The sequence below is a fragment of the Collinsella sp. CLA-ER-H9 genome, from assembly GCF_040092295.1.
Classification (GTDB): Bacteria; Actinomycetota; Coriobacteriia; order Coriobacteriales; family Coriobacteriaceae; genus Collinsella.
In genome coordinates this window covers 1-57,671 of record NZ_JBBNLV010000006.1, presented here as the reverse complement: position 1 = coordinate 57,671, position 57,671 = coordinate 1, and the positions used below count along the sequence as shown (strand labels likewise).

Below are 57,671 nucleotides of genomic sequence, written 5' to 3'. Positions count from 1 at the left end.
TTGCTTCGCACCTGTACACCGCTGGGCTACCCGATCCTGAGCTTGTGATTCGAACCTCCGGCGAGCTTCGCCTTTCGAACTATCTGCTGTGGCAGGTTGCCTATTCCGAGTTTTATGTCACCGATACCTATTGGCCCGACTTTGATCGTTGGGGTCTTGTCAACGCCATTTTGGCCTATCAGGGCCGCGACCGTAGGTTTGGTGGACTGAGCAAGACCGAGGAGGCTTAATCGTGTCCGATCGTCCCAAGGCGTCTGCTCCCAAGGCGCCTACCGCCAAGAGCGGCGCGGCCGCGACTTCGTGGCTTGCCGGCTTTATTACCCGTGCCGCCGCAGGTATCGTCTACGCCGTCGTATTTATTCTCTGCCTGGTTTTGGGTATCGTTCCCACCGCCATCTTCGTCTCCGTCATGAGCGGCCTGTGCTGCTTTGAGTATTTCCGCATGACGAAGCTCGATGGCAAGGTGGCCAACGAGCGCCTGGGTATCGCTGCCGCCGTGCTCTTTCCGCTCTCGGCGCTGGGCGACTCGCTGCTGTTGAATGCGCTGCTTTTTGCATTGATGCTTGCGGTGGGCATTTGGTATGTCTGTTCGTCGCGTACCCGCATATCCGATGTGGCTGTGACACTCATGGGTCCCATCTACACCGGTTTTATGCTGTCGGCCATCGTGCTGCTGCGCGATGCCGTGCCCGGTTTTGCCGGCGCCCTGCTTTCGGTGGGTGTTTGCGCGTCTCTCTGGGTCTCCGATTCGTTTGCCTACATCGTGGGCAGCCGTATCGGCAAGCACAAGATGGTCCCCAAGATCTCTCCCAAAAAGAGCTGGGAGGGCTTTGTCGGCGGCATCTTGGGCTCGGTTCTTATCTGGCTTATTTTGTGGGCGACGCATTTCTATAAGCTGAGCTTGCCCTATGCGCTGCTTTGCGGCGTGGTTGTGTCCATCCTGGGCGTTATCGGTGACCTCATCGAGTCACGCATCAAGCGTGGCGTGGGCGTCAAGGATTCTGGCAACCTTATTCCGGGCCATGGCGGCATGCTCGATCGTAGCGACTCGCTTATCTTTGGCTGCATTACCGCGCAGCTGCTTTTGATGATCGGAGGCGTGCTGTAATGGCCTTTCAGACGACGTACGCCCCCGATGGCCGTCTGCGGGTTGCAATTTTGGGCTGTACGGGCTCTATTGGCACCCAGGCGCTCGATGTTTGCCGTCAGCATGCCGACCGTCTGCAGGTGACGGCGCTTTCCGTTAATTCCAGTACCGCTGAGCTTGTTGCGCTTGCCCGTGAGTTTTCGGTTCCGGCCGTTGCCGTGGCCGACACCACCCACGGTACGGACGCTGTGCTGCAGGAGCTGCCCGAGGGCACGGAGCTCGGCGTTGGTGCGCAGGCGGTTTGTGAGCTCGCGCGTCGCGATGACGTCGACTGTGTGCTTGTTGCCATTGTGGGCGCTGCCGGGCTCGAAGCGAGCCATGCGGCCCTGACCTCGAACAAGCGTCTTGCACTTGCTAACAAGGAGTCCCTCGTTGTCGGCGGTGACCTGCTGATGCCGTTGGCGCAGCCCGGTCAGCTTATTCCAGTCGACTCCGAGCACTCCGCCATCTACCAGTGCTATCTGGGGGAGAATCCGCGCGAGGCTCACTGCATTTGGCTCACTTGCTCGGGTGGTCCGTTCTTTGGCCGTACGCGCGACGAGCTCAATTGCGTGACACGCTCCGATGCGCTGGCACACCCCACGTGGGCCATGGGTGCTAAGATCACCATCGACTCTGCGACCCTCATGAATAAGGGCTTGGAGCGTATCGAGGCGATGCACCTGTTCGGGTGCGATCTCGACTTTATCAACGTGGTCGTTCAGCGCCAGTCAAAGATCCACTCGATGGTCGAGTATGCGGACGGCTCTGTGATGGCACATCTTGGTGCGTCCGACATGCGCATTCCCATCCAGTTCGCGTTCTCGTATCCCGAGCGGTGGGATACCCCAGCGCCTCGAATCGATTTCCGCGAGCTCGGGCAGCTTACGTTTGATGCTGCCGATATGGACACATTCCGCTGCCTGGCGCTGGCCGAGCGTGCCGGCAGAACGGGCGGCACCATGCCGTGCGTGCTGAATGCCGCCAACGAAGTTGCCGTCGATGCCTTCCTGCACGATGCCTGTACCTTTACCGATATCGACCGTATCGTCGAGTCGTGCATGGATGCACACGATACGCAGGCGGTCGCATCCTTTGAGCAGCTTCGCGATATCGATACGTGGGCTCGTGCCAAGGCCGCCGAGGTGCTCGCTGCAACCCGCTCTTAATCGTAAGGATTGCTTTTCGTTTTATGGATACTGTTCTGAGCGTTCTCTCCTCAGTCTTTTGGGGCCTTTTGATGCTATCCGTCCTCGTGTTTCTGCATGAGGGCGGCCACTTTTTGGCGGCCCGTGCGTGCGGCGTGCGCGTCACCGAGTTTTTCTTAGGCCTACCGTGCCGCTTTGACATTCATCGTACGTCGCGTCGCATCGGTACCAAGTTTGGCGTGACGCCGCTGCTGCTGGGTGGCTATGCCGCTATCTGCGGTATGGACCCGACCGATGTCTCGTGCGCCGACCGTGTGCTTGCGGCGATCTATCGTCATGGTCGCGTTTCGGTTGCAGACCTTTCCGTCGAGCTGGAACTGCCCGAGGAGGATGTTCTCGAGGCTTGTGCCTTGCTTTTGGGCTGGGGTTCCATTGCGCCTTGGTACGAGGAAGGGGAGAAGCCTTCACCCAGCTATTATCCGGTTAGGTACCAGACGCTGCCGCGCGATGCTGCAGGATATACCACCTTTGACGGCCGCAAGTTCGATCGAGAGCATGCGACTGCCGAGGGCGATGTGTGGGAGCTGCCGGTCACTGCTTCGGAGTTCTTCGAGCAGGAGCGTTCGCATACCTATCTGGGCCAGGGTTTTCTCAAGCGTGCCTTTATGCTGCTCGCGGGCATTCTCGTCAATATCCTGACGGGCTTTTTGCTGCTTATGAGCATCTACTCTATCGCCGGCGTATCGGTGCCGGTCGATAGCAATGTGATCGGTCAGGTTGAAGAAGGCTCTATAGCCGCCAAGGCGGGCATTGAGGCCGGCGACGCTATTCTTAGTGTCGATGGCGTGTCCTGCTCCAGCTGGATGGATGTGTATGATGCCATCGGCAAGGCTGCCGGTCAGGACGATATCGCCATTGAGTACCAGCGCGACGGTAAGAAACTTTCGACCTCGGTCGCGCTCAGGGAGGGCGAGCGTTTGGGCGTTTATGCCTCCACGCAAGTGGTCCATTTGGACCCTATCACCTCGGCGCGCCTGTCGTTCTCCTATGTTCAGCAGACTGCCGAGGGCGTTATGCGCCTGCTGCAACCGCAGCATACGATGGAGATACTCGATCAGTCCAGCTCGATTGTTGGCATCAGCGTCATGTCTTCTCAGGCGGCTGCCGCCGGTCCCGCGACATTCTTAACGTTTGCCGCGCTCATCTCGTTCTCGCTGGGCTTTATGAACCTGCTGCCCATTCCGCCGCTCGACGGGGGAAAGCTGGTTATCGAGATCATTCAAAAGGTCGCCGGTCGCGAGCTGCCACTCAAGGTGCAGACAATCGTCAGTTATGTCGGCATCGCGCTCTTTGCGCTGCTGTTTGTCTATATGCTTCGTTCCGACGTCCTTCGATTTATTTTGTAGGGGAGTGTTTGGATTGTCTTTGTCCCATCCTTTGCCGCGCGAGCTGACGCGCCCCGTGTTTGTGGGCGACGTGCAGATAGGCGGCGGCGCTCCGGTGGTGGTTCAGTCCATGACCTGCACCGATACCGCCGACGCCCAGGCAACGCTTGCTCAAGTGCGTGCGCTTGCCCAGGCGGGTTGCGATGTTGTGCGCGTGAGCGTGCCCACTGAGGTTGCGCTCGAGGGCTTTCGCACGATTTGTGCGGAGTCTCCGGTGCCGATCGTTGCCGATATCCACTTTAACCATAAGCTCGCCATTGGCGCCGTGGAGGCCGGTGCCGCTAAGCTCCGCATCAATCCCGGCAACATTGGCGATTGGGCCAAGGTCGATGCCGTGATCGATGCCGCGGGCGCCGCTGGGTGCGCGATTCGCATTGGCGTGAACGCCGGCTCGCTTGAGCAGGATATCGCCGAGCGCGATGACCTTACGCAGCCCGAAAAGCTTGTGATGTCGAGCGAGCGTTTCGTCAAACATTTTGAGGATCGCGGCTTTACCAATATCGTGCTTTCCGCCAAGGCTCATAGCGTGTCCACGACGCTTGACACCTATCGTGCCCTGTCGCGCGAAATCCCCCATGTTCCGCTTCATTTGGGCGTGACTGAGGCCGGAACCAAGCTCCAGGGCACCATTAAGAGCTCTGTGGGCCTGGGAATTTTGCTTTCCGAGGGCATTGGCGACACCATGCGCGTCTCGCTCACGGCCGATCCGGTCGAGGAGCCGCCGGTCGCCTGGGGTATCCTGCAGTCGCTGGGTCTTCGCCGCCGTGGCCCCGAGATCGTATCGTGCCCCACGTGCGCTCGCTGCCAGGTTAACCTCATTCCTATCGCCGAGGAGGTCACCGAGCGGCTTAAGAACTACTCCGCGCCGCTTTCGATTGCCGTGATGGGCTGTGCGGTCAATGGCCCCGGCGAGGCCTCTGACGCCGACTTGGGTGTTGCCTGCGGACGAGGTCAGGGCCTGCTCTTTTCGCACGGCCAGATCATTGGTAAAGTAGCTGAGGACCAAATTGTCGACGCGCTAATGGCCGAGGTCGACAAGCTTATTGAGGAGAAATAAATGACTCGAGCAATGTATATGTCTAAGCTTTATGCTCCGACGCTCAAAGAGGATCCGGCCGACGCCGAGCTTGCGAGCCATCGCCTGCTGCTTCGTGCCGGCATGATTCGCAAGGAGGCCGCCGGTCTCTATTCCTATCTGCCGCTTGCTTGGCGCTCGATTCGCAAGATCGAGAACATCGTGCGCGACGAGATGGATGCTGCCGGCGCCCAGGAGCTCATGATGCCCATCATGGTCGATGCCGAGCTGTGGCGTGAGTCCGGCCGTATCGATGCCTATGGCAAGGAGCTCGTGCGCTTTGATGACCGCCACGGCCGCGAGTTCGTGCTCGGCCCCACGCACGAGGAGACCGTGACCGCCTTGGTGCGCAATGAACTGCGTTCCTACAAGCAGCTGCCGGTGAATCTCTATCACATCCAGGATAAGTTCCGCGACGAATTCCGTCCCCGCTTTGGCCTGATGCGCGGTCGCGAGTTCATCATGAAGGACGCCTACAGCTTCTCTGCCACGCAGGAGAGCCTGCAGGAGGAGTACGACAAGATGAAGCAGGCCTACGCCAATATCTGCGAGCGCTGCTACATCAAGGCCCTGCCCGTCGTCGCCGATTCCGGCGAGATCGGCGGTGACACCTCCGTCGAGTATATGGCGCTGGCCGAGGCCGGCGAGGCTTCGCTGGTCTACTGCGACGATTGCGGCTTTGCTGCCGACGACGAGGCGGCAAGCACCAAGGTCGTTGTGACCGAGGGTCCCGGCGACGGTACGCTCACCAAGGTCGAGACTCCGGGCATGGGCACCATCGAGGCCGTTGCCAAGTTCTTTGGGTTCCCCGAGAACGGCACGCGCAAGTCCCTGGCGCTGATCGATGCCGAGGGTAAGCCCGTTGTGGCCATCGTTCCGGGCGATCACGAGCTCAACGACTGCAAGGCCGAGCACGTCTTTGGCAGGGGCTATCGCATGATGACCGACGAGGAGCTCCAGACCTACGGTCTGCATAAGGGCTTTATCGGACCGGTTAACCTTCCCGAGGGCATTCGTCTGGTCTGCGACGAGAGCCTGCGTGAGTCCAAGCAGTGGGCCTGCGGTGCCAACGAGGTCGACTATCACTTTACCGGTGCCTGCCCCGAGCGCGACTTTACCGTCGACGAGTGGGCCGATCTGGTCACCGTCGTTGCCGGCGATCCCTGCCCGCACTGCGGCAAGCCGCTCTCCGCTGCCCGCGGTATCGAGGTCTCCCAGGTCTTCCAGCTGGGCACCAAGTATTCCGAGGCCATGGGTGCCACCTTTATGGACGAGGATGGCAAGGAAAAGCCGCTTATCATGGGCTGCTACGGCGTTGGCGTGTCCCGCTCGCTTGCTGCGGTCGTGGAGCAGCACAACGACGAGCACGGTATCGTCTGGCCGGTCTCCGTTGCCCCGTACGAGGTCGCGGTGATTCCGCTCGATCCCAAGAAGGAGGAGTGCGCTACCGTCTGCGACCAAATCGTTGAGGGTCTGTGCGCCGAGGGTATCGAGGTTGTCGTGGATGACCGCGACGAGCGCCCCGGCTTTAAGTTTGCCGACAACGACCTTATGGGCTTCCCGTATCAGGTAGTGCTCGGCAAGCGCGGTCTTAAGAACGGCACTGTCGAGCTCAAGGACCGTGCCACGGGCGAGCGCGAGGACGTGGCGATCGATGAGGTCGTCGCCAAGGTTGCCGAGCTTGTGAAGGCAGCACGCCGTTAATCGACATTTCTGCAAGTAGATGTAATTGCAGGCCTGCTCCGCATCTCTCTTAGGATGAGATGCGGAGCAGTCTTTTTTGTTGCGTGAATAAGCTCGACGGGTAAAGGAAAACCCCACAGCCCAAATGAGCTGCGGGGTTTTCCTTTGTGCCTCCGATGCGAAATAAATCGCTCAGATACTACTGATAATCGACGACGTCGATCCAGTTCTTAAGGAACTCATCGTTCACGTTGCGCTTACGAGCGAGCTCGGAAGCGGCGACGATGCTCGTCCACTGACGCACGACCTGCATGGGCATGTCGGCGCGGTCGCAGTAGAGCTCCAGGTAGGCCTCAGCCTGGTCCTTGCTGTTGAGGGCAAAGAGCAGGTAGGTGGTGGCAACGTCGGCAGCAGGGGAGCCCTGGGTGGCGTGTGCCCAGTCGCACACATAGAGCTGGCCGTCGTCGCCGACGATGACGTTGGAGGGGTTGAAGTCGCCGTGGCAGACCTTGAACTCCTTGGTCATGCCGTCCAGACGCTCCTGAAGGTTGTAGCGCGTGGTGGCGTTGAGCTGATCAAGGCTATCGATCATGCGGGCGAACTTGTCGCGCTGACGGTTGAGCAGCGGGGAGGTGTAGCCGTGGATCTCGATCTGGAGGTCGACGAACATCTCGAGATACTCACCAAAGCGCTGGGGCTCGGCAGTCATCTTCTCGGCAAGGGTGGTGCCCGGAACCTTCTCGGTCACGAGCGCCCAGCCGTTGGCGTTCTCGAGCTGGGAAACCTCGAGAGCCTTGGGGCTGCGGATGCCGCACTCATTGATGCGGGCAAGATTCAAAGCCTCGTTGAACACGTCGGAGACGGGCTTGGTCTCGTTAAAGACCTTGACGATCTTGTCGCCCAGGTCGTAAACGACCTTGTTGCCGCGACGGACGAGCTCGGTCTTGGAATCGGGTAGCAGCATGGTTGCATCCTTTCAACGATGCGATAGAAGCGACGGCGGGGGTGTGTGAAACACCCGTGCACCCCCGCCGTTAAAAACCGTGCTAAAACTAGCAGACGGCGTAATCCTGAGGCTCGCGGCCGTAGTAGGCGTCCAGGTAGAGCTCCTTGATCTCGCTCATGAGCGGGTAGCGAGGGTTGGCGCCGGTGCACTGGTCGTTGAATGCCTGCTCGGTCATCTCGTCGAGGGTGTCGAGGAAGTACTGCTCGTCAACACCGTAGTCGGCGATGGTCTTCTTGACGCCGATGAAGTCCTTGAGCTCCTCGAGCTTCGTGATGAAGTTCTCGAAGACCTCCTTGTCGTCCTTGCCCTCGATGCCGCAGTACTTGGCCATCTCGGCGTAGTTGTGCAGCGCGTTGGGATAAGGATACTGGGAGAACGTGCCCATCTTGACGGGAGCCTCGGCGGCGTTGTAGCGCATGACGCGGGTCAGGATGACGGCGTTGGCGAGGCCGTGGGGCAGGTGATGGAAAGCGCCGAGCTTGTGGGCCATGGAGTGGTTGAGGCCCAGGAAGGCGTTGGCGAAGGCCATGCCGGCCATGCAGGAGGCGTTGTGCATCTCCTCGCGGGCGTGCGGGTCCTTGGCGCCGTTCGTGAAGCTGGAGGGCAGGTTCTCGAAGACGAGCTTAGCAGCGCGCTCGGAGAGGCCCTTGGTGTAGTCGGAAGCCATGATGGAGACGTAGGACTCGATGGCGTGGGTCATGACGTCGATGCCGGAGGCAGCGGTCAGGCCGCGCGGGGCGGTCATGCAGTTGTCGGCGTCGACAATAGCCATGTTGGGAAGCAGCGCGTAGTCGGCGAGCGGCCACTTGATGCCGGTCTCCTTGTCGGTGATGATGGCGAACGGCGTGCACTCGGAGCCGGTACCCGAAGAGGTCGGGACGGCGACGAAGTAGGCCTTCTTGCCCATCTCGGGGAAAGTAAAGATACGCTTGCGGATGTCCATGAAGTCCATGGCCATGTCCTCAAACTTGCACTCGGGGTGCTCGTACATCATCCACATGATCTTGCCGGCGTCCATAGCGGAGCCACCGCCGACGGCGATGATGACGTCCGGCTCAAAGAGAGCCATCTGCTTGGCGCCGCGACGTGCGCACTGCAGCGACGGATCGGGCTCGACATCGTAGAAGCAGTCGTGGGCGATGCCCATATCGTCGAGCTTGGCCTCGATGGCGCGGGTGTTGCCATTCTTGAAGAGGAACTGGTCGGTGACGATGAAGGCGCGCTTCTTGCCCATGACGGTACCGAGCTCGTCGAGGGCGACGGGCGTGGAACCCTTCTTGAAGTAGACCTTCTCGGGAGCGCGGAACCACAGCATGTTCTCACGGCGCTCGGCCACAGTCTTAACGTTGATCAAGTGCTTCACCCCAACGTTCTCGGAGACGGAGTTGCCGCCCCAGGAGCCGCAGCCCAGGGTCAGAGACGGCTTCATGCCAAAGTTGTACAGATCACCGATGCCGCCGTGCGAGGACGGGGTGTTGATGACGATACGGCAGGCCTTCATGACGTGCTCGAACAGACTGATCTTCTCGGCCTGGGCGGGGTGCACGTACAGAGAGGCGGTGTGGCCCGGGCCACCGGCGAGCACCAGGTGCTCGGCCTTGTCGACGGCCTCCTGGAAGTCCTTGGCGTGATACATGGCCAGGACCGGGGAGAGCTTCTCGTGGGAGAACTCTTCTTTGGCGGGGTCGGTGGAGGTGACCTCGGCGATCAGGATCTTGGTCTTGGCGGGAACCTCGATGCCGGCGAGCTCGGCGATCTTGGCGGCAGCCATGCCGGGAATGCGGTGATCGAGGGCGCCGTTCTTGAACATGGCGGCACGCAGGGCCTCCATCTCGGCACCCTGCTTGACGAAGTAGCAGCCGCGCTTCTGGAACTCGGCTTTGACCTGGTCATAGATGGTGTCGATGACGGTCACGGACTGCTCGGAAGCGCAGATCATGCCGTTGTCGAAGGTCTTGGAGTGGATGATGGAGTTGACGGCGAGCAGCACGTCGGCGGTGTCGTCGATGACGACCGGGGTGTTACCGGCGCCAACGCCCAGGGCGGGCTTGCCCGAGGAGTAGGCGGCCTTGACCATGCCCGGGCCACCGGTGGCGAGGATGATGTCGACGTCGCGCATGACCATGTTGGTCAGCTCAATGGAGGGGACATCGACCCAGCCGATGATGCCCTCGGGGGCACCGGCCTTGACGGCGGCGTCAAGCACGAGCTTGGCGGCGGCGATGGTGCACTTGGCGGCAGCCGGGTGCGGGGAGATGATGATGGCGTTGCGGGTCTTCAGGCAGATCAGCGTCTTGAAGATCGCGGTGGAGGTGGGGTTGGTCGTCGGGATGACGGCGCCCACGATGCCGATGGGCTCGGCGATCTTGGTGATGCCGTAAGCCTCGTCGCGCTCCAGGACACCACAGGTCTTGGTGTTCTTGTAAGCGTTGTAGATGTACTCTGCGGCGTAGTGGTTCTTGATGACCTTGTCCTCAAGAACGCCGCGGCCGGTCTCCTCGATGGCCATCTTCGCCAACGGGATACGAGCCTTGTTGGCAGCCATGGCAGCCTCATAGAAGATCTTGTCGACCTGCTCCTGCGTGTACGTAGCAAAAAGCGCCTGGGCCTCTCGCATCTGAGCGAGCTTAGCCTCAAGCGCCTCTACGTTGTCCACAATTGCGGGAGTAGTGTTTTCCGGTGACTTTTTCACCATTTGTGTCTCCTTGCGATCGGAGATTTACCCTACGTCTTGCATGATAGCAAGAAATTATTCGGCGAGCGGTCAGATTCCTGTAAAAGGCACACTAAAACGCTTCAATATACTGAAGCGTTTTAACTAAACTTTCCTATAGCATCGCCCCACTCATTGGGGACAGGCTTACACGGGTGTTTTCGCTCATGTAAGCCTGTCCCCAATGAGTGCAAAAAGGCGCCCTCCGTAGGGGAGAGCGCCTTTGGTAAGTTCTATGTGAACGCGAGGTCTTTGACCCGGAGAGTCCGAGGTACTTGTTGGTAAGACCTTATTTAGGAGCGCGCAACCTTGCCGGACTTGAGGCAGGTGGAGCAAACGTTCATCTTGCGACGGTGACCATCGACGACGACGTAGACGCGCTGGATGTTGGGGCGGAACTTACGGTTGGTGACGCGGTGAGAGTGGCTGATGGAGCGACCGGCAACGGGGTGCTTACCGCAAACTTCGCAAACTTTGGACATAACTGACCCTCCTTGGGCGACAAACGAACATGTCGCGTTAACAAACAAGCCTGAACTATAGCACAGAAGCAGTTCCCTGTGCGTAATCTACACAGAGATATTTCTCTTTTGGCGATAGTGCTCACGCCACGGCCCTGGACGTAGATCCGTTTTGCGTGCAGCAGAGGGGATTATGCCAGCTCGTGCGTACGTTTTCAAGCTCGTCCCACAAATATATATAGGTTTATTGAGCATTGGGCTCCGTTTACGGATTGCCCTGTATTTATGCTCGCAATTAAGCTCGAGGTTGGCTACACTATCCCTTGACCATTAAAGGGGTACGAGATACCCACATGGAATTACATAGCTGCCAAAGAGCAGCCCTTCCTGTGGGTGTCTGGTCCGCTTTGAGCGGTCGGGCATCTTTTTTTTTTGACTGTGTCAGCAGTCAAGACATGTGAGGAAGGAGATCGATGGGCACGACTTCCCCCAAGGCGGTCATCATGGACGAGACCGCCGTCAATCGAGCGATGACCCGCATCGCGCACGAGATTCTCGAGCGCAACGAGGGCTGTGAAGACCTCGCTCTGGTCGGCATCGTCACGCGCGGCGACCTTCTGGCAAAGAAGCTCGCCGAGGAGATCAAGGAGATCGAGGGCGTCGACGTTCCGCTCGGCAGCCTCGACATCAGCTTCTACCGCGATGACTACGCTACCAATTTCGCTCCCGCGATCCACGCCACCAACATTCCCTTTAGCGTCGACGGCAAGCGCGTCGTGCTGGTGGACGACATCCTGTATACGGGCCGTACCATTCGCGCCGCTCTCGACGCCGTCATGGACCTGGGCCGTCCGAGCCGCATTGAGCTGGCAGTCCTCGTTGACCGCGGCCACCGCGAGCTCCCCATCTCGCCGGACTTTGTCGGCAAGAACGTTCCCTCGTCGCATGAGGAGAACGTGCACCTATATATGAAGGAAGTCGACGGCCGTACCGCTGTCGAGATCAATGACGTCGCGCCGGGTTCCCACGTGGGCTCCGCGCCGCTGGGAGGTGAGTAGTACCGTGGCGTTCAACCATAAGCACCTGATCGACATTACCGAGTACTCCGAAGAGGACATCAAGCTCATCCTCGAGACCGCCAAGGCGTTCTCCGAGGTCAACGAGCGTGCGATCAAGAAGGTCCCCACGCTCAAGGGCAAGACCATCGTTAACATGTTCAACGAGCCCTCGACGCGCACCCGTAGCTCCTTCGAGCTCGCCGAGAAGCGTCTTTCGGCCGACAGCCTTAACTTTGGCGGCTCCTCGACCTCCACGGTCAAGGGCGAGAGCCTCGTCGACACCGTCGAGACCCTCAACGCCTACAAGATCGACTGCATCGTCGTGCGCGATAAGCATGCCGGCGCTCCCTACATCGTCACGCAGAACTCGCCCGCGAGCGTCATCTGCGCCGGTGACGGCAAGCACAACCATCCTACGCAGGCCCTGCTGGACCTGTACACCATCTGGGAGCACAAGGGTGATTTCCACGGTCTGAAGGTCGCCGTCGTCGGCGATATCGCACACTCCCGTGTCTGCGGTTCGCTGATCCCCGCGCTTAAGATCATGGGCTGCGAGACCTACGCCGTCGCCCCCGGCACGCTGCTGCCGCCGGCGCCCGAGGTCCTGGGCTGCGACCACGTGACGAGCGACCTCGATTCCGTCCTGCCCGAGCTGGACGTCGTCTACATGCTGCGCGTGCAGCAGGAGCGCCTCGAGGGCGCCCCGTTCCCGACCATTCGTGAGTACCACAAGCTCTTCGGCCTGACCAAGGACCGCGAGAAGCTCATGAAGCCCGATGCGATCATCTGCCACCCGGGCCCCATCAACCGCGGCGTCGAGTTCGACTCCTATATGGCCGACCACCCGCAACGCTCCGTCATCCTGGAGCAGGTCTACGCCGGTATCTGCGTGCGTATGGCTATCCTGTATCTGCTGCTTGGAGGTGCCGATAATGGCCTTGCTTCTTAAGAATGCCCACGTCGTCGACCCGTCCGTCGAGCTTGACGGTGTCGTTGACGTCCTGATTGACGGCGACAAGATCGCCGAGGTCGGCGAGAATCTCGCCGTCGAGGGAGCCGAGGTCCGCGACCTTTCCGGCAAGTACCTCGTCCCCGGCCTGGTGGATATGCACGTTCACCTTCGCGAGCCCGGCTACGAGGTCAAAGAGGACATCGAGAGCGGCACCCGCGCAGCTGCCAAGGGCGGCTTTACCGGCGTGTGCTCCATGCCCAACACCGATCCCGTCACCGATAACGGCACCGTCGTGGAGTTCGTCAAGTCCCGCGCTGCCGAGGTCGGTCACTGCCGCGTTTATCCGTCGGGCGCCATGACCCGTGGTCTTAAGGGCGAGGCTATGTCCGAGATGGGCGATATGGTCGCCCACGGCGCCGTCGCCTTCACCGACGACGGTCGCGGCGTGCAGGGCGCGGGCATGCTCCGTCGCTGCATGGACTACGGCAAGATGTTCGGCAAGGTATTTATGAGCCACTGCCAGGACGAGGACCTGGTCGGCCACGGCCAGATCAACGAGGGCAAGGTCTCGACCCGTCTGGCTCTCGAGGGCTGGCCGGCTGCCGGCGAGGAGCTCCAGATCGCTCGCGACATCGAGATCGCTAAGCTGACCGGTGCCAAGCTGCACATCCAGCACATCTCCACCGCCCATGGCCTGGAAATCGTGCGTGCCGGTAAGGCCGCTGGCGTTCAGGTTACCTGCGAGGCAACCCCGCACCACATGTTCCTGACCGAGAACGACCTGGACGAGACCTACAACACCTCGCTCAAGGTCAATCCGCCGCTGCGCACCGACGAGGACGCCGAGGCCATCCGTCAGGGTGTCATCGACGGCACCGTCGACGTTATCGTCACCGATCACGCTCCCCACACCCCGTGGGAGAAGGCCCGCGAGTTCGAGCTTGCGCCCTTTGGCATGATCGGTCTCGAGACCTCGCTGTCGCTCGTGCTCACCGAGCTGGTCAACACGGGCAAGATGAGCATGGGCCGCATGGTCGAGCTCATGGCTATCAAGCCGCGTGAGATCCTGGGCCTCGACCAGGTTCAGGTCAAGGCGGGCTCCGTTGCCGACCTGACTGTGTTCGACGCGTCCGCCACCTGGACGGTCGGCGAGGACGGTTACGAGTCGCGAGCCGAGAACTCCGGTTTCGCCGGCCGCACGCTCACCGGTCGTGCCACCGATGTGTTTGTCGGCGGTAAGCAGACGCTCGCCGACGGCTGCATCTGCTAGCATAGCCTTATCGCTTTTGTGCGCGGTGCCCTTGCGGTGCCGCGCTTTCTGTTCGTTTTGACCATGCAACCGCATGGGGGATTGGAGCGTCTATGCCCACACCTTCCACTGCACGCATGCACGACTTCGAGGTCGTCTCGAACCAGGAGATTGCCGACGGCATCTTCTCGCTCGTCATCTCGGCCCCCAAGCTTGCAAGTGCGCTCAAGCCCGGTCAGTTTGTGAACATTGCCGTGCCCGGCGATGCGTCCTCGCTGCTTCGCGTGCCCCTGAGCTTCTATCGCGCCGACGCCCAGGCCGGCACCGTCGAGCTGTGGTACGCCGTCGTGGGCGACGACACCCGTCGTCTGTCGCAGATGGCCCCCGGTTCCACCTCTAATCTGCTGGGCCCCGGCGGCCGCGGCTGGCTCGTGCCCGAGGGCACCAGGAAGGCGCTGCTCGTTGCGGGCGGCATCGGTGTTCCGCCCGTGCTGTGTCTTGCCGGCAAGCTTGCCGAGCAGGGCGTGGCCGTCGACGTGTGCCTGGGCTTTTGCACTGCGTCTAAGGCCGTGGGCATCGATGAGTTCCGCGCTCTGGGAGCCACGGTCAATGTGTGCACTGACGACGGTTCGCTTGGTACGCACGGTTTCTGCACCGATCCTGCCGCCGAGCTGCTTGGTGAGGGCGGCTACGACTACGTCGCCAGCTGCGGCCCCGCCGTCATGATGAAGAAGGTTGCCGCCGCTGCCGCTGAGGCCGGTGCGTACTGTGAGGTGTCGCTCGAGCGCATGATGAGCTGTGGCTTTGGCGCCTGCAACACCTGCAATGTCGAGACGGTCGACGGTATGAAGGGCGCCTGCATGTGCGGCCCCGTGTTCGATGCTTCCAAGGTGGTGATCTTCTAGTGGGTACCGTGAACATGGCCGTCGATTTCGGCGGCGTCAAGATGCAGAACCCCATCAACACCGCAGCCGGTACCTTTGGCTACGGATGGCAGTTCCAGAACTTCTTTGATGTCTCCCAACTAGGCGCCATCACCACCAAGGGTTGTGCTGCCGAGCCCTGGCCCGGCAACCCCGCGCCCCGCATGGCCGAGATCCCGGGCGGCATGATCAACTCCGTGGGCCTTCAGAACCCCGGCGTGGCTGCCTTTGCCCGTGAGTCCGGTCCGTGGCTCGAGCAGCTCTCCAAGGACGGTTGCCAGGTCATCTGCCAGGTCGCCGGTCACTCCGTTGAGGAGTTTGTCCGCGCGCTCGAGATGTATGTCGAGCTGTGCCCCTGGGCTGCCGGCTACGAGATCAACGTCAGCTGCCCCAATATTGCCGCCGGCGGTGCCGCCATGGGCTCCTCGCCCGAGGGCGCCTCTGCCGTCATGGCTGCCTGCCGTAAGGTGACCGATAAGCCGCTGTTCGTAAAGATGGCTCCGGTTAACGTCGCCGAGATTGCCAAGGCTCTTGAGGCCGCGGGAGCCGACGGCCTTTCGGTCATCAATTCCATCCAGGGCATGGCCATCGATGTTCATACCCGCAAGTCCCGCGTGGCCAAGCCCAAGGGCGGCCTCTCGGGCCCGCTGTGCCACCACATCGCCGTGCGTATGGTCTGGGAGGTTGCCCAGGCCGTCGATATCCCCATCAATGGCGTCGGCGGCGTCATGACTGGCGAAGATGCGGCCGAGTTTATCTTGGCCGGTGCCACCTGCGTGTCGGTCGGCATGGCCAACTTCGTCGATCCGTGCGCATCGATTAAGATTGCGCACGAGCTCGAGGCTTGGGCGGAGTCCCAGGGCGTGAAGGACATCAACGAGCTGGTAGGTGCTTTCGAATGCTAGAGACCGATGCCCGCGACCGTGTTATCGTCGCCCTCGACTGCGACCGTGAGCGTGCGCTTGAGCTCGCCCATGAACTTTCTGGTCATGCCGCTTGGCTCAAGGTGGGCATGACGCTCTATTACGCTGAGGGCCCCGAGATCGTCAAGACGTTCAAGGACCTGGGCTTTAAGGTCTTCCTCGACCTCAAGTTCCATGACATTCCGCATCAGGTGCGCGGTGCCGCCCGTTCGGCCTCGCTTGCCGGTGCCGACCTGCTCTCGGTCCACGGCCTGGGTTCTGGTGCTATGCTCGCTGCGTGCCGTGAGGGTGCCGAGGAGGCGCGCGAGGACCGCGCCAAGCTCGTCGCCATCACCGTGCTCACGAGCATGAACCAGGATTCGCTGGCTGAGATCGGCGTCGAGTCACCCGTGGCCGAGGAGGCCGCCCGCCTGGCAAAGCTTGCCCAGGCCAACGGTATCGACGGCATCGTGTGCTCGCCGATGGAGGCCCATGACATGCGCGAGCTGCTCGGCCCCGACGCGTTGATCGTGACTCCGGGCGTTCGTCCGGTGGGTGCCGCCCTTGGTGACCAGTCCCGTGTGGCGACGCCTTCTCAGGCTATCGAGCGCGGCGCGAGCCATATCGTGGTGGGCCGACCCATCACCGGTGCCGACGACCCGGTTGCCGCCTTTGACGCTATCGTTGCCGAGCTGGTCGAAAACGTCGCCTAAAAGATTCCCTCAAGTCACCACTTTTGGGTCTCATTAGCACAAATTAGCCCCTGTGCCTGCGAAAACTTTCCCATCCTTTGTGTGGAATCGCAGGTCAGGGGCTCAACTTTAACCTCCGTATATTGCACTTTTCGCAGGTATCGTCTAACCTATGGTGCCGTCGATTGGGCATTTAGTGCGTTTGACGTGCTAAAATGCCAATTATTGCATCAGATATAACCCAACTATTTGGAGGTTCGAATGGCACTCCCTCAGCTTACCGACGAGCAGCGCAAGCAGGCTCTTGAGAAGGCTGCCGCCGCACGTCACGCCCGCGCTGAGCTTCGCGAGCAGATCAAGAAGGGCGAGAAGTCCCTCGAGTCCGTGCTCAACTCCGATGACCCCATCGCTTCCCGCATGAAGGTTTCCACCCTCATCGAGTCTCTCCCCGGTTATGGCAAGGCCAAGGCCGCCAAGATCATGGAGGAGCTCGGCATCTCCGCTACCCGTCGCGTCCAGGGCCTCGGCGTCCGCCAGCGCGAGCAGCTCCTCGAGCAGCTGACCAAATAAGTGAGCGCTCAGGATTCAAAGCTCTTTGTGATTTCTGGACCGTCAGGTGCAGGCAAGGGCACGCTCGTCACTCGTGTGCGCGAGCGTCGCTCGAACCTGGGCCTGACGGTTTCGGCTACCACGCGAGCACCACGCAAAGGTGAGGTCGACGGCGTCAACTACTTTTTCCTGACGCGCGAGGAGTTCGACCGCCGCGTGGCAAACGGTGAGTTTGTTGAGTGGGCCGAGGTCCACGGTAACTGCTACGGCACCTTGGTGAGCGAGGTCACATCCAAGCTCGCCTCTGGCTCGTCTCTGATCTTGGAGATCGATGTCCAGGGAGCCCTGCAGGTCAAGGAGCGTTTCCCCGAGGCCGTGTTGATCTTTATCAAGCCGCCTTCGCTCGAGGTGCTCCGCGAGCGTCTGGTCGGTCGCGGTACCGAGACGCCCGAGACGATTGAGCTGCGTATGGCAAACGCCGCCGATGAACTTGCCCTTGCCGACCGCTACGACGACGTCGTGGTGAATGACGATCTCGACCGCGCGACCGATGAGCTCGTTCGCGTTCTCGATATGCATGAAAGGATCTGAGGTCCGTGTCCGTTGTAAAGCCTTGCATTGACGATCTTCTGGAGAAGACCGATCACAACCGCTTCCTGCTCGCCTCGCTTGCCTCCAAGCGCGCCTGCGACATTAACAGCATGTTGCGTGGCCAGCACAACCGCGTGCTCGCCGTCCAGGATGTCGATGACATCACCATTGCGCTTTCCGGCGCCGATACCATCTCGATGGCTATGGACGAGATTGTCGACGGCGACATCTCCTACGATGAGGCCCGTTACGAGAAGGCGCTCGGCCACAAGGTTGCTGAAGCCTAAATGGCAGCCCGCGTCTGCCTGGTCCACTATCACGAGGTTGGACTGAAGGGCAAGAACCGCGCACATTTTGAGCATATCCTCATGGATAACATCAAGGCGGCCTTGGCCGCCTTTTCCGTGAATGCCGTGTCTCGAATTTCCGGTTATATCCTCGTGACCTTTAACGAGCATCAGGCCGACGAGGCGGCGCGCGTCATTCGCACCGTCCCCGGCGTTGCCCGCGTGTCCCTGGCGTACCACACCAACCGCGACCCGCAGGAGTACTGCGCCGCCGCCGTGAAGGCGCTGCGCGAATTTGGTCCCTTCGAGTCGTTTAAGGTGCATGCCAAGCGCTCTAACACCGACTATGAGCTCACCTCGATTGATATCAATCGACAGGTTGGCGAGGTACTGTGCGAGGCGTTTCCCGATAAAAAGGTCCAGATGCACGATCCCGACGCGATGGTGCACGTGCTGGTGGTACAGGGTAGCGTCTACGTTTATGCGCGCTCCGAGCGCGGCGTGGGCGGTCTGCCGGTGGGTTCTGCCGGCAAGGTCGTGACGCTGCTTTCCTCGGGCATCGATTCTCCGGTGGCGACCTGGATGCTCGCGCGCCGCGGCGCGGTGTGCGTGCCGGTACATTTTTCCGGCCGTCCGCAGACGCCCGATACGAGCGAGTATTTGGTGCAGGACATCATCCGTGCGCTTGAGCCGGGTGTCCAGATCGGTCGCCTGTACGTAGTCCCGTTTGGCGACTGCCAGCGCGAGATTTCGGTTACCTGCCCCAGCAACCTGCGCGTGATCATGTACCGTCGCATCATGTATTCGGTTGCCGAGCGCATCGCGCGTATCGAGGGCGCCAAGGCTATCGTGACCGGCGAATCGCTCGGTCAGGTTGCCTCCCAGACGCTCGAGAACATCATGGCCGTCAACGAGGCCGTGAAGATCCCCGTGTTCCGTCCGTTGATCGGTTCGGACAAGCAGGAGATCATCGCACGCGCTGAGGAAATCGGTACCTTCGATATCTCGACCGAGGCTGCTCCCGATTGCTGCACGCTTTTTATGCCGCGCCGCCCCGAGACGCACGCCAAACCCGATGCCGTGCACGAGGCTTGGGAGCTGTTCGATCACGAGGAGATGATTGAGCGTTTGCTCAAACAGACCGAGTATATCGACTTCGAGAGCAACACGTATAAGGCCCCTAAGACCTTAAAACGCAAACATTCCGAGCTCGCTCCACGTGAGATTTACCAAGATCACGAATAATGTTGTGTATAGACCGGCGGTGATTTTGCATCGTCGGTCTTTTTCTATCTGGGCATTAGGCGATAAACGGTTCATTTGTCGACGTGTGCCTGAATAAATGGACACTTTTCCGCAAGGTTTTGGTCAGCTTTTGGTTTGACCGCGAAAACCGGTGTGGGCGTGCGGAGGCTGCGGCGTTCGTTTCCTGACACGATGGTGTTGGGAGGTGTTTGCTATGGCGCAGCGCGAGCAACACGAACGGGTTAAACGGATGGACCGCTGGGCAGAAAAGCTGCTCGGCCATAAGGCGATGGTCGTGGCGATTCTGGTTGTCATTGCCGTCGCGAGCGGCTTGGCGATGGCAAGTTTTAATAGCCGCTCCAGCGGCGTGTCGTTTGAGCGTAGTGATGAGGCGAGCGCCTCGGATGTGCGCGGGGCCGGGGATGCCTCTCCTGACGATGCCGATGAGCCGTCTGCCAAGAGCTCCTCTGCTGCCGAGGTGTACGTCGATGTTGATGGCGCCGTTGTGAAGCCTGGCGTGTACCGGCTTAAAGATGGAGCACGGGTGTCCCAGGCGATTGATGCCGCCGGAGGGCTTACGGCCGAGGCGGATGTGACGGTTCTTAACCGTGCGTCCAAGATCACCGATGGCCAAAAGATCTATGTGCCGACGGTAGGGGAGCAACAAACGGCTGCGGCCGTCGGCGCCGCCGAAAGCAGTGCTTCCACGACCCCTGGTACAGGGTCTTCGTCGGGACTTGTGAATATCAATACGGCAAGTGCGGCGGAGCTGCAGACGCTTTCGGGCATCGGGCCTTCTATGGCCCAGTCAATTATCGACGAACGGACGCAAAACGGGGCCTTTGCCTCGGTCGATGACCTTATGCGCGTATCGGGGATCGGTGAGAAGAAACTCGCCAAAATTAAAGATTGCATCTGCGTATGAGTGCGACCGAGCGCGAGCATGTGATGCCACCGCGCCCATTGATGCCGTGGACGATAGCCCTTTGTGCCGGCTTGTGTGCGAGCTGTGGGTTAGTGCTTAACATGGCGGCCGATGCGCTGCTGGGAGAGCGGGCGGCGCCCGTCACATTGCTTATGGCCATTCCCGTTGCGGCAGCAGGGTGCATCGTATTGGCTCGGTCCTGCATGCGCCTTGTGCGGTGGAGGCGATGGCTGTATGCCGCGGCCCTCGGCCTCGTGGCGGGAGCGGTAGTGTCCGCGGGTTGGGCGATAGGGGCGCTGCGCGCTTCGAGGGCGTTGGATAATCGGGCTGCGAGCAGTCTCGAGTTTGTTGTGTGTGGCGACCCGTCCATCAATGACGGTGCGTACTCCTATACCTGTGATGCGTATGCGGGCGAAAAGCGTTTGGGTCAGGTACGGCTGTCGTGTGATCGTGAGCTTGGCGCCGGTTCGCATGTACGTGCTATCGGTCGAATTTCGCGCTTTGAGAATGATGCGTATGGGCGCTCACGCGTGCTTCGGGGCGAGCTTCGAAAGGTTAAAGTCGTCCGGTTGGTATCGATCGACGAGGGCCCTCCAGGCCCGTTGTCTTGGCTTCGAAACGAGCTCCTTGCCGTTATCGCGCCCGCGACCGATCCAGCGCGCTTGCTCATTGCCGGCGTTGTCTGTGGACGCTCGTCCGAGCTGCGCGCCCAGCCGGCGGGCGATTGGTTTTCGGTAACGGGCACCGCACATCTCATCGCCGTCTCGGGCAGCCATCTTGCCATTGTGGGGTTTGTGATTGAGAGCGCCCTGCAAAAGACACGCCTCTCTCGTGGGCTGCAGCGGGGACTGTTGATGCTGGCTCTTATTGCCTATGCCGTCTTTACGGGCGCCTCGCCCTCGGCCGTGCGCGCGTGCTGCATGGTGGCGGCGACGCTTGTCGCCAACGGCGCCGGACGTCGTCGGCATGGCCTCTCGGCCCTATTTTTGACCATGGCAATCTTTGTGTTGCTGCGACCGACGGTATTGTTCGAGATGGGTTTTCAGCTTTCGTGCGTCAGCGTTTTTGCCATCCTTTGTTTTTGCCCCTACGCCACCTACGCCTTGGGCGAGCTGGGCATGCCATCGGGTGTCGCCAGCGTTTTGTCTGTCACGCTGTGCTCGCAGCTGGCGACACTTCCCGTAACCATTCCCGCATTTGGGACGTTTTCGCTCATTGCCCCGCTTGCAAATGCCGTGATCGGTCCGGTGATAAGCGTGCTGCTCGCTGTATCGGTTGTGCTGGTGCCCTGCTCGCTTGTGCCGCTGCTGCGTCACGGGGCGCTCGTGGTGCCCATGATTGTCGCCCGCTGTGCGCTGTTCTTTGAACAGCTCTTTGCTGCCGTTCCGGGCGCATCCGTAAGCGTGCCGCCCGATACGCCCTTGGTATACGTGGTGCCGTTTGCACTGGCAGTCCTCTTGGTCTGGTGGCCACGCCCCCGCGCACGGAGCATGGCAGCGGGGCTGGTGTGCCTGATGCTTGCAGCGGGTGTTCCGTATATCTATTGGGATCGATGCGCGCCGCCTTCGGTGACGGTCCTCGATGTTGGCCAGGCCGATGCGATTCTGGTTCGTCAGGGTGGCACTGTGGCGCTCGTCGACTGCGGGCTCGATGAGCGCGTGGTGTCGGCGTTGGTTCGCAATAATGTCCACCATATCGATGCCGTCTTCGTGACGCATTGGGACGAAGACCATTGGGGCGGTCTTCCCGACGTACTCGATCGGTTTTCTGTTGGAACCATTGCGGTTGCAGCCGATGCGCTGGACGGTGCGCCTGCTGAGGTCCTGAATCGCCCCGGCGTAACGTATCGGCAGGTGGCTCGCGGAGACACGGTCGATATCGGCGCATTTCGGGCTCGTGTGATGTGGCCGTTTGACACGGTAGATGGCGAGGGCAATGAGGACTCGCTTGTCTTGCTGCTCTCCTATGCTCAGGAAGGCAAGAGCCTGTGCGTACTTCTCACCGGTGATGCCGAGCTCGACCAAGAGCGAGAATTCGTGCAGGAGGTGGGGGATATCGATGTGCTCAAGCTGGGGCATCATGGCTCAAAAGTTTCCGTCGACACAGACCTGCTGGGCACGCTTAAGCCCGAGTTCTCTATCGCGAGCGCCGGCGAGGGGAATCGTTACGGCCATCCGTCGGATGCCTGCATCGATGCAGTTAAGGAAGCGGGTGGTGCGTTCGCATGCACCATCGAACACGGCGACATTACCGTCACGCCGACCGCGAAGGGCTTTGCCATGCGATGCCAGCGACCGTGATGCCGTCGTTGGCGCGGGACCAACCCCTGGGCTAAAATGGCACGGTACGAATTCGAGAGTCTGCGAGAGGGGAGCGCGATGTCCGAAACCGGTCTGCTGCCGGCATATCTGATCGTCGGTACCGACGGAGTCAAGCGCGACCACGCCGTCTCGCGTATGAAGGCGCGTCTGGAAAAGACGGGCATGGTCGAGTTCAACCTCGACGAGCGCGATATGACCAAAGAGCCCGATATCGAATCGATTATCGGATCGCTCAACACCTTTCCCATGGGCAGCGAGTTTCGCCTGGTAATCCTTGACGGCTGCTCAAAACTTGCCAAAGTGATCTCCGAGCCGCTTGTCGAGTATCTGGCGAGTCCCAGCCCCACGACGGTTTGCCTCATAATCGCCGATTCGCTTGCCAAGAACACGCGCCTGTACAAGGCAATCGCCAAGATTGACAAGAAGGCCGTGATCGACTGTTCGGGCACCAAGCGCTGGGAGCTCCCGCGCCGCGTGCAGCAGATGGCGACGCAGCACGGAAAGTCCATCTCTACGGCCGCCGCCGAGGAGCTCGTTTCGCGCTCGGGCGAGAACACTCGTATGCTCGATAACGACTTGGCCAAGCTTGCCCAGATGGTCGAGGCGCCGCAAATTGAGCTTGCCGATGTAGAGCGCTGGATCGTGCGCACGGCCGAAGTTCAGCCCTGGGACTTTCTCAATGCGGTCTCGGCCCGTGACATGCGCCGCTCGCTTGAGCTCTTCAATCTACTGCCCGCCAAGAGCTATGTGTGGACCTACACGCTGCTATGCGGTCGCATCCGTGAGCTGATCGTCGCCAAGGCTCTCGATGCGCGTGGACAGGGTCGTGAGCTTGCCGCGACGCTCAAGCTTCAGGCCTGGCAGGTCAAAAATCACCTTACCTGGGCACGCCGCTTTTCGATGACCGAGCTCGTTGCCGCGCTCGAGGGTGCCGTCGATGTGGAGCTCGCACTCAAGGGTTCGGCCGATTCCCAGACCGCGCTTTTGCTCTGGATTACGAACATCTTGAGAAAATCGTGATGATACCTGCCTATTTGACAAATTCGTTCTATCCCTTTGAGGGGGAGCGTGCTATAGTAGGCGCTTGCATGACCTCACCGTGTCTCAGAGGTGTCATACATTTTTTGCAAGGAACTCGAAAGGAACTCCAGAAGTGGCAAACATCAAGTCTCAGAAGAAGCGTATCCGCACCAATGAGGCAGCTCGCATGCGTAACAAGGCTGTCAAGTCCGAGCTCAAGACGCTGACCAAGCACGTCCAGTCCGCCGTCGCCGAGGGCGACGCCGAGAAGGCCCAGGCTGCCCTCAAGACCGTCACCAAGCGTCTCGACATGGCTGCCGCCAAGCATGTTATCCACAAGAACCAGGCTTCCAACCGCAAGTCCGGTCTTGCCAAGCTCGTGAACAGCATCAACGCCTAAGTTGTAAATTTCACACCACACAGATTACGCGCATAAATGGAGCCTGTTTTATGGAACAGGCTCCATTTTTTGTACCGCTCGGGTAAGATAGTCCGCATGAATACTTCAATTGACATTTCCCACATCCGCAACTTCTCGATCGTTGCGCACATCGACCATGGCAAGTCCACGATCAGTGACCGTATCCTCGAGCTCACCCATACCGTCGACGAGCGCGATATGGAGTCGCAGCTGCTCGACACCATGGATATTGAGCGCGAGCGCGGCATCACGATCAAGTCCAATGCCGTTCGCGTTTCCTATGACGCCGACGATGGCGAGACGTATCAGTTCAACCTGATCGATACACCGGGCCACGTGGACTTTACCTATGAGGTCTCGCGTTCGCTGGCCGCCTGCGAGGGCGCGGTGCTCGTCGTCGACGCCACGCAGGGTGTCGAGGCACAGACCGTCTCCAACGCGACGCTCGCCATGAACGCCAACCTGGATATCGTGCCCGCCATCAACAAGATTGACCTTCCCTCTGCACACCCCGACGAGGTTAAGACCGAGATCGAGGATGACCTGGCGATTCCTGCCGACGATGCCGTATGCGTATCGGGCAAGACCGGCGAGGGCATTCACGACCTGCTGGAGTCCATCGTCTTTTTGATCTCACCGCCAAAGGGCGATGCGAACGCTCCGCTCAAGGCACTTATCCTGGATTCTTACTTCGATGAGTACCGCGGCGTCGTTGCCACGGTCCGCGTCTTCGACGGCTCCATCAAGAAGGGCGATACCCTGCGCATGATGCAGGCCGAGGGTGACTTTTTGGTCGACGGCGTGGGCGTCAAGCGCCCTGCCGAGACCCCGGTCGACGCACTGACGGTCGGCGAGGTGGGCTACGTGGTCACGGGTCTGAAGGATCCCGAGGCCGTGCACGTGGGCGACACCCTTACCTGGGCGTCGAACCCCTGCCCCGAGCCGCTTCCGGGCTACCGCGAGGCCAAGCCCATGGTCTACACGGGCCTGTTCCCGATCGACAACAAGGATTACGAGAACCTGCGCGACGCTCTCGATAAGCTGCATGTCAACGACCCGTCGTTGGTGTGGGAGCCCGAGACCTCGGTGGCGCTCGGCTTTGGTTTCCGCGTTGGCTTCTTGGGCCTGCTGCATATGGAGGTCGTCAAGGAGCGCTTGGAGCGCGAGTTCAACCTTGACCTCATTGCTACGAGCCCTTCGGTGGACTATCACGTCTATAAGACCGACGGCGAGATGATTGATGTTCGCAGCCCGCAGGATCTGCCCGAGGCTACGCGCATCGAGCGCATTGAGGAGCCTTACCTCAAGGCCAAAATTATCTGCCCGCCCGAGTATACGGGTGCCGTCATGCAGCTCGCTATCGAGCACCGCGGCATTACAACTGACATGATCCATCTCACGAGCAAATCGGTCGAGATGCGCTTTGACATGCCGCTCGCCGAGCTCATCCTGGACTTCTTTGACCAGCTCAAGAGTCGCACCAAGGGCTATGCCTCACTCGACTACGAGTTCAACGAGTACCGTCCCTCCGAACTCGTCAAGCTCGATATTTTGCTTTCGGGCGATGAGGTGGACGCGCTTTCGTTTATCGTGCACAAGGATAAGGCCTATGGCCTGGCCCGCGGCCTGTGTGACAAGCTCAAGGAAATCATCCCGCGCCAGCTGTTCGAGGTGCCTATTCAGGGCGCCATCGGCAACAAGATCATTGCCCGCTCTACCGTCAAGGCGCGTCGCAAGGACGTTTTGGCCAAGTGCTATGGCGGCGATATCTCGCGAAAGCGCAAGCTGCTCGAGAAGCAGAAAGAGGGCAAGAAGCGCATGAAGGCCATCGGTTCGGTCGAGGTCCCGCAGGAGGCCTTTATGGCGATCCTAAAGGTAGACGAGTAAGTCCATGGCGCTTTCTGAATACAGCAAGCGTCTGCTGGGCGCCTATGCCGAGCAGCCGTTCCTTATGGCTCCCATGGCGGGCGTAACCGACCCCGCCTATCGCATCATGTGTCGCCGCCGCGGTGCCAACCTTGCCTACAGCGAGATGGTGAGCGTTGCGGGCCTTGCCTATGCCAGCAACAAGACGTGGCGCCTGGTGTTGCCGGCCGACGAGGAGCAGCAGATCTGCGTGCAGCTCTTTGGTTCCAAGCCCGATCAGTTTGCGGGTGCCGTCGCTGCCGTCGAGGAACGCGTGGGCGATCGCCTGTCATTGATTGATATCAACATGGCCTGTCCGGCTCGCAAGGTCGTTACCAAGGGCGAGGGCTCGGCGCTTATGCGTACGCCCGACCTGGCCGAGCAGATTGTCGAGGCAGCGGTGGGCGCGGCGCATGTTCCCGTGACCGTGAAGATTCGCAAGGGCTTTTACGCCGAAGACCGCAATGCCGCGACGTTTGCCCAGATGCTCGAGGGGGCAGGGGCAGCTGCGGTGGCGGTGCACGGCCGCTGTGCCACGCAGCTCTATACGGGCCAGGCCGATTGGTCGGTCGTCGATGAGGTGGCCGACGCCGTCGAGATTCCCGTTATCGGTTCGGGCGATGTGTTCTGCGCCGAGGATGCGGCGGAACGCCTGCGCAACTCGGGCGCCAGTGCCGTGTTTATCGCGCGCGGTATCTATGGCAACCCCTGGGTGTTCGGTGATGCTCGAGCCCTTGCACTCGATGGCACGCCAGTACCGGTGCGTAGCTCGGTCGAGCGCCTGGATGCCCTGCGCGAGCACCTGACGCTCACGCATGAGCTGTTGCCGCTTATGTCACGTGCCCGCACGTACGCGAGCTGGTATCTTAAGGGCATGCCCCATGCCGCCGCCTGGCGCGCGCAGGTGGTGCGCTGCTCCACATACGAGGAGTTCATGGCATTGGTCGATGATATCGAGCGCGATGTGGTGGCCTGCGAGGCCGCGCTTGCCGCCGGCGAGTCGGTGCCCGCTCATCCGCTGGAGGCCTAACGGTGGCCGTTACCGCGCTGTACGTCCACGTGCCGTTTTGCGCCCAAAAGTGCCGATACTGCGACTTTGACTCACGCAGTTTTGCTTCGTGCGACCTGAGTGCTGCGCTCGATGTCTATTTTGAGCAACTGTATGCGCGCCTCGATGCCTTTGGCGACGCAGGCGCGCTTGCGCAGGTCCGCACCGTCTATGTTGGCGGCGGTACGCCGTCGCTGGCAGGAGAGCGTCTGGTGGAGCTTGCCCGGCGTATTTGCATGTGGTGCAAGCCCGTTGAGTTTACCTGCGAGGCCAATCCCGAGTCGTTGACCGCCGGGCTTGCCACTGCGCTTGCCAAGGTCGGTGTCACACGCGTCTCTCTGGGAGTTCAAACCCTTGACAACGCCGAGCTTGCTGCGATTGGCCGTATTCACGATGCCGATCGGGCGCTCGCTGCCATCACGACGGTTAAGGACGCTGGGCTCGATGTGTCCTGCGACCTGATGTGCGGACTTCCCGGGCAGACCGCCGTAAGCTGGCAACGCACGCTCGATGGCGTGCTGGCGGCGGCGCCGCATCATGTGTCGGTGTACCCGCTCACGCTCGAGGAGGGCACGCCGCTCTACCACATGGCGTGTCGCGACGAGTCGCTCGAGCCCGACGAGGATTTTCAGGCTGCGTGCATGGACGCGGCGCGTGAGTGCCTGGGTGCGGCCGGCTATCACCCGTATGAGGTGGCAAGCTACGCGCTCGACGGACATGAGTGTGCCCACAACATTGCCTATTGGACAGGACGGGGCTATCTGGGCTTGGGCCGCTCTGCCGCCGGTATGCTCGACGCCGAGGATTTCGATCGCTTGGCCGGGCTGTTTCCCGACGTGCCTGCTCGCGGCGATGCGTATCGCGTGCGCTTGGTGCAACGCGACGACGCCGCGACGACGTTTGATGCCGAGTATCTGTCGCAGCGCGAGGCTGCGGCCGAGGATTTGATGCTCGCCTGCCGCATGACGCGTGGCATTGGGCCCGATCTGTTGGTTCGCTCGGCAAGCGTGATCGCTGCAGACGAGCTGGTGGCGGCCTGTGACCGTGCGCTCGAGTTGGGTCTTGCCACTTGGGTGCCCGATTATGTTGAGGGGCATGCGGGGTGCGTCGCCTCGAAAGACGTTATCGCAGGTCGTGCCCACGCCCGTTTAGCGCCCACCCACTTGGGCTGGCTCGATGGAAATGTGCTGTTCGAGCTGTTTTGGGGTCTAGCTTAGGCCGCTCGGGTAGAATTACCGCAATATATACGCTGCTGTGAGCAGGAGGTTGCCGCGCATGGCGACGATGAACGAAAAAGATTACTACGAGATTTTGGGTGTCTCCAAGGACGCCACCTCGCGTGATATACAGAAGGCCTTCCAGCAAAAGGCCCGCAAGCTCCATCCGGACGTCAACAAAGAACCTGATGCCGAGGAAAAGTTTAAAGAGGTTTCCGAGGCCTACGCCGTGCTTTCGGACGAGCAGAAGCGTGCGCGCTACGACGCCATGCGCTCGGGCAACCCCTTCGCCGGCGCTCCTACGGCTTCGCCCTATGGCGGCGGCTACGCCGGCAGCGCAGGCTATGGCAATCCCTTTGAGGGCGGCTTTCCCTTTGGTGGCGCCTGGGGCCAGCCGCGTCGCGGGCAGGCTGCCTATAATCCCGAGAACGGCGCCAACGTGGTCGTCGATATCAAGCTCGACGCTAAGGAGGCCAAGGGCGGTGCCCGCAAGACCGTCCGCTATACGCGCTTCGATACCTGTGGCCACTGTGGCGGCTCGGGTTCTGTTTCGTCCGAGCATGCACATACCTGTCCGAGCTGCGGTGGTCGCGGCCACATCGATGTCGACCTGTCCTTCCTGTTCGGTGCCGGCACGTTTCAGTCGGTCTGCCCCGAGTGCGGCGGTTCCGGTAAGGTCGTCGCCGACCCCTGCCCCGATTGCGGCGGCAGCGGCCGTGTCCGTGTGACCTCCGAGCAGACGATTGAGTTTCCTGCCGGTACGCACGATGGCGACGAGGTCCGCATTGGCGGCATGGGTCACGCCGGCACCAACGGTGCCTCGGGTGGCGATCTGGTCGGCCGCGCTCATGTCGAGGCCGAGCGTCTGGAGGGCAAGGCCCGTACCGGTTTTTACCTGATGGGCATCGTGGCGCCGTTTTTGGTGCTGTCGGCCATCTCGGGCGTGTTCTCGGCCTTTGCCGTGATGTGCTTTATTCCGTTTGCCATGGGCCTGTTCATGGTGGTCTCGGACGGCGTGCTGCACCGCAGCCTGCTGTGGTGGAAGCGCGGCGCGATGCAGTTTGCCAACGGTTTTGCCAACGGATTTATGTTTGCGCTCGTGTCGGTTTGGTTTGCGAGCTGCTCGCAACGTGCCATGCTTTCGCCCTACGCAATGCAATAACATCAACCCCTCTGTTTGCGGCCGGCCCAGCTTGGGTATAGGACGCACTGTGACAATAATGAAAGTCGGAAGGATTCGGTCGTGTCGGAAAATAGGGATTACTACGAGGTACTTGGCGTCGACAAGGATGCCGACGCGCGGACGATTAAGCGCGCGTTTCTAAAGAAGGCCCGTACCGTACACCCGGACGTTTCGGACGACCCCGAGGCCGAGGCCAAGTTCAAAGAGCTCAACGAGGCGTATTCCGTTCTTTCCGACGAGCAGAAGCGTGCTAACTACGACCGTTACGGCACCGCGGACGGCCCCGGTGGCTCTGGCTATGTCGACATCAACGATATCTTTGGTGGCATGGGCATGGACGACCTCTTCTCGTCGTTCTTTGGCGGCGGTGCCGGCGGTGGCGCCCGAAATCGCCGTGAGCGTCGTCGCGGCCGCGATATGGCCATCTCCCTTTCGGTGACCCTTGAGGAGGCGGCACTCGGTTGCAAAAAGACGATCAGCTATGACCGCCTTGCCCCCTGCGAGGATTGCAACGGCACCGGTAGGGCCGAGGGCGCACAGGAAAAGCAGTGCAGCCGCTGCCACGGCACGGGCTATGTGACGACGGTCCAGCGTTCTTTCCTGGGCCAGGTTCAGTCCTCTTCGCCCTGTCCCGACTGCCACGGCGAAGGCACGGTCATCGACCATCCCTGCGAGACCTGTGACGGTCAGGGCCGCACGCCTTCGCACGAAAAGATCGATATCGATATTCCCGCCGGCGTTTCGACCGGTCGCCAGCTGCGCGTGAGCGGTTTTGGCGAGGCCGGCCTTCGCGGCGAGCCGTCGGGCGACCTGATCGTCAACGTGCGCGTCGCCGACCACGAGCGTTTTAAGCGCAACGGCGACGACCTGTACCTCGTGAGCGATATCTCGATTGCGCAGGCTGCGCTCGGATGCGAGATCGAGGTCGAGGGCATTATGCCTGACGAGGTCGTCAAGGTGTGCGTCCCCGCTGGCGCCCAGTACGGCGACACCGTGAGCGTCAACAATTACGGCATGCCGCGTATCGGCGGTGGCGGTTCGCGCGGTCGTCTGATCGTGCAGCTGCGTGTGGTCGTCCCCACGAACCTTTCCAATAAGCAGCGCGAGCTGCTTCGCGCCTTTGCCGACGAGATGGGCGATGACGTCGCATCCGGTAAGAAGTCGGTGACCGACCGTATCAAGAGTGCCCTCGACGACATCCTCGATTAAGGAGCCCGCGTGCTCGCACCTCATATCTCTGTCGTCAACCTCGGCTGCCGTGTCAACCGGGTTGAGTCCGACCGTATCACTGCCGATCTAATGCGCCTGGGCTTTGCGATGGTGGAGCCTCAGGATGCTGAGCTGATCGTCATTAACACCTGTGCCGTTACGGGCGAGGCCGAGGCCAAGACCCGTAAGGCCGTTCGCCATGCGCTGGCCTATCCAAACGAGCCCTATGTGGTCGTGACCGGATGCGTGGTCAATCTGCATCCCGAGGAGCTGCTGGAGCTCTCGGACCGCGTGATCGCCGAGCCGTCCAAGATCGATGTCGCCGAACGCGTCTGTGAGGTGCTGGGCGTTGAGTCCGATGACGTTCCCGCCTGCAGCGACGGCGAGGTTGTCGACGCGCTCGGTCGCTCGCGTCTGGGCGTGAAGATCCAGGACGGCTGCAACCATCGTTGCACCTATTGCATTGTGTGGAAGGCCCGCGGCCCCGAGCGCTCCGTGCCGGTCGAGTCCGTGCTCGAGCAAGTTCGCGAGGCACAGGAGGCCGGCGTGCCCGAGGTGGTGCTGACGGGTGTGAACCTGGGCGCCTACGATGGCAAGAGCGCGACTGATGAACACGTCGAGATCGATGAGCTGCTCGAGGCGATCATGGAGCGCACGTCCATTCCGCATGTGCGCATTTCCTCGGTCGAGCCCATGGATATCTCCGAGTCCCTGCTTAAGGTCATGGCGCGCTATCCGAAGCGCATCGCCCCGTTTTTACACCTGCCCGTGCAGTCCGGCTGCACCAGGACACTGCATCGCATGGGCCGTCCCTATAGCGCCGAGGCCTTCGAGGAAACGGTGCGCATGATTCGCACCAACTTGCCTCAGGTGTCCCTTTCGTGCGATGTCATCGTCGGTTTTCCCGGTGAGACGGACGAGGAGTTTGAGGAGTCGCTGGCACTGTGCCGCCGTGTGGGCTTTTCGCGTATGCACGTGTTCCGCTACAGCAAGCGTCCCGGTACCCTTGCTGCCGATATGCCCGACCAGGTGCCGCCCGAGGTTATGGCCGAGCGTAGCCGCCGCATGAGGGCCGCGGCGCAGGAACTCGCCATTGCCGACGCTCGCCGTCGCGTGGGAACCGTCGAGCGTGCCGTGCTTGAGTATGGCGACAACCTGACGCTCGGTTCGTTCCATCATGCCCGTCTTGACGATACCTGTGGACTCACAGCCCCGTGCCTGCTCGATGTTGCTATCATCGGAGTCGATGATTCCGGCTTGGTCCATGCACGCAGGGAGGTTCATGGAAGCCTCGAAGATTAGACTTACCGTTCCCGAGGGTATTGACCCCTCGCGCGTTTTGGGCGCCGGCGACGGTGTCCTTCGTGCACTCGAGAGTTTGGTTCGTGCCCATGTGGTCGTCCGTGGCGACAGCATCGCCGTGAGCGGTGACCCGGACGAGGTCGAGCTCGTGGCGCGTTTTTTCGACCATACTTTTCGCGAGGCGGCCGCCGGACGCACGCTGTCTGCCGACGATGTCTCTCGTTGCTTGGCCATCTTGCGCGACGGTGAGCACGAGGCTACGTCGCTTCGCGATGATGTGCTGCTTTCGTATCGCGGTCGTGCCATTCGCCCCAAGACGCTCGGCCAAAAGCGCTACGTGGATGCCATCCGCTCGCATACCATCACGTTTGGCCTTGGTCCCGCCGGTACCGGTAAGACCTATCTGGCCATGGCGCTCGCCGTTGCCGCGCTCAAGCGTCACGAGGTGGGCCGTCTGATCTTGACGCGTCCGGTTGTCGAGGCGGGGGAGAATCTGGGCTTTTTGCCCGGTACCCTCGAGGAAAAGATTGACCCCTACATGCGTCCGCTCTACGACGCCCTTTTTGACATGATGGATCGCGAGCGCACCGATGAGCTCATGGAGCGCGGCGTGATTGAGATCGCCCCGCTTGCCTACATGCGCGGCCGCACGCTGAGCGACGCCTTCGTGGTGCTCGACGAGGCCCAAAATACCACGCCCGAGCAGATGAAGATGTTCCTGACGCGCCTGGGCTTTAACTCCAAGTTTGTGATTACCGGCGACCTGAGTCAGCGCGACCTGGTGGGTCGTCGCGGCGGTCTTGCCGACGTCGAGCAGATTTTAGGCCGTGTCGACGATGTCGCATTTTCGCACCTCGAGCGTGCCGACGTGGTGCGCCATGCCTTGGTGGGGCGTATCGTCGAGGCCTACGATGCTTATGATGATGTGCGCGAGAAACGCGTGCACGACCGAAAGGAGTCCCGTTGAGTGTATTGATCAGCAACGATGCCGAGCTCGATACGCTGCTCGACGCGCAGGAGGTAGAGCACATCTGCGAGGTCGTGCTTGCCGCCGAGGGCGTTGAGCGTGAAGTCGAGATTTCCCTTTCATATGTCGATGATGACGAGATGCACGAGCTCAACCACGAGTGGCGCGGTATCGACCGCACCACCGATGTCCTCTCGTTTGAGTGCGACTCGGCCTTTGACGAGGATATTCCCGCAGACGAGACGCTCGAGCTCGGCGATATCATCCTGGCCCCGCAGGTCATTGCCCGCCAGGCCCCCGGCTTTGGCAATAGCCCTGCCGACGAGTGCCGTCTGATGCTCGTGCATGGCATGCTGCACCTGCTGGGGTATGACCATATTGAGGACGACGAGGCCGAGGTCATGGAGGCCCGCGAGGACGCCATCCTGCGCGATCTGGCGCTTGAGCGCGGTGAGGACCCCAAGCTGGTCCACGTCGGCCCCATCACCAACCACGCCCACGACTAGGAGCCGTCTATGATTCCCGGATCGAACAAGGACCATCCTTCCTTCTTAAAGTCGTTCTCCTACGCCATGGAGGGCTTCGTCACCGCCGTTAAGACCGAGCGCAACATTAAGGTCATGCTCGTGGCGGGCGTTTGTACCGTCGTTGCCGGCTGCATCGTGGGGCTCGACATTGCCGAGTGGGCCACGATTATCATTTGCTGCGGCCTGGTGATTCACGGCGAGCTGTGCAATACCGCCATGGAGGCGATCGTCGACCTGGCGACCCAGGAACTTCATCCGCTGGCAAAGCGTGCGAAGGATATCGCCGCCGCCTCCGTATACGTACTTTCCATCACCGCCGCGATTGTTGGCTTGCTGGTATTTGCCCACGCGCTCGACTTTATTTAGAAAGGGATTTTCATGTCCGACACTATGCAGCCTATCGATGAAACTCTGGACGACGAGTCCCTGGATGCGGTGGATGCCGAAGCGAACGATGCCTATGAGGATGTCGAGGAGTTCGATCCGTTTGAGGGCATGAGCGACGAGGAACTCGACGCCCTGTGCGACGAGGGCGACAGCTTCGCGGGCTTTGGCGACGTTGAGCCCGGTTTCCGCAGCGGCTTCGTGGCGCTGGTCGGCCGCCCCAACGCCGGCAAGTCCACGCTGCTCAACGCCTGCTATGGCAAAAAGGTCGCCATCACCTCGCCGGTGGCCCAGACGACCCGCCGCCGCATGCGCGCCGTCGTCAACCGTCCCGGCTACCAGCTGGTCTTTGTCGATACCCCGGGTATCCACAAGCCCAAGGACGGCCTGGGGTCCGAGCTCAACAAGAGCGCGTTGTTCGAACTGAACGATGTCGACGTCGTCGCGTTTTTGATTGATGCCACCAAACCGATCGGCAGGGGAGACGCCTGGGTTGCCGAGCGCGTCAAGAATGCCCGTTCCAAGAAGGTCCTGGTGCTCACCAAGGCCGATGAGGCCGACCCCGCACAGGTCATGGAGCAGCTTAAGGCCGCCCACGAGCTCATGGAATATGACGACGAGATCGTGACGTCGTCCGTCAAGAACTTCAACGTCGATGCCTTCATCGAGACCGTTGCGCACTTTTTGCCCGAGGGTCCGCGTTGGTTCCCCGAGGGCATGGGTACCGACGCTTCCGATGAGACCCTCGTTGCCGAGTTTGTGCGCGAGAAGGTTTTGCGCCGCACGCGTGATGAGATTCCGCACTCCGTTGGCGTAATCTGCGATGCGCTCGAGCAGACCAAGAAGGTGCTGCGCGTGCACGCCACCATTTACGTCGAGCGCGAGGGCCAAAAGGGCATCATCATCGGCAAGGGCGGCGAGATGATTAAGCATATCGGTATCGACGCCCGTCGCGATCTTGAGCGCATCTTTGGCACGCAGGTCTTTTTGGAGCTGGACGTGAAGGTCAAGGCCGGCTGGCGTGACGACGAGGCCCAGATTCGTCGCTTTGGCTACAACGCCGAGGACTAAGGGCGCGCGGCGCGCATGGCAGGCTCCCGGACATATCGCACGAAGGTGCTCGTCCTCGATAAGACGAAGCTCAAAGAGACGGACCTGATCTTGACGATGCTTGACGAGCGGGGTCGGCAGGTTCGCGCCGTGGCAAAGGGCGCCCGCAAACCCGGTGGGCGCCTGGCGGCGCGCTGCGAGCTGTTCTGTACTGTCGATATGCTGCTCGCGCATGGACGGTCGCTCGATGTGGTTTCCCAGGCCGAGCTTATGGAGGCGCCGCTCGGCGCTACGCCCGATTACGAGACGACCTGCGCCGCAAGCGCAATCGCCGAGGTCGCTCGTGTGTGCTCGTTCGAGGACGCCGAGGACCCGTTTACCTTTGCCATAACGCAGCGAGCGCTTGCCCTGGTGGGCAGCGGGCTCGACACGGCGCATATGGATCTACTTGTGGCGGCATATGTCTTTAAGCTGCTGTCGCACGTTGGCTATCGACCCGATTTTTCGGCCTGCGTGCTGTGCGGAGACCCCATGCTGTCGTATTTTTCGCCCCGGGCGGGCGGGCTCATGTGCGGGTCGTGCGCGTCGAGCGTTCCGGGTGCCGAGCTGGTGTCGACCGGTGAGGTCGCGTGGCTGCGCGCCCTCATGTCCATGACCTTCGATGCACTCATGGCCGAGAGGATCGATCCCCATACCGCTGCCTTTTTATTGGGGCTTTCACATGTTTGGGCTGCGACGCACACCGATCAGCGCCTCCGTGCGATGGAATTCATGTTGGGTCGGTGATGATGCGCAGGCGCGGGCTGCTTGTGGTAACATACCGACCTGTTGGTACCTCGACCTTGGATGCTCGCTCCACCGGCGGCTTCCCAGTCCGAGGCGAATAGCGTCGCCCGCGGGCGACAAGAAACGAAAGGTGAAACAATGACTGTTTCCAAAGAGCGCAAGGCGGAGCTGACTGCCCAGTTCGGTAACACCCCGGTCGACACCGGCAACCCCAAGGTTCAGGTCGCCATCCTGTCCGAGCGCATCAAGGAGCTGACCGAGCACATGAAGTCCCACCAGAAGGACTTCCACACCCGTCGTGGCCTGCTCATGCTCGTCGGCCGTCGTCGTCGTCTTCTCTCCTACATCAAGAAGAACGACATCGTCGAGTACCGTGAGCTCATCAAGGCTCTGGGCATCCGCGACAACATCCAGTAAGGATTTGTACATGCTAAGAGCGTCCTGCGCAGCGGGGCGCTCTTTTTGTGTAAGGGCGCGAACAATCACGCTCTGAAGCGTGGCGGGGGCAGGGGGCCCGCGTCACATGAGAAGCCCGCAGGCAAGGGGCCTGTGGGGTAAAGGAGAACAATGACACTCGTATCCAAGACCTTTGAGCTGTACGGCAAGACCTACACCTTTGAGTCGGGCGAGCTTGCCAAGCAGGCCACCGGCGCGTGCCTGGTCAAGCAGGGCGACACCACGATGCTCGACACCGTGGTCGTCTCCAAGGAGCGCAAGAACTACGACTTCTTCCCGCTGACCGTCGACTTCAATGAGAAGATGTACGCAGCCGGCCGCATCCCGGGTGGTTACCTCAAGCGTGAGGGCCGTCCCAGCGAGAAGGCCACGCTCACCGCACGCATGATCGACCGCCCGATTCGCCCGAGCTTCCCGGACGGCTTCCGCAACGAGGTGCACATCGTCGCCACCTCGCTCGTCGCCGACCAGGTCAACCCCTTCGACGTCATCAACGTCATGGGTGCTTCCCTGGCCATGACGCTCGGCGGCGTGCCCTTCGAGGGCCCGCTTGCCTGCGTGCGCATCGGCCGTAACGTGGAGACCGGCGAGTTTATCGTCAACCCCACCTACGAGGAGCGCGAGAACTCGGATCTGGACCTGGAGCTGGGCGGCTCTGCCGACTATATCTCGATGGTCGAGGCCGGCGCCGAGGAGATCTCCGAGGATGATATGCTCGCCGCCATGAAGTTTGGCCAGGAAGCCCTTGCTGCCTTCTGCCAGGCTCAACACGAGTTCGTCGCCGAGTGGGAGCAGGTCAACGGCCCCATCGTCAAGAAGGAGTACCCGCTCGACCAACCCGTCGAGGAGGTCCAGGAGCGCATCTTCGCTCACTACGACGAGATGGCAGCCGCCCTTCGCGACGCCGACAAGCTCTCCCGTATCGGCAAGGTCGAGGCTCTGAAGGAGTCCATCCGTGCCGAGTTCACCGAGGAGGAGCAGGCCGCTTGGGAGCGCGAGATCCCTGTGGCGCTCAAGAAGCTCGAGAAGAAGGCCATGCGCACCATGGTCGTCGAGACCGGTGAGCGCGTCGACGGCCGTGCCGCCGATGAGATCCGTCCCATCATGGTGAAGGACAACTACCTGCCGCTCGTTCACGGCTCCGGCCTGTTCCAGCGCGGCCAGACCCAGGTGCTCTCCGTCCTGTCGCTCGGCATGCTCAACGAGGGCCAGCGTCTTGATACCATCGAGCCCACCGAGGGCAAGCGCTACATGCACCACTATAACTTCCCGCCGTTCTGCACCGGCGAGACCGGCCGCATGGGCAGCCCCAAGCGCCGCGAGATCGGCCACGGCAACCTTGCCGAGCGCGCCCTGCTCCCGGTGCTCCCCGACGAGAACGAGTTCCCCTACGCCATCCGCGTGGTCTCCGAGGTCATGGAGTCCAACGGCTCCTCTTCGATGGCTTCGACCTGCGGCTCCACGCTCGCCCTTATGGACGGCGGCGTGCCCATTAAGCGCCCGGTCTCCGGTATCGCCATGGGTCTGATCCAGGAGGAGGGCAAGACCGTGGTCCTGTCCGACATCCAGGGTCTCGAGGACTTCCTGGGCGACATGGACTTTAAGGTCACCGGCACCACCGAGGGCATCACCGCCCTGCAGATGGACAACAAGGCCACCGGCCTTACCTTCGACATCCTGGCCCGCGCCCTGCAGCAGGCCAAGGAGGGTCGCGCCTTCATCCTGCAGAAGATGCTCGATGTGATTCCCGAGCCGCGCCACACCACACGCAGCACCGCTCCGCGCATCGTCTCCATCCAGGTTCCTACCGATAAGATTCGCGACGTCATTGGCTCCGGCGGCAAGGTCATCCGCGGTATCCAGGACGAGACCGGCGCTTCGGTCGACATCCAGGAGGACGGCACCGTCTTTGTCGGCGGCACCGGCGAGTCCGTCGACCAGGCCGTCGAGCGCATCAAGCTCATCATCAAGGTTCCCGAGCCGGGCGAGGAGTACACCGGTCGCGTGGTCTCCATCCAGCCCTTCGGCGCCTTCGTCAACCTGCTGCCCGGCAAGGACGGCCTGCTGCACATCTCCCGCGTCGCCAAGGGTCGCGTGGAGAAGGTCGAGGACGTCCTCAATGTGGGCGACGAGGTCAAGGTCGTCGTCATCGAGGTCGACGATCGCGGCAAGATCTCGCTCGATCGTCTCGACAAGCCCGAGGCCCCGGCTCGCTCTGAGGGTTCCTCCGAGGGCGATGGCGAGCACTTCCAGCGCCGTGAGCGTCCGCGTCGCGAGCGCTCCGAGCGCAGCGACCGTCCGCGCCGTCCCGGCGACAACGGAGGCCGCAAACCCCGCCGTCACCACGACGCCGAGTAACAGCCGCATATAAGCAGCTCAACAAGGGCGACTCCGGACAGGGGTCGCCCTTTTGCTATTCCCGGCGGGGTCCGCGGGTAAAGTTTCCTGCTCTACAGTCCTGCTCACGACGGAGGCCACATTAAGTGGCCTCCTGTTCGTGCGGAACTCGCGATAAACTTTACCCGCGGCCCCCACCGGGAATAGCAAAAGGGCTGGTGGGTACCGCTTGCGATTGTGTCAGATAGTCTATTCAGGTTTTCTTATTTTCTGAATTGTCGATAGCCGTGCTCTCGGCATATCCCTAGATAAAACCGACCAAAATAAACCTGTCCTTTTTGGCAGGTCTGGGCCATCGGAGGCCGGGGCGGGTTAAGTTTGTCGCGAGTTCCGCACGCAAAGGAAAGCACTTAATGTGCTTTCCGTCTTGCGCAGGACTGTAGAGCAGCAAACTTAACCCGCCCCGGCCCCCGATGGCCCAGACCGGCGGGATAGACCAGTTCAGATGGGGCTTTGATGCATGGGTGGTCTGTTGGTGGGCAAATGGGTATCATACTGTGGTTATTGCATCGACTCTGCGATGCATTGTTGTACGTTCCCGGCGGTCGGTTTGCCAGAAGCGCCCCGTCGGTTGTTCCAGACCCGTTTCGAAGAAAGGAAACCACACGAACCTATGGCAGCTAAAAAATCATCTCCCTTGAAGATCATTCCGCTCGGCGGCCTTGACGGCATCGGCAAGAACATGACGGTCTTCGAGTGCGGCGACGACATGGTGCTCGTCGACGCCGGCCTCATGTTCCCCGACGACTCCCAGCCCGGTATCGACCTGGTGCTTCCCGACTACACCTATGTCCTGGAGAACGAGGAGAAGCTCCGCGGCATCGTCGTCACCCACGGCCACGAGGACCACACCGGTTCGCTTCCGTACCTGCTGCAGGACCTCAACAACAAGGTGCCCATCTTCTCGAGCAAGCTGACGCTCGGTTTTATCGAGGGTAAGCTCTCCGAGTTCCGCATTCGCGCGCCCAAGTTCCGTGAGGTCAAGGGCGGCAGCCACGTCAATCTCGGTGGCATCTCGCTCGATTTCTTCTCCATGACGCACTCCATCCCCGGCGCTCTGGGCGTGTTCATTCGCACCAATCAGGGCACCGTCATGCACACGGGCGATTTTAAGCTCGACCAGACGCCCATCGATGGCGTCACGCCCGACTATGCCGCCATCAGCCGCTTTGCTAAACAGGGCATCGACCTGCTGCTTTCCGACTCCACCAACGCCACGGTTCCGGGCTTTACCAAGTCCGAGGCCGAAGTCGGCCCCAACCTGCTGCACGCCATCAAGAACGCCCCGGGCCGCGTGTTCGTCGCGTCGTTCTCGAGCCACATCCATCGCCTACAGCAGATTTGCGACGCCGCTCGCAAGTGCGGCCGCAAGGTCGTCGTGACCGGACGCTCCATGCTCACCAACACCCGCGTGGCGCGCGAGCTGGGCTACCTCAACATCGACGATGCCGATATCCTCGATGCCTTCGATATCGATAACCTGCCTGACGATAAGATCGTCGTCATGTGCACCGGTTCGCAGGGCGAGCCGCTGTCGGCCCTGTCCCGCATGGCTAACGGCGAGCACAAGACGCTCTCCATCCACGAGGGCGATACCGTCATCCTCTCGGCAACTCCCGTTCCCGGCAACGAGAAGGCCGTCCAGCAGGTCGTCAACAGCCTGGCCAAGCTCGGCTGCGACGTCTGGGATAAGAATCGCGCACTCGTTCATGTCTCGGGCCACGGCAGCCAGGAGGAGCTCAAGCTTCTGATGGCCATGGCCAAGCCTACCTACTTTATGCCGGTTCACGGCGAAGCCGTGCATCTGCGCGCCCATGCCCAGCTTGCCCGTAAGATGGGCATCAAGGACGATCACATCTTTATCCTCGACAACGGTGACACGCTCGAGATGCGCGGTGGTATCGTAAAGCGCGGTACGCCCGTCGAGTCCGGCGTCGTCTATGTCGACGGTCTGCGCATCGGTGACACCGATCCCATCGTCCTGCGCGATCGCCAAAAGCTCGCCAACGACGGTATGGTCACGGCCGTTGCCATCGTCTCGCTCAAGCACAAGAAGATCGAGGCTATCGAGTTCTCGGGCCGCGGCGTTTCGTTTGCCATCGACGATCAGTTCTCCGAGGATGCCTCCGCAGCCATCATGAAGACGATCGAGAAGGGCAAGTTTAGCTTTACCAGCAGCGGCTCCGATGCCATTCGCAAAGCCGTGCGCGATTCGCTCTCCAACTTTATCTGGAGCCGTACGCGCACTCGCCCGATGATCATCCCGGTCGTCATGGAGGTTTAGTTTGGCGCGCGGATCTGCACAAAACGCCAAAGGCAATAAGGCCAACAACCAACCGGCATCTGCGAAGGGTGCCGGTTCCCATCTGCGTGCCAATAAGGGCCACGAGTCCGAGTTCGATGAGTTCGAGCCCCTGGTCGAGCCTTCGGCCAATCGCGATATCGCCGGCGTGGTCATTGCCGTTTTGGCGATTGCATCCTTCATTGCCGTGATTTCGCCGGCAACGGCGCCCGTGACGGCTGCTGTCGCCGGCTTCTATCACCTCGGCTTTGGCCTGGGCGCTTACGTGCTGCCGATCGTCATCTTGCTGTTCGCCGCCACGCTCTTTTTGGGTGAGGACTCGCCGCTCAACATTCGCTCGGTCGCGGGCGGCGCCGTGGTCTTTGTGGCCATTGTCTCTATCCTGTCGCTGATGGTGCCGGGCACGAGCGATTCGTGTGACCTCATGTTTACGCCGCAGAACCTTTCCGCCTCGGGCGGCTACATTGGCGCCTTTATCGCAAGTACCTTGCAAAACGCCCTGGGTAAACCTATTGCCATGGTTGTCTTGCTGGGCCTTGTCGTCGTTGGCCTGGTCATTATCGGCTTCTCGGTGGGCGGCGTTTTGCGCTCCGCACGCGATCGCGCCGCCGATTTTGCCGAGCGCCGTCGTGCCGATGTCAATGCGAGCCCGTGGGGCGACGAAGAGGCCCTGTCGGTTCCCGGCGTCGCCCGTCCGCACCTGAGCATCCTGCGTCAGAAGGCAACTGACGCCGCCGTGACCACGGTCATGGGTGGCGATGTCGATTCGGTTTTGGATGACGACGAGGACGATGACCCGTTTGTCGATGTGTCCGAGACCGTGGAGGCCGAGCGAGCCAAGACCACGTTGCTGCCGCGCCGCCATACCAAGAAGGGCAAGGCCGTGCCCAAGCTCAACACGAGCGAGCCCGACCCGTCTTGGTCCGATAGCGAAATCGAACTCACCGAGGGCGATGACGAGGACGACGAGGCTCCGCTCGAGACCGCCAAGACAACCTTACTGCCGCGTCGCCGTGCCAAGGCAGGACAGGTCACCGGACAGTTTTCGATGGAAGACGATCCGGACAAGGCTGACGAGTCCGAGCCGCCGTTTGCCGTGAATCCCGTTTCGGCAGCTCCGCAGATCCCTGACTTCCTAAAGCATCCCAAGGTTTCCGATGCCTCCGCCCCCACGGCTTCCGCTGCTTCTGTTGCAGCCGGCGATGGGGGAGCGGACGGTACCAATGCCGATGCCGAGGGCGACCAAGAGGACGGCCTCAAGCTCCCGCCGCTCGAAATCCTGCATGCCAACCCGCAGTCGGCGTCCTCCGCGTCTTCTGACAAGGAGCTGGAACAGACTGCCGAGTCGCTGCAGTCCACCTTGCTTGAGTTTGGCCGTAGCGCCCGCGTCGTCGGCTGGATTGCCGGCCCCACGGTCACGACCTTTAAGCTGCAGCCCGGTGAGGGCGAGCGCGTGAGTAAGATCTCGAGCCTCGAGGACGATATCGCGCTTTCGCTTGCCGCCCAGTCGGTGCGCATTTTTGCGCCGATTCCCGGCACCTCGCTTGTGGGTATCGAGATCCCCAATCGCAAGCGTCAGAACGTCAACCTGGGCGACGTGCTTCCCTATGTGAAGGGCGGTCCGCTCGAGCTTGCCATCGGTCGCGATGCCGAGGGCACGCCGGTTGTCGCCGACCTCGCCAAGATGCCCCATCTGCTGATCGCCGGCACCACCGGTTCGGGTAAGTCGGTCATGATCAACTCCATCATCACGACCTTGCTCATGCGCGCCCTTCCCGAGGACGTTCGCCTTATCATGGTCGACCCCAAGCGCGTCGAGCTTGCGGGCTATAACGGCCTGCCGCATCTCTATGTGCCCGTGGTGACCGAGCCCAAGCAGGCTGCCAGTGCGCTGCAGTGGGCCGTGTCCGAGATGGAGCGTCGCCTGAAGGTCTTCGAGCGCCTCAACGTTCGCAAGATTTCGACCTATAACGAAAAGCAGGCTGCCGGCGAGTTCGAGCATTACGATAACCCGCCGCAAAAGATGCCCTATCTGGTCATCATCATCGACGAGCTTTCGGACCTGATGATGGTAGCCGGCAAGGATGTCGAGGCCTCGATCGTCCGTATCGCCCAGCTGGGCCGTGCCGCCGGTATTCACCTTATCGTGGCTACGCAGCGCCCCAGCTCCAACGTGGTGACGGGCCTTATCAAGGCCAACATCACCAATCGTATTGCCTTTAACGTGGCTACGGGCATCGATTCCCGCGTCATTATCGACCAGATGGGCGCCGAAAAGCTTACTGGTTTGGGCGACATGCTGTTCTCCAAAGTCGACTGGGGTAAGCCCCGCCGTATCCAGGGCTGCTTTGTTTCGGACGACGAGATCAACGAGATCGTCGAGTTCGTTAAGTCGCAAAGCGAGCCCGACTACCATGAGGAGATTCTCTCTGCCGTGGCGCCCGCTTCCATGTCCATGGCTGGTGGCGGCATTGTTCGCACGGGCGTTGCCGAACCGCAAGATGACGACCCGCTTATCTGGGAGGCCGCCCATATTGTGGTGGAATCGCAGCTGGGCTCCACATCTGGGCTGCAACGCCGCCTCAAGGTTGGCTATGCGCGCGCCGGGCGTATTATGGACATGCTGGAAGAAAAGGGTGTCGTCGGCCCGCCCGATGGTTCCAAGCCGCGCGAGGTCCTGCTGGACGAGGAGGGGCTCGCCGCGTTGGAGTCTGTCGACGCCGAGATGGCACGTGAAGATCGTGAGTTTGGAGGATTCTGATGGCTGCACGCTTTGGTGACATGCTGCTCGAGCAGCGTCGCCGGATGGGCCTTTCCATCCAGCAGGTCGCCAACACCATCAAAATCAGGCCGCAGATCATCGAGTTTTTCGAGACCGGTAACTTTGCATCGATGCCTCCGCGCGGCTATGCGCAGGGCATGATTTCGAGCTATGCTCGCTTTTTGGGGCTTAACCCGCGCGAGGTCGTCAACGCTTATTTTGATGACCTCATGGCATATGAACGCGAGACCTCGCAGCAGGGCGGTCGTTTTCAGGATGCTGCCGGCTACGTTAACTCGCGTTCGTCGGTCGATAACGGACGCTTTCTGATGGTTCAGGGTGGTCGCTCGACGCGGTACGGCCAGCGCCCTCCGCAGGCGGGCTATATCACCGAGACGGGCTCCAGCGAGGAGATTCGTTCTCAGCGAGATCGCTTTCGCAGTACGCCCATGCCGGATGATCGTGCGCTTCCCGCCGCTCGCGGGTTGAGTCGCGATCCCCGCGCCGGTTACGGCGACGGTGGCTACTCCGGTCGTGGTTATCGCGGAGTTTCTGCCGGGCGTTCCCACGGTGGATATGCCGACGCCGATACCACGCAGGTGACGCCGCGCCTCCGTTCTCAATCGCAGCCTTACGGGCAACGCTCTTCGGCGCCTCGCTCTGGCCAGCGTGGCTATCAGAACCGTGGCGAGCTTGCGCCGCGTTCGGGTCAGCGCGGCTCGCAGAGCCAAGGCGGATATCGTGGTCGTCCCGATAGCAGTCGCGGCCGTATGCCGCAGGTAAACGGTCGCGGTGGCTCTAATCGCGGACGCGGCGGTGGACGTGCCCCCCAGAACAATGGACTCGATCCGCGCATCATCTACGCCGGCATCGGTGCCGTGGCGCTTTTGTTGATTCTGCTCATCGTGGTCCTCCTGCGTGGCTGCGGCTCTTCTGCACCCGAGTCGACGCCCGAGACGCCCGCGGCCACCAAGACGACGACCAAGAAGTCTTCCAAGACGACCGAATCTGTTGACGAGGATGAAGGCATCGACGAGGCGACGGATTCTGCCGATTCCGATGCCGCCAAGGCGAACGCGAAAAAGAAAGAGGACGAGGTTATCAAGGTCAAGGTCTCCGTTGCCAAGGGCAAGACCGCCTGGATCGAGGTCAAGGTCGACGGTAAATCGGTCTTTGGCGCCCAGGCAACCGGTCCCTTTGAGCAGGAGTACACGCCCGAGTCCTCGATCGAGATCACCACGTCCAAGCCCTCCGATGTCACGGTTACCAAGAACGGTGAAAAGGTTCGCTACGACACCAAGACATCGGGCGTGGCGCGCGTGACCATTACCGTTCCCAAGAAGGAGACCACTGACTCCGAAGACGGTGAGAGTGCCGACGGCACCGATACCGCCGACGGCACCGACGCCCAGTCTACCGACGGCACCGACGCCCAATCTACCGACGGTACCGACACGGCATCCGACGGCCAGACTGCAAACGATTCAGATGACTATTCGTACGACAGCTACTAAGGCTCCCCGTACCGAAAGGAAGAACCATGGCTAAAGATTCCAGCTTCGACGTTGTGTCCGAGGTCAATATGCAGGAGGTCGATAACGCCTTCCAACAGACCACCCGCGAGATCTCTCAGCGCTATGACCTCAAGGACTCCGGCGCCACCATCGAGCTTTCGAAGGGCGACAAGCTCTTTACGATCAATGCCCCGGCCGATTTTGTCTCCAAGCAGATCATTGACGTGCTGAGCTCTAAGCTCATCAAGCGCGGCATCGATCTTAAGGCTGTCTCTTGGGACGCGTCGCAGGCGGCTTCGGGCGGTACCGTGCGCGTGCTCGGCCATATCGTCGAGGGCATTGACCAGGCGACCGCCAAGAAGATCAATAAGGACATCAAGGATCAAAAGCTCAAGGTCAAGGTGACCATCGAGGCCGATAAACTGCGCGTTACCTCGGCCTCTAAGGATGCGCTTCAGACGGTGATCCAGTTCCTGCGCGACCAGGACTACGGCCAGCCGCTGCAGTTCACCAACTACCGCTAATAACATTCGAAAGGACCGCTCTCCAACATGGATACACCTTTGGGCTCCGTGCTCTACATCACCCTCGGGTGCGCTAAGAACGAGGTTGACACCGACCGCATGCGTTCTCTTTTGACCGCTGCGGGCTACGAGGAGGCATTCGACCCGCAGGATGCCGATATCGCCATCGTCAATACATGCTCGTTCCTCGCCTCCGCAACGTCCGAGAGCATCGAGACCACGCTCGAGCTCGCCAATGAGGTGCAGGACGGCGTTCGCGCCTGCCCCATCGTCATGTGCGGCTGTGTGCCGTCGCGCTATGGCGATGACCTGCCTGACGAGCTGCCTGAGGTCGCTGCCTTTGTGAAGGCCGACGAGGAGGACGGCATCGTGGCGGTCATCGATGGCGTGCTGGGTTTCGAACGTGAGATCGCGGCCTATATCCCGCAGGTCAAGCGTACCGTCGAGGGCGCTGTTGCCTACGTCAAGATTTCCGATGGCTGCAATCGTTTTTGCAGCTTCTGCATGATCCCCTACATTCGCGGTCGCTATCATTCGCGCAATGCCGAGAGCATTATCTCCGAGGTGCGCGACCTGGTTGCCGGCGGTGTGCGCGAGATCGTGCTGATCGGCCAGGACACGGGCATTTGGGGCACCGACTTTGCCGACGAGGACTTCGCCGAGGGCTCGCCGCGCAATCTGGCGCAGCTGCTGCGTGCCGTCGCCGAGGCTGTGCGCCCGCATAACGTCTGGGTCCGCGTGCTCTATCTGCAGCCCGAGGGCATGACCGACGAGCTTATCGAGACGATTCGCGATACGCCCGAGGTACTGCCCTATATCGATATCCCCGTACAGCACTGCGATGCGCGCATCCTCAAGGCCATGCGTCGCTCCGGTTCGCGCCAGGAGCTCGAGGATCTGTTCCGCGACCTTCGCGAGCGCATCCCCGGTATTGTGATTCGCTCCACGGCCATGGTCGGCTTCCCGACCGAGACCGACGACGAGTTTCGCGATCTTATCGACTTTATGGACACCGTCGGCTTTGACTACACGAGCGTCTTTGCCTACTCGCGTGAGGAGGGCAGCCTGGCCGCCAAGATGGAGGGCCAGGTCGATGAGGAGGTCAAGCTCGAGCGTGCCCAGGAGGCCATGGATCTGGCCGAGTCGCTCGGTTTTGCCGCCACGGCGGCCCATGTGGGCGAGCGCGCACAGGTGATCGTCGATGGCATCGAAGAGACTGAGGACGGCGCCGAGCTGATCGGTCACGCCTGGTTCCAGGCGCCCGATTCCGATGGCGCGGTGCATCTGGACGCCAGCGAGGCGTCCGTGGGCGATATTCTGACCGTCGAGTTTACCGATAGCTTCTGCTATGAGCTTATCGGTCATGTTGTGGAGTAGGAGAGCGTCGTGGCAAACGAGAGCAATAAGGAACTGACGAGTGTTTGGACGCCCGCCAACATCGTGACGTGCGTTCGCATCGTCTTTATCCCGGTGTTCATGATCGTCTCGGCCCTGTCTCACGCATGCGTTGCCGGTACGGACTGGAGCACCTTCGACGGCCCGCTCGCCGCCGCTGCCTTCATTTTGTATGTGATCCTGTCGTGCACCGATAAGGTCGACGGCTATCTGGCGCGCTCGCGCAACGAGATCACCGATTTCGGCAAGTTCTTGGACCCCATCGCCGACAAGCTGCTGGTGTTCTCGGCCCTGCTGCTGTTCCTGGATTTTGGCGCGGTGACCGTGTGGTCCGTGTTCATTATCCTGTTTCGTGAGCTGTTGGTGAGCGCCCTTCGTATGGTCGCAAGTGCTGCCGGTGTGGTCGTTGCCGCCGATAAGCTCGGCAAGTACAAGACGGCGACCACGATGGTCTCCATCTGCGGCTATCTGTGCGTCTTTGCGATGGCCGGTCTTCAGCTGGGGCCGGTGTCGCTGCTGCTCGGTGTCTATTCGGTGTCGCGCTTCCTGTACGTCATCGCCGTGATTTTGACCATTGTCTCGGGTGCCCAGTACTTCTGGAACTGCCGTAAGATCGTCTTTTCGGTCTAGGTCCTGGTGGGTATGACGGAGTCTTATTTGCAGATCGCCGCAAACAACGAGGACTTGGCGCGCGATCTTGTCGAGCACGCGAGTGCCCGTGGTGTGACGGTGTCGACGGCGGAGTCGCTGACGGCGGGCATGATCGCCTCGACGATTGCCGATATCCCGGGTGCCTCGGCGGTGCTTCGTGGCGGTGCGGTGACCTACTGCGATGAGATCAAACATCGCGTGCTCGGCGTCGAGCAGGAAACGCTCGATCGGTTTAGTGCCGTGTCGCATCAGACGGCGCGCGAGATGGCCGCGGGCTCGCTTGAACTCTATCAGAGCGATATTGCCGTAAGCGCAACGGGCTACGCTGGGCCCGGTGGCGGCACCGAGCAAGACCCTGCCGGCACGTTCTATATTGGCTGGGCGTATCGTGCGGCCGATGGGGGAGCGCCGGTTGTCGAGTCTGCACGTTGCCATTATGAGGGCGATCGGTCGTGCGTTCGGGCCTATGCGGTCGCGGAGGCTTTGGAGTGCATTGTCCGCGTGCTCAATTCTATGGAATAGACGTGGTTTAAGGGGCCTTAGGGCCCCTTAATTGTGGAGATAGGGACCTTTGACGGTATTGGTGTTTGCGCTGGTATATGGCCTAAATTTGTTCGAGCGGTCGTATTTGTGATTGGCACGGTCAAGCGTTTGGTCGGTGATTGGTCGGCGTTTGGTCGGGTTTTGGAATGTACGGGTGCATATGATGAATCTGAACGGTTGACCACGAACAGCCGTTCGTTTATTATCGTTTCAGGTTGTTAAGAGGAGGGCTATTCATGGCCAAGAATTCAGGTCCCGTACGTACCGTTCATGCACGCACGACGGGTAAAGAGCGCGATGAGATGATCGCCACCACCAAGGCCGAGATCGAGAAGAAGTTCGGCCAGGGCTCTATCATGAGGTATGGCGACGGCGGTCCCGAGCTCGAGGTCGAGGCTATTCCGACGGGCTCTCTGGCGCTCGATGCCGCCTTGGGTATCGGCGGCGTGCCGCGCGGCCGTATCGTCGAGATTTATGGCCCCGAGTCCTCCGGTAAGACGACGCTTTCGCTCGAGATCCTTGCAGAAGCACAGGCCATGGGCGGCGTCGTTGCATTTATCGATGCCGAGCACGCGCTTGATCCCACCTATGCCGCGCGCATCGGTGTTGATATCGATGAGGTCCTCATTTCCCAGCCCGATACGGGCGAGCAGGCGCTCGAGATCGTCGATATGCTTGTGCGCTCAGGTGCCATCGACGCCATCGTCGTCGACTCTGTTGCCGCCTTGACTCCACGTGCCGAGATCGAGGGCGAGATCGGTGACACGACGGTGGGTCTGCAGGCTCGCTTGATGAGCCAGGCACTCCGCAAGCTCGCCGGCTCGCTTGCCAAGTCCAACACGACCTGCATCTTCATTAACCAGCTGCGCGAGAAGATCGGCGTCATGTTCGGCAACCCCGAGACCACCACGGGAGGCCGCGCGCTCAAGTTCTTCTCTTCCGTGCGAATCGATATTCGCAAAATCGATACCATCAAGCTCAAGGACGAGGTTATCGGCAATCGCGTTCGTGCCAAGGTCGTTAAGAACAAGGTGGCGGCTCCGTTCCGTTCGGCCGAGTTTGACATCATGTACGGCACCGGCATCTCCAAAGAGGGCTCGATTCTGGATATGGCCGTCGAGTGCGGCATCTGTAAAAAGATGGGGTCCTGGTTTGCCTATGGCGAGGACAAGCTCGGCAACGGTCGCGAGGCCGCCAAGACGTTCCTGCGCGAGCATCCCGATTGCGCTGACGAGATCGAGCACAAGGTTCGCCTTGCCTGCGGCCTTGAGTATGACGACGATGCCCCCTCCGAGGTTGAGTTGACCGACCAGCCCGCCCCCGAGGAGTTTGATGAGCTGTACGCCATCGATGGCTCCGCAATGCTCGACGATGACGACGAGTAGCGGATGCCGACATGTCGTATACGGTGACCGAGGCTACGGTCGTCTTTCCCGATAAGAAAGCGGCCTCCTCGTTCTCGAGCGGTTATGCGTCTAAAAAGCCCTGCGCGCATATCGATTGCGATCTTGAGGGCGGTTACGAACGTTCCATTTGGATTCCCGTGCGCGTGGCGCGCCTGTACGTTAAGAACCGCCCCGATCTTCCCTGTGCTTGGGATGACTTTCGCGAGGCGGTGCAGCTTATCGAACGCAAATGTGCACTCACCATGGTGACCGAGATGCTTTCGCGTCGCGATCATGCCACGGGCGAGGTACGGGATAAGTTGGCTCGCTATGGCTTTCGACAGCCTGCGATCGATTTTGCCGTTGCTCGAGCGACTGAGTATCGATTTTTGGACGAGAACCGTTTTTGCTCGTACTTTATCGAAGAGCGCAAACGTCGCGGCTGGGGACAGCGCAAGATCGAGGTTGAGCTCAAGCGTCGTCATGTCGTGCTTGACGATATCCCCGGCTATCCCGAGGCGTATTTTACCGTGGATGACGACTTGACTCGTGCATCGGCCTTGCTCGCTAAACGTCGCATTCCCGAGGCGCGTGCATTCGAAAAGCTCGTCAGGTTTTTGATGGGTAAAGGCTTCTCGTATCGCATCGCCGCCGATGCCGTTAAGGCACGTCTCGATGCCTTAAGCGAGGAGTGTGCCGTGTAAACGTGCACGTGTTACGCCCTTGCCGTTCACCGCTCGATTGGCGCCGTGCCGGGTGCGTTTATTTGACAGTTGTTGCGGTTCAACGTAGGATAAATACCGTCATTTGCTTTGTGATATGTGCTCATCTGTGATGAGTTTGTTTATATGTTTATCTGTATCCGACCCGCATAAGCTGCGCCCATATTACTCAAATGTCGCGAGCCGTTCGTAAGGACGGTTCGCTTTGCTGTGTAACGAATCCATAAAAAGGAGTGAGCATGCCTATCATTGCAGCGCTCGTTGGCCTCGTTTTGGGTGCCATCGCCGCCATTGCCTACATGCGCACCGCCAAGCAGGGTAGTCTTCACGAGGCCGACGAAAAGATCCAGTCGGCACACGCGCAGGCAGAGTCCCTGATCGGTGATGCAAAGCGTCAGGCCGAGACCCTCAAAAAAGAGGCTCTGCTCGAGGCCAAGGAAGAGATCATCAAGAACAAGCAGGCCGCCGAGGCCGAGGACAAGCAGCGTAAGAGCGAGATTCGCACGCTCGAAAATCGTGTGATGCAGCGCGAGGAATCGCTCGATCGTCGCAACGATGCGCTCGATAAGCGCGAGCATCAGCTGTCCAGCCAGGCCGGTCAGGTCGAGAAGCGCTCTCGCGAGCTTGAGGAGCTCTGCGCCAGGCAGACCTCAGAGCTCGAGCGTATTGCCGACCTTACGCGTGAGGATGCTCACAAGGAGTTGCTCGACAAGGTCCGTGGTGAGGTTACCCACGAGGCGGCCACCATCATCCGCGAGTCCGAGCAGCAGGTCCGCGCCGAGTGCCATAAGACCGCCCAGGAGATTCTCTCCCTGGCGATTCAGCGTTGCGCCGCCGACCATACCGCCGAGGTCACCGTCACTTCCGTTCATATTCCCTCCGATGACCTCAAGGGTCGCATTATCGGTCGCGAGGGTCGCAACATCCGCACCTTTGAGCAGGTGTCCGGCGTCAACCTCGTGATTGACGACACTCCCGAGACCGTCGTACTCTCGAGCTTCGATCCGGTCCGTCGTGAGACTGCCCGCGTGGCGCTTGAGAACCTCATTGCAGACGGCCGCATTCACCCCGCCCGCATCGAGGAGATGTATCACAAGGCCGCCGACTTGGTTCAGCAGCGTGTGCGCGAGGCCGGCGAGCAGGCCGCCTTCGATACCGGTATCCACGACCTGCATCCCGAGATCGTCAAGACCCTGGGTGCTCTTCGCTACCGCACTTCGTTTGGCCAGAACGTTCTGCAGCACTCGCTTGAGGTCTCCGACCTGTGCGGCGTTATGGCCTCCGAGCTTGGTCTGGATGTTGTGACCGCCAAGCGCGCCGGTCTTCTGCACGACCTGGGCAAGGCCATCGACCACGACGTTGAGGGACCGCATGCTGTCATTGGCGCCGAGCTTGCCCGCCGTTATGGCGAGAAGCCCGTTATCGTCCACGCGATCGAAGCCCATCATGCCGATGTCGACCCCAACACGGTGCTCGACGTTCTGGTCCAGGCTGCCGATGCCGTTTCTGCTTCTCGTCCCGGTGCCCGCCGCGAGTCGGCCGAGAACTACATCAAGCGTCTTGAGAAGCTCGAGGAGATTGCCAACTCTCACGACGGCGTCGAGCGTACCTATGCCATGCAGGCCGGTCGCGAGGTTCATGTCATGGTTCAGCCTGACAAGATCTCCGATGCCCAGTCCACGGTGCTTGCGCACGATATCGCCCATCAGATCGAGGAAGAGATGGAGTATCCCGGTCAGGTTCGCGTTGTCGTGATTCGCGAGAGTCGTGCCGTCGATATCGCTAAATAACATGAACGACGCGAACGAGCTCATCTCATTTATCGCGTCGATGTCGGGGGAGGGCAACCTTCGCGTCGAGGAAAACCTTGGCGAGGGGTATGTCCGCCTCCGCGTTTCGGAGGCCGAGCGCCGTCAGGCCAAGCATGACATTCAGCATGTAGAGGACATTGTCATCGAGATGCTGCGTAATGCTCGCGATGCCGGAGCCGATAAGGTCTATCTTGCCACGACCAAGGAGGAGGGTGTTCGCACCCTCCTCTTCCTGGATAACGGTTCTGGTGTGCCGCAGGATATGCAGGAGCGTATCTTCGATGCTCGTGTCACTTCCAAGCTCGAGAGCATGAAAATGGACCGTTGGGGTGTTCACGGTCGTGGTATGGCGCTGTTCTCTATCAAGCAGAACACGGATGAGGCGCGCGTTGTTTCATCGGGCGTCGATTTGGGCTCTTCGTTTAAGGTGCGCGTTGCCACCGAACGCTTGGGTGAGCGCGCCGACCAGTCGAGCTGGCCTCAGGCGGTTAAAGACGAAGACGGTCGCTATGTATGTGCTCGCGGCCCCCACAACATTATTCGCGCGGCCTGTGAGTTTGCCCTTGAGGAGCTGCGTTGCTGCGATGTGTATCTGGGCTCTCCGTCCGAGATCGCTGCGACCCTGTACGCTCAGGCTTCGAGTCGTCTCGATACGTCGCGCCTGCTCTTTATCGATGACGAGTGCGAGCTTCCAGTTATCGATCGCTTGGGCCTTGCCTCGGATGCCGAGGACTTTATCCGGATCTGCTCCGGTCTGGGCCTTGAGATGTCCGAGCGCACTGCCCACCGTATTCTGTCGGGTCAGATTAAGCCCGTTCGCGGCGTGACTGCGCGTCTGCTGCGCGAGCGCGACTCCACCTCTCATGCGCCGGCTCCCATCGATCTTGCCAAGGACCGTCGAGGCCTTCGTATCGCCAAGGATGATATGGCGCAGTTTTCGCGTGCGGTCGAGCGTGACTTTAACGACCTTGCCGCCCGGTATTACCTCAATCTATGCGGCGACCCTAAGATTCGCGTTTCGCGTGATCGCATCACGGTGACGTTCGATCTTGCCAAAGAGGAATAAAATCTTTACCGAGTCCGCTCGGTACGATACAGTTATTGCAGTTAAAACGTACTTTTAAACGCAGGAGTTTCTTCATGGATTGCCTGAAGGTATCAAGCAAATCATCGCCCGCGTCCGTAGCCGGCGCCATTGCCGGCATGGTCAAAGATGGCGTCCCCGTCAACATTCAATGCGTCGGCGCCGGTGCCGTCAACCAGGCCATCAAGGCCGTCGCCATTGCGCGCGGCTTTCTGATTCCGACCGGCTTTGATGTCTCCTGCGCGCCGGTGTTCTCCGACATCCTCATTAACGGGGAGTCGCGCACGGCAATCCGTCTCTCTATCTACGTTCACCAGATTAATCGGGCTGCCATGGATAACGTCGTCATGGACGACGTTAAGCCTGTTGCGTAAACAAGCCATTTGCACGCTTGTAGCACCTATGCGCCCCGTCGACACCATCGTTAGGATGTAAGCTCATGGACCAGCGTTCCGTACGCGATATTCTTGCCGGTAAAACCTACTTTATACGCACATTCGGCTGCCAGATGAACCAGCACGACTCTGAGCGCGTGAGCGGTTTGCTCGATTCGTATGGCTGTCTTATGGCGCTCGATCCGGAGCATGCCGATATTGTCGTGTTCATGACGTGCTGTGTGCGCGAGGCTGCCGATACGCGCCTGTATGGTCAGTGCAATTCCTGCAAGAGCCTTCCTCCTTCGCCTTCGGGTAAGCGTGTTGTCGCCGTGGGCGGCTGCATCGCCCAGCGCGATGGTGAGGGCTTGCTCACCAACGTCGATAACGTCAACGTCATTTTCGGCACCCATTCTATTGCGCACGTGGCTGAGCTTATCGCCGAGGCGTTTTTGGATGGTAAGCGCCATATCCGTACGAATGAGCATGAGGATACCGACGCCATGAGTATGCCGTGGCATCGCGAGACGCAGTATCACGCCTGGGTGCCCATCATGACGGGCTGCAACAATTTCTGTACGTACTGCATCGTGCCGTACGTCCGTGGTCGTGAGAAGAGCCGTCCCTTCGAGGAGATTGTCGACGAGGTGACCGGGCTCGTGCGTCAGGGCGTGCGCGAGATTACGCTTCTGGGCCAAAACGTTAACTCCTACGGTCGCGATCTCTTTGGCAAGCCGCGCTTTGCCGATCTGCTGCGCGCGGTGGGCGATACGGGCGTCGAGCGCATCTTCTTTACCTCTTCGCATCCTAAGGATCTGCTGCCCGAGACCATTGATGCTATGGCCGAGACACCTGCCGTCATGCCGCAGCTTCACTTGGCCGTTCAGTCGGGCTCCACGCGCATTCTTAAAGAGATGAATCGTCGGTACACGCGCGAGGATTATCTGGGCCTGGTCGATCGTATTCGTAACCGTATGCCCGATATTGCGCTTTCGACCGACATCATTGTGGGCTTCCCGGGCGAGACTGAGGAAGACTTTGAACAGACGCTCTCGCTTGCCGAGACAGTGCGCTATGCCCAGGCCTACACGTTTATTTACTCCAAGCGCGCCGGTACCCCGGCAGCTGAGATTTATGATCCCACCCCGCATGAGGTTATCCTTGAGCGCTTTAACCGTCTGGTCAAGGTTATCGAGACGACGGCGCACGAGTATAACCAGGGCGAGCTTCACACCGTGGTGCCTGCACTTATTGAGGGCACGAGCAAGAAGAACGACGCTGTCCTTCTGGGCAAGAGCCCCAAGAACCAGACGGTGCATGCGCCGATTCCTGCTGGCTATAGCATCGATCAACTCATCGGCAAAATCGTCGATGTTGATATTGATGTCGCCAAGACGTGGTATCTGTCTGGCTCCGTCGTGGGCGAGCCCCGCTAATGATCTCTCCTGGTGCAAGCCTTTCTGCCGTAGCGATCGTCGGTCCGACGGCGGTCGGCAAGAGCGATGTTGCCGACCGTCTGGCTGCTCGCCTGTCGTCTGAAGTGTTGTCTTGTGACGCGATGCAAATCTATCGTGGTATGGACATCGGTACGGCCAAGATGATGCCCGAGGAGTGCTCGGCACCGTTGCGCCTTGTCGATATCGTGAATCCGGGCGTCGCGTATTCTGCCGCGCTCTACCAGTCGGACGCCCGAGCATATGTCGAGCGTTTGCTTGGTGAGCAACGTCTTCCGGTCTTTTGCGGCGGTACGGGCCTGTATCTCAAGGCCGCACTCGATGAAATGGATTTTCCTTCGGGAGAACTCGAGGACGAACGCCGCGCGGGCTATCAGGAACTTGCCGATCGCATTGGAGAGGAAGCATTGCATGCCCTGCTTGCCGAGCGCGACCCCGAATCGGCTGCCGTGATTCATCCCCATAACGTGCGTCGTGTGATTCGTGCGCTCGAGATGCACGATGACGGCGTGTCGTATGCCCAGCAGAAGTCGAATTTCAGTGTTCCGCGCGAGCGTTTTCATGCCTTGTGGTTTGGTCTGACGCGTAGCCGTGAAGTGCTCTATGAGCGCATTAACCTGCGTGTCGACCTTATGTTTGAGCAGGGGCTGGTTGATGAGGTCCGAGGTCTTATGGACCAGGGCCTGGGCGACGCACTCACGTCGATGCAGGCAATTGGTTACAAAGAGATTATTGATTCCTTGCGTGGCGCTATTACCATGGATGAGGCCCGTGAGCTTATCAAGATGCGCTCACGTCGCTATGCAAAGCGCCAGCTTTCCTGGTTTAAGCGCGACCATCGCATTGTGTGGTTCGATATGGATGAGTTTACGATCGATGAGGTCGTCGATGATATCTACCGTCGCATCGAGGCTGCCTAATGGCTCGTTTCCCTTTGGTCCCCACGGCGCCTGAACCCGAGCGCGCCATCTTGGTTGGTGTTGAGTGGCGCGATAACGCCTGGCCGCTCGACCGTTCGCTCGATGAGCTTGAGCGCTTGGCCCACACTGCTGGAGCCCAATGCGTGGCACGCTTGTCGCAGCGCCTGGTCAAGCCCTATCCCAAATCGTTTATCGGCTCCGGCAAGGTCGAGGAGCTGTGCGGTTTGGTTCATCGCATGGATGCGGATGTTGTTATCTTCGACGACGACCTGACGCCCTCACAGCAGTCCTATCTTGAGAAAGCCGTGGGCGAACCGTTTAAGATTATTGACCGTACGGCGTTGATTTTGGATATCTTTGGTCTGCATGCCCAGACTCGTGAGGGTCGCTTGCAGGTGCAGCTAGCACAGCTGCAGTACCTGCTACCTCGTCTGCGAGGTATGTGGAGCCATCTTGCCAAGGAACAGACGCGTGGCGGTATTGGCTCGCGCTTTGGCCAGGGCGAAAGCCAGCTCGAGGTTGACCGTCGCCTGATTCGCAACAAGATCGCCGCGCTTCGACGCGAACTGAAACAGGTTGAACAACGTCGCGATGTGCAATCGAAAAGTCGTATTGAATCGCCGGCGTTTCGTGTGGCGTTGGCTGGCTACACCAATGCCGGTAAGTCGACGTTGCTTAATCGTTTGACGGGATCCACGGTACTTTCGCAGGATAAGCTGTTTGCCACGCTCGATCCTACAACGCGCTCGTACCGTTTGCCCGGTGGTCGTGGCATGACGATCACCGATACCGTCGGCTTTATTCAAAAGCTGCCCCATGGTCTTGTCGACGCGTTTAAATCTACGCTTTCCGAGGTGCTCGGCGCCGATTTGATTCTTAAAGTTGTAGATGCTTCCGATGAGGATTACGAGCGTCAGCTCGAGGCGGTTGATCGTGTCCTTGACGAGATCGGTGCCGGTGAGCGCTTGACGCTTACCGTGTTCAATAAAATTGATCTGCTCGATAGCGTCGATCGCTTGAGCTTTCGCCGGCGCTATCCCGAGGCGGTGCTGTTCTCGGCTCAGACGGGTGAGGGTCTTGATGACTTAGTCGACCGTATCGCTCGTGAAGCGGCCGCTACAGACGTGTTGCTCTCGGCCGATATTCCGTATCGAGAGGGCGCGTTAATCACGCTCGTGCACGAACAGGGAACTCTTCTGCACGAGGAATATCTTGAGGACGGCGTTCGTATTGTGGTAAAGATTCCGGCCCGTATCGCACCGCGTCTCGAGCGTTACCGAACGGAATAAATCAGCTCCAGTACACCCAAGATAACCGGTTGATGAAGCAGATAGAACGGCAGCGCATGGCGTCCGAGGCTTGCGAGCGCCGGGATGGGATTCACATAGGCCCATGCTGGCGCTTTACGGTTTGCTTTTTGTACCGTGCGGGCGGCAAAGAAGCCTGTGAGGTACATAAATAAGAATGGTATGAGCGGATAGTAATCACCGGAGACGAAGTCTGGACTTGGGAAACCCAGCCAAGCTAGATAGGGGATAGGGTAGACCGCTTTAGGAATGCTCCAGGTACAGGCAAAGAGTATGAGGCAAATCGATATACCCCATACCGCCGGCAACCTATCGAGAGCCGGGCGCGCGAGTGCAACAATGGCTGTGCATGCCGCCATGCAGAAAATGATGCCGAAGTTCACCGAGTCATCGACCGAGACGAGCGTCGTTGCGACCCATACAATTAAAGTGGCAACGGCATATTTGGCGGCACGCTTGATGTTGTTGCGCGAGAGAGTGCACATCCAGCCGGCAATAAACAAAAATACCCAACTGATGCTGGCGCGCCAGATGTCTTGGAAGATGGTCTGGGTAAACCAGGGCATCTTCCAACGGTTGATTTTCAATCTCAACGCAACAGCCTGAACGGGCCCCGCGTTTCCGCAGCTAGCGCAACGCGGGAATAGCTCCCGGCACCTGGCCGTCGCATCGTTTCCGCAGGTGGAGAGGCTATGAAGGCC

The 57,671-nt window shown here is 60.5% G+C and carries 52 protein-coding genes (1 of these 52 running past the window's edge); 48 read left to right on the top strand and 4 right to left on the bottom strand.

Annotated elements, in window-relative coordinates; genetic code table 11:
* The 6 genes in view from AAAX73_RS05315 to AAAX73_RS05290 are tightly spaced (at most 23 nt apart) and all read left to right on the top strand, a layout consistent with a single transcriptional unit that may run on beyond the window.
* On the top strand, window positions 1–230 hold the 3' portion of the coding sequence (locus AAAX73_RS05315) for an isoprenyl transferase (protein WP_349125267.1). The gene continues 565 nt to the left of window position 1, outside the view; 230 of the gene's 795 nt are visible here — the last part of the coding sequence; its start codon lies off the left edge, out of view; its stop codon occupies window positions 228–230.
* A 2-nt stretch (window positions 231–232) separates the two neighbouring features.
* The gene (locus tag AAAX73_RS05310) at window positions 233–1,108 is read left to right on the top strand and encodes a phosphatidate cytidylyltransferase (RefSeq protein ID WP_349125266.1); all 876 of its coding nucleotides are present in this window, start codon (window positions 233–235) and stop codon (window positions 1,106–1,108) included.
* Complete coding sequence (gene dxr, locus AAAX73_RS05305; protein ID WP_349125265.1) at window positions 1,108–2,295, top strand: 1-deoxy-D-xylulose-5-phosphate reductoisomerase; 1,188 nt, start codon at window positions 1,108–1,110, stop codon at window positions 2,293–2,295. The genes AAAX73_RS05310 and dxr overlap by 1 nt, the downstream gene beginning before the upstream one ends.
* Before the next feature lie 23 nt (window positions 2,296–2,318).
* Complete coding sequence (locus AAAX73_RS05300; RefSeq protein WP_349125264.1) at window positions 2,319–3,680, top strand: M50 family metallopeptidase; 1,362 nt, start codon at window positions 2,319–2,321, stop codon at window positions 3,678–3,680.
* A gap of 19 nt (window positions 3,681–3,699) precedes the next feature.
* Window positions 3,700–4,776 carry a flavodoxin-dependent (E)-4-hydroxy-3-methylbut-2-enyl-diphosphate synthase gene (ispG, locus tag AAAX73_RS05295; protein WP_349125263.1) on the top strand — a complete coding sequence of 359 codons (1,077 nt, stop codon included), beginning with the start codon at window positions 3,700–3,702 and terminating at the stop codon, window positions 4,774–4,776.
* Window positions 4,777–6,498, top strand: a complete 1,722-nt coding sequence (locus AAAX73_RS05290) for a proline--tRNA ligase (RefSeq protein ID WP_349125262.1) — start codon at window positions 4,777–4,779, stop codon at window positions 6,496–6,498.
* A 178-nt stretch (window positions 6,499–6,676) separates the two neighbouring features.
* Here AAAX73_RS05290 and AAAX73_RS05285 read toward each other — a convergent pair whose 3' ends face one another.
* The 3 genes from AAAX73_RS05285 to rpmB form a co-directional block, all read right to left on the bottom strand.
* Window positions 6,677–7,441 carry an aminoglycoside phosphotransferase family protein gene (locus tag AAAX73_RS05285; protein WP_006236119.1) on the bottom strand — a complete coding sequence of 255 codons (765 nt, stop codon included), beginning with the start codon at window positions 7,439–7,441 and terminating at the stop codon, window positions 6,677–6,679.
* 88 nt (window positions 7,442–7,529) lie between these two features.
* Window positions 7,530–10,178, bottom strand: a complete 2,649-nt coding sequence (adhE, locus tag AAAX73_RS05280) for a bifunctional acetaldehyde-CoA/alcohol dehydrogenase (RefSeq protein ID WP_349125261.1) — start codon at window positions 10,176–10,178, stop codon at window positions 7,530–7,532.
* A gap of 311 nt (window positions 10,179–10,489) precedes the next feature.
* A complete protein-coding gene (gene rpmB, locus AAAX73_RS05275) occupies window positions 10,490–10,678 on the bottom strand; it encodes a 50S ribosomal protein L28 (RefSeq protein WP_022094725.1) in 189 nt (62 codons plus the stop codon).
* Window positions 10,679–11,130: 452 nt separating this feature from the next.
* Between rpmB and pyrR the strand changes: the two genes are divergently transcribed.
* From pyrR to hflX, 42 genes are all read left to right on the top strand, one after another.
* Window positions 11,131–11,715, top strand: coding sequence for a bifunctional pyr operon transcriptional regulator/uracil phosphoribosyltransferase PyrR (gene pyrR / locus AAAX73_RS05270; RefSeq protein WP_117654814.1), 585 nt, complete (start codon window positions 11,131–11,133; stop codon window positions 11,713–11,715).
* 4 nt (window positions 11,716–11,719) lie between these two features.
* Entirely contained in the window at window positions 11,720–12,664 is a 945-nt protein-coding gene (locus AAAX73_RS05265) for an aspartate carbamoyltransferase catalytic subunit (protein WP_035138537.1), read from the top strand.
* Window positions 12,648–13,937 (top strand): dihydroorotase, encoded by a 1,290-nt coding sequence (locus AAAX73_RS05260; RefSeq protein ID WP_349125260.1) that lies wholly within the window; start codon window positions 12,648–12,650, stop codon window positions 13,935–13,937. Before AAAX73_RS05265 ends, AAAX73_RS05260 begins: the two co-directional genes overlap by 17 nt.
* Before the next feature lie 116 nt (window positions 13,938–14,053).
* Window positions 14,054–14,821 (top strand): dihydroorotate dehydrogenase electron transfer subunit, encoded by a 768-nt coding sequence (locus tag AAAX73_RS05255; RefSeq protein ID WP_349125313.1) that lies wholly within the window; start codon window positions 14,054–14,056, stop codon window positions 14,819–14,821.
* A 14-nt stretch (window positions 14,822–14,835) separates the two neighbouring features.
* Window positions 14,836–15,744 (top strand): dihydroorotate dehydrogenase, encoded by a 909-nt coding sequence (locus AAAX73_RS05250; RefSeq protein ID WP_349125312.1) that lies wholly within the window; start codon window positions 14,836–14,838, stop codon window positions 15,742–15,744.
* Window positions 15,738–16,454, top strand: a complete 717-nt coding sequence (gene pyrF / locus AAAX73_RS05245) for an orotidine-5'-phosphate decarboxylase (RefSeq protein ID WP_195233596.1) — start codon at window positions 15,738–15,740, stop codon at window positions 16,452–16,454. Before AAAX73_RS05250 ends, pyrF begins: the two co-directional genes overlap by 7 nt.
* Window positions 16,455–16,694: 240 nt before the next feature.
* On the top strand, window positions 16,695–17,003 hold the full coding sequence (gene mihF, locus AAAX73_RS05240) for an integration host factor, actinobacterial type (RefSeq protein ID WP_006236130.1): 309 nt from the start codon (window positions 16,695–16,697) through the stop codon (window positions 17,001–17,003).
* A complete protein-coding gene (gmk, locus tag AAAX73_RS05235; RefSeq protein WP_099431806.1) occupies window positions 17,004–17,573 on the top strand; it encodes a guanylate kinase in 570 nt (189 codons plus the stop codon). It begins immediately after the preceding gene.
* 5 nt (window positions 17,574–17,578) lie between these two features.
* Window positions 17,579–17,860: a DNA-directed RNA polymerase subunit omega gene (locus AAAX73_RS05230; RefSeq protein ID WP_055250050.1), complete on the top strand. Its 282-nt coding sequence runs from the start codon at window positions 17,579–17,581 to the stop codon at window positions 17,858–17,860.
* A complete protein-coding gene (gene thiI / locus AAAX73_RS05225) occupies window positions 17,861–19,105 on the top strand; it encodes a tRNA uracil 4-sulfurtransferase ThiI (protein WP_349125259.1) in 1,245 nt (414 codons plus the stop codon).
* Between the two features lie 214 nt (window positions 19,106–19,319).
* Entirely contained in the window at window positions 19,320–20,030 is a 711-nt protein-coding gene (locus AAAX73_RS05220; RefSeq protein WP_349125258.1) for a helix-hairpin-helix domain-containing protein, read from the top strand.
* Between the two features lie 602 nt (window positions 20,031–20,632).
* Complete coding sequence (locus AAAX73_RS05215) at window positions 20,633–22,330, top strand: DNA internalization-related competence protein ComEC/Rec2 (protein ID WP_349125257.1); 1,698 nt, start codon at window positions 20,633–20,635, stop codon at window positions 22,328–22,330.
* A 78-nt stretch (window positions 22,331–22,408) separates the two neighbouring features.
* Window positions 22,409–23,371, top strand: coding sequence for a DNA polymerase III subunit delta (gene holA / locus AAAX73_RS05210; RefSeq protein WP_349125256.1), 963 nt, complete (start codon window positions 22,409–22,411; stop codon window positions 23,369–23,371).
* Window positions 23,372–23,504: 133 nt separating this feature from the next.
* Window positions 23,505–23,771, top strand: a complete 267-nt coding sequence (gene rpsT / locus AAAX73_RS05205; protein WP_022094714.1) for a 30S ribosomal protein S20 — start codon at window positions 23,505–23,507, stop codon at window positions 23,769–23,771.
* 96 nt (window positions 23,772–23,867) lie between these two features.
* Entirely contained in the window at window positions 23,868–25,679 is a 1,812-nt protein-coding gene (gene lepA / locus AAAX73_RS05200) for a translation elongation factor 4 (protein ID WP_117848629.1), read from the top strand.
* Window positions 25,680–25,683: 4 nt separating this feature from the next.
* Window positions 25,684–26,727: a tRNA dihydrouridine synthase DusB gene (gene dusB / locus AAAX73_RS05195; protein ID WP_349125255.1), complete on the top strand. Its 1,044-nt coding sequence runs from the start codon at window positions 25,684–25,686 to the stop codon at window positions 26,725–26,727.
* 2 nt (window positions 26,728–26,729) lie between these two features.
* Window positions 26,730–27,962 carry a coproporphyrinogen-III oxidase family protein gene (locus tag AAAX73_RS05190; RefSeq protein ID WP_349125254.1) on the top strand — a complete coding sequence of 411 codons (1,233 nt, stop codon included), beginning with the start codon at window positions 26,730–26,732 and terminating at the stop codon, window positions 27,960–27,962.
* 58 nt (window positions 27,963–28,020) lie between these two features.
* Complete coding sequence (locus tag AAAX73_RS05185) at window positions 28,021–29,124, top strand: DnaJ domain-containing protein (protein ID WP_320678003.1); 1,104 nt, start codon at window positions 28,021–28,023, stop codon at window positions 29,122–29,124.
* A gap of 81 nt (window positions 29,125–29,205) precedes the next feature.
* Window positions 29,206–30,354, top strand: coding sequence for a molecular chaperone DnaJ (dnaJ, locus tag AAAX73_RS05180; protein WP_195192322.1), 1,149 nt, complete (start codon window positions 29,206–29,208; stop codon window positions 30,352–30,354).
* Between the two features lie 9 nt (window positions 30,355–30,363).
* Window positions 30,364–31,656, top strand: a complete 1,293-nt coding sequence (locus AAAX73_RS05175; RefSeq protein WP_349125253.1) for a MiaB/RimO family radical SAM methylthiotransferase — start codon at window positions 30,364–30,366, stop codon at window positions 31,654–31,656.
* The gene (locus AAAX73_RS05170) at window positions 31,637–32,623 is read left to right on the top strand and encodes a PhoH family protein (protein WP_349125252.1); all 987 of its coding nucleotides are present in this window, start codon (window positions 31,637–31,639) and stop codon (window positions 32,621–32,623) included. The genes AAAX73_RS05175 and AAAX73_RS05170 overlap by 20 nt, the downstream gene beginning before the upstream one ends.
* Window positions 32,620–33,129 (top strand): rRNA maturation RNase YbeY, encoded by a 510-nt coding sequence (ybeY, locus tag AAAX73_RS05165; RefSeq protein WP_349125251.1) that lies wholly within the window; start codon window positions 32,620–32,622, stop codon window positions 33,127–33,129. Before AAAX73_RS05170 ends, ybeY begins: the two co-directional genes overlap by 4 nt.
* A gap of 9 nt (window positions 33,130–33,138) precedes the next feature.
* The gene (locus AAAX73_RS05160) at window positions 33,139–33,516 is read left to right on the top strand and encodes a diacylglycerol kinase family protein (RefSeq protein ID WP_349125250.1); all 378 of its coding nucleotides are present in this window, start codon (window positions 33,139–33,141) and stop codon (window positions 33,514–33,516) included.
* Between the two features lie 12 nt (window positions 33,517–33,528).
* Window positions 33,529–34,605, top strand: a complete 1,077-nt coding sequence (era, locus tag AAAX73_RS05155) for a GTPase Era (protein WP_349125249.1) — start codon at window positions 33,529–33,531, stop codon at window positions 34,603–34,605.
* Between the two features lie 15 nt (window positions 34,606–34,620).
* Entirely contained in the window at window positions 34,621–35,370 is a 750-nt protein-coding gene (recO, locus tag AAAX73_RS05150) for a DNA repair protein RecO (RefSeq protein ID WP_349125248.1), read from the top strand.
* A 138-nt stretch (window positions 35,371–35,508) separates the two neighbouring features.
* Window positions 35,509–35,787 (top strand): 30S ribosomal protein S15, encoded by a 279-nt coding sequence (rpsO, locus tag AAAX73_RS05145; RefSeq protein WP_035138510.1) that lies wholly within the window; start codon window positions 35,509–35,511, stop codon window positions 35,785–35,787.
* 150 nt (window positions 35,788–35,937) lie between these two features.
* On the top strand, window positions 35,938–38,184 hold the full coding sequence (locus AAAX73_RS05140) for a polyribonucleotide nucleotidyltransferase (RefSeq protein ID WP_349125247.1): 2,247 nt from the start codon (window positions 35,938–35,940) through the stop codon (window positions 38,182–38,184).
* Between the two features lie 652 nt (window positions 38,185–38,836).
* On the top strand, window positions 38,837–40,507 hold the full coding sequence (locus tag AAAX73_RS05135) for a ribonuclease J (RefSeq protein WP_118079872.1): 1,671 nt from the start codon (window positions 38,837–38,839) through the stop codon (window positions 40,505–40,507).
* Window position 40,508: 1 nt separating this feature from the next.
* Window positions 40,509–43,286: a DNA translocase FtsK 4TM domain-containing protein gene (locus AAAX73_RS05130; protein ID WP_349125246.1), complete on the top strand. Its 2,778-nt coding sequence runs from the start codon at window positions 40,509–40,511 to the stop codon at window positions 43,284–43,286.
* Complete coding sequence (locus AAAX73_RS05125; protein WP_347478486.1) at window positions 43,286–44,800, top strand: helix-turn-helix transcriptional regulator; 1,515 nt, start codon at window positions 43,286–43,288, stop codon at window positions 44,798–44,800. The genes AAAX73_RS05130 and AAAX73_RS05125 overlap by 1 nt, the downstream gene beginning before the upstream one ends.
* Window positions 44,801–44,826: 26 nt before the next feature.
* Window positions 44,827–45,324 carry a YajQ family cyclic di-GMP-binding protein gene (locus tag AAAX73_RS05120; RefSeq protein ID WP_349125245.1) on the top strand — a complete coding sequence of 166 codons (498 nt, stop codon included), beginning with the start codon at window positions 44,827–44,829 and terminating at the stop codon, window positions 45,322–45,324.
* A gap of 27 nt (window positions 45,325–45,351) precedes the next feature.
* Entirely contained in the window at window positions 45,352–46,701 is a 1,350-nt protein-coding gene (gene rimO, locus AAAX73_RS05115; protein ID WP_349125244.1) for a 30S ribosomal protein S12 methylthiotransferase RimO, read from the top strand.
* A 9-nt stretch (window positions 46,702–46,710) separates the two neighbouring features.
* Window positions 46,711–47,349 carry a CDP-diacylglycerol--glycerol-3-phosphate 3-phosphatidyltransferase gene (pgsA, locus tag AAAX73_RS05110; protein ID WP_349125243.1) on the top strand — a complete coding sequence of 213 codons (639 nt, stop codon included), beginning with the start codon at window positions 46,711–46,713 and terminating at the stop codon, window positions 47,347–47,349.
* A 27-nt stretch (window positions 47,350–47,376) separates the two neighbouring features.
* Window positions 47,377–47,892, top strand: a complete 516-nt coding sequence (locus tag AAAX73_RS05105) for a CinA family protein (RefSeq protein ID WP_349125242.1) — start codon at window positions 47,377–47,379, stop codon at window positions 47,890–47,892.
* Between the two features lie 257 nt (window positions 47,893–48,149).
* Entirely contained in the window at window positions 48,150–49,298 is a 1,149-nt protein-coding gene (gene recA, locus AAAX73_RS05100; RefSeq protein WP_118079887.1) for a recombinase RecA, read from the top strand.
* A gap of 11 nt (window positions 49,299–49,309) precedes the next feature.
* Window positions 49,310–50,002, top strand: coding sequence for a regulatory protein RecX (locus AAAX73_RS05095; RefSeq protein ID WP_349125241.1), 693 nt, complete (start codon window positions 49,310–49,312; stop codon window positions 50,000–50,002).
* A gap of 257 nt (window positions 50,003–50,259) precedes the next feature.
* Complete coding sequence (gene rny, locus AAAX73_RS05090) at window positions 50,260–51,810, top strand: ribonuclease Y (RefSeq protein WP_349125240.1); 1,551 nt, start codon at window positions 50,260–50,262, stop codon at window positions 51,808–51,810.
* 1 nt (window position 51,811) lies between these two features.
* On the top strand, window positions 51,812–52,897 hold the full coding sequence (locus tag AAAX73_RS05085) for an ATP-binding protein (protein WP_349125239.1): 1,086 nt from the start codon (window positions 51,812–51,814) through the stop codon (window positions 52,895–52,897).
* A 74-nt stretch (window positions 52,898–52,971) separates the two neighbouring features.
* Window positions 52,972–53,289: a stage V sporulation protein S gene (locus AAAX73_RS05080; protein WP_118079896.1), complete on the top strand. Its 318-nt coding sequence runs from the start codon at window positions 52,972–52,974 to the stop codon at window positions 53,287–53,289.
* Window positions 53,290–53,354: 65 nt separating this feature from the next.
* Entirely contained in the window at window positions 53,355–54,725 is a 1,371-nt protein-coding gene (gene miaB / locus AAAX73_RS05075; protein WP_349125238.1) for a tRNA (N6-isopentenyl adenosine(37)-C2)-methylthiotransferase MiaB, read from the top strand.
* The gene (miaA, locus tag AAAX73_RS05070; RefSeq protein WP_349125237.1) at window positions 54,725–55,663 is read left to right on the top strand and encodes a tRNA (adenosine(37)-N6)-dimethylallyltransferase MiaA; all 939 of its coding nucleotides are present in this window, start codon (window positions 54,725–54,727) and stop codon (window positions 55,661–55,663) included. Before miaB ends, miaA begins: the two co-directional genes overlap by 1 nt.
* Window positions 55,663–56,952 (top strand): GTPase HflX, encoded by a 1,290-nt coding sequence (gene hflX, locus AAAX73_RS05065; protein ID WP_349125235.1) that lies wholly within the window; start codon window positions 55,663–55,665, stop codon window positions 56,950–56,952. Before miaA ends, hflX begins: the two co-directional genes overlap by 1 nt.
* Here the strand turns inward: hflX and AAAX73_RS05060 are convergent.
* Window positions 56,937–57,671 (bottom strand): heparan-alpha-glucosaminide N-acetyltransferase (locus AAAX73_RS05060; protein WP_349125234.1); only part of this gene is annotated, 735 nt, incomplete at its 5' end. The two genes, hflX and AAAX73_RS05060, sit on opposite strands and share 16 nt — an antisense overlap.

Bases quoted from the DNA above. Each gene is read 5' to 3' on its own strand.
- dxr (WP_349125265.1), top strand. From the start codon at position 1,108: ATGGCCTTTCAGACGACGTACGCCCCCGATGGCCGTCTGCGGGTTGCA.
- AAAX73_RS05300 (WP_349125264.1), top strand. From the start codon at position 2,319: ATGGATACTGTTCTGAGCGTTCTCTCCTCAGTCTTTTGGGGCCTTTTG.
- AAAX73_RS05290 (WP_349125262.1), top strand. From the start codon at position 4,777: ATGACTCGAGCAATGTATATGTCTAAGCTTTATGCTCCGACGCTCAAA.
- AAAX73_RS05285 (WP_006236119.1), bottom strand. From the start codon at position 7,441: ATGCTGCTACCCGATTCCAAGACCGAGCTCGTCCGTCGCGGCAACAAG.
- adhE (WP_349125261.1), bottom strand. From the start codon at position 10,178: ATGGTGAAAAAGTCACCGGAAAACACTACTCCCGCAATTGTGGACAAC.
- rpmB (WP_022094725.1), bottom strand. From the start codon at position 10,678: ATGTCCAAAGTTTGCGAAGTTTGCGGTAAGCACCCCGTTGCCGGTCGC.
- pyrR (WP_117654814.1), top strand. From the start codon at position 11,131: ATGGGCACGACTTCCCCCAAGGCGGTCATCATGGACGAGACCGCCGTC.
- AAAX73_RS05260 (WP_349125260.1), top strand. From the start codon at position 12,648: ATGGCCTTGCTTCTTAAGAATGCCCACGTCGTCGACCCGTCCGTCGAG.
- AAAX73_RS05255 (WP_349125313.1), top strand. From the start codon at position 14,054: ATGCACGACTTCGAGGTCGTCTCGAACCAGGAGATTGCCGACGGCATC.
- AAAX73_RS05250 (WP_349125312.1), top strand. From the start codon at position 14,836: ATGGCCGTCGATTTCGGCGGCGTCAAGATGCAGAACCCCATCAACACC.
- pyrF (WP_195233596.1), top strand. From the start codon at position 15,738: ATGCTAGAGACCGATGCCCGCGACCGTGTTATCGTCGCCCTCGACTGC.
- mihF (WP_006236130.1), top strand. From the start codon at position 16,695: ATGGCACTCCCTCAGCTTACCGACGAGCAGCGCAAGCAGGCTCTTGAG.
- thiI (WP_349125259.1), top strand. From the start codon at position 17,861: ATGGCAGCCCGCGTCTGCCTGGTCCACTATCACGAGGTTGGACTGAAG.
- AAAX73_RS05220 (WP_349125258.1), top strand. From the start codon at position 19,320: ATGGCGCAGCGCGAGCAACACGAACGGGTTAAACGGATGGACCGCTGG.
- holA (WP_349125256.1), top strand. From the start codon at position 22,409: ATGTCCGAAACCGGTCTGCTGCCGGCATATCTGATCGTCGGTACCGAC.
- lepA (WP_117848629.1), top strand. From the start codon at position 23,868: ATGAATACTTCAATTGACATTTCCCACATCCGCAACTTCTCGATCGTT.
- dusB (WP_349125255.1), top strand. From the start codon at position 25,684: ATGGCGCTTTCTGAATACAGCAAGCGTCTGCTGGGCGCCTATGCCGAG.
- AAAX73_RS05185 (WP_320678003.1), top strand. From the start codon at position 28,021: ATGGCGACGATGAACGAAAAAGATTACTACGAGATTTTGGGTGTCTCC.
- AAAX73_RS05170 (WP_349125252.1), top strand. From the start codon at position 31,637: ATGGAAGCCTCGAAGATTAGACTTACCGTTCCCGAGGGTATTGACCCC.
- AAAX73_RS05160 (WP_349125250.1), top strand. From the start codon at position 33,139: ATGATTCCCGGATCGAACAAGGACCATCCTTCCTTCTTAAAGTCGTTC.
- era (WP_349125249.1), top strand. From the start codon at position 33,529: ATGTCCGACACTATGCAGCCTATCGATGAAACTCTGGACGACGAGTCC.
- recO (WP_349125248.1), top strand. From the start codon at position 34,621: ATGGCAGGCTCCCGGACATATCGCACGAAGGTGCTCGTCCTCGATAAG.
- rpsO (WP_035138510.1), top strand. From the start codon at position 35,509: ATGACTGTTTCCAAAGAGCGCAAGGCGGAGCTGACTGCCCAGTTCGGT.
- AAAX73_RS05140 (WP_349125247.1), top strand. From the start codon at position 35,938: ATGACACTCGTATCCAAGACCTTTGAGCTGTACGGCAAGACCTACACC.
- AAAX73_RS05135 (WP_118079872.1), top strand. From the start codon at position 38,837: ATGGCAGCTAAAAAATCATCTCCCTTGAAGATCATTCCGCTCGGCGGC.
- AAAX73_RS05125 (WP_347478486.1), top strand. From the start codon at position 43,286: ATGGCTGCACGCTTTGGTGACATGCTGCTCGAGCAGCGTCGCCGGATG.
- AAAX73_RS05120 (WP_349125245.1), top strand. From the start codon at position 44,827: ATGGCTAAAGATTCCAGCTTCGACGTTGTGTCCGAGGTCAATATGCAG.
- rimO (WP_349125244.1), top strand. From the start codon at position 45,352: ATGGATACACCTTTGGGCTCCGTGCTCTACATCACCCTCGGGTGCGCT.
- recA (WP_118079887.1), top strand. From the start codon at position 48,150: ATGGCCAAGAATTCAGGTCCCGTACGTACCGTTCATGCACGCACGACG.
- AAAX73_RS05095 (WP_349125241.1), top strand. From the start codon at position 49,310: ATGTCGTATACGGTGACCGAGGCTACGGTCGTCTTTCCCGATAAGAAA.
- rny (WP_349125240.1), top strand. From the start codon at position 50,260: ATGCCTATCATTGCAGCGCTCGTTGGCCTCGTTTTGGGTGCCATCGCC.
- AAAX73_RS05085 (WP_349125239.1), top strand. From the start codon at position 51,812: ATGAACGACGCGAACGAGCTCATCTCATTTATCGCGTCGATGTCGGGG.
- AAAX73_RS05080 (WP_118079896.1), top strand. From the start codon at position 52,972: ATGGATTGCCTGAAGGTATCAAGCAAATCATCGCCCGCGTCCGTAGCC.
- miaB (WP_349125238.1), top strand. From the start codon at position 53,355: ATGGACCAGCGTTCCGTACGCGATATTCTTGCCGGTAAAACCTACTTT.
- miaA (WP_349125237.1), top strand. From the start codon at position 54,725: ATGATCTCTCCTGGTGCAAGCCTTTCTGCCGTAGCGATCGTCGGTCCG.
- hflX (WP_349125235.1), top strand. From the start codon at position 55,663: ATGGCTCGTTTCCCTTTGGTCCCCACGGCGCCTGAACCCGAGCGCGCC.